Origin of the sequence: Streptomyces sp. NRRL WC-3618, from assembly GCF_001280005.1 — a bacterium.
In the GTDB taxonomy this organism is placed as follows: domain Bacteria; phylum Actinomycetota; class Actinomycetes; order Streptomycetales; family Streptomycetaceae; genus Streptomyces.
Genome location: NZ_LGDW01000118.1, coordinates 57,335 through 113,943, shown reverse-complemented (window position 1 = coordinate 113,943; position 56,609 = coordinate 57,335). Strand labels below are relative to the sequence as shown.

The window sequence follows — 56,609 nt, the reverse complement described above, 5'->3', positions numbered from 1 at the left end:
GGCGCGCAGGGTCGGTGGCAGTTGGAGCAGGACCGGGCCGAGCCGGTCGCCCAGGCCCGCCGCGTGGCTCATCAGGCGGTGCACCGGTTCCTCGGGGTCCCGCAGCCGCTTGATGTGCGTCAGGAAACGGCTGGCCTTGACCGCGACGACGAAGTCCGGTGGGGTCCGCTCCCGCCAGGTCTCGAAGGTCTCCCGGGTCGGCAGCCGGTAGAAGGCGTTGTTGATCTCGACCGTCGCGAAACGCGCCGCGTACTCCTCCAGCCACAGCCGGGTGGGGCGCCCGGCCGGATAGAGGACGCCCCGCCAGTCCTTGTACTGCCACCCCGACGTGCCCACGAACAGGGTCATACCTTCATCAAACCACTACAGGTACAGCCCCGCGTCCGCGCTCTCCCGCTGATCCGGCACCGAGGTCGGGGCCGTTCCCCGGCGCAGGGCGTACAGCTCGGCCAGGGTCGCGCCCTCGCGGGCGATTCCCTCTTCCGTGCCCAGCCAGGTGGTCGCTTCCCGGCGGGTCAGGGGGCCCACCTCGATGCGGGCCAGGCAGCGGCCGGGGCGGACGACGGCCGGGTGGAGGCGTTCCAGGTCCTCGTTGGTCGTCACGCCCACCAGGACGTTGCGGCCCTGGCCGAGGAGGCCGTCCGTCAGGTTCAGGAGGCGGGAGAGGGCCTGGCCCGCCGTGTGCTTCGCCTCGCCCCTGATCAGTTCGTCGCAGTCCTCCAGCAGGAGCAGACGCCAGCGGCTCTTGCCCGTGCCGTCCTCCTCGCCGATCGCGATGTCCATCAGATAGCCGACGTCGGAGAACAGCCGCTCGGGATCCAGGACGCAGTCCACCTGGCACCAGTCCCGCCAGGAACGGGCCAGCGTGCGCAGCGCCGACGTCTTGCCGGTGCCCGGCGGGCCGTGGAGCAGCAGCAGCCGGCCCGCGATGTCCTGCGGGGTCGTCTTCATCAGGCCGTCCATCGCCTCCGCCACCGGCGCGGTGTAGTTGGCGCGGACCTCGGCCCACGTACCCGCCGAGATCTGGCGGGTCGTGCGGTGCGGGCCCCGGCGCGGGGACACGTACCAGAAGCCCATCGTCACGTTCTCCGGCTGGGGTTCGGGTTCGTCCGCCGCACCGTCCGTCGACTGGTCGAGGACCTTCGCGGCCAGCTCGGCGCTGGTCGCCGTCACCGTGACGTCGGCGCCGTGGTTCCAGCGGGACACCAGCAGGGTCCAGCCGTCGCCCTCCGCGAGGGTGGTGCTGCGGTCGTCGTCGCGGGCGGCGCGCAGGACGCGGGCGCCCGGCGGCAGAAGGGTCGCCCCGGACCGTACGCGGTCGATGTTCGCGGAGTGGGAGTACGGCTGCTCGCCCGTCGCGAAGCGACCGAGGAACAGCGCGTCGACGACGTCGGACGGGGAGTCGCTGTCGTCGACGTTGAGCCGGATCGGCAGCGCGTCGTGTGGGTTCGCAGACATGCCGCCATGATCCGGCACCCGGACGCCGTGCGCACCCGGTTTCCCGGTGCCCGCCGGGCCGCCGGCACCGCCCGGTTCTGTTACGGGGCTGTGCACCGCGGAGGCCTGCCCTCCGGCCGTACGCCGCCGTTACTGTTGCCCTTGATGGGATGTCATGGGTGGAATTCGGGGGCTCGGCGGTGGCAGCTCATCGCCCTGCTCGGTGTGGGGGCCGCCGCGCTGGCCCTGGTCCTGACCCTCCTCGACACGCTGCCGTCGAACGGCGGCGGCACCGGCAGCGCGGGCACCTCCCGCGACGGCGCCACGGTGCACGGCACTCCGGCCGCGTCCTCGCCCGCGTCGTCACGGCCGGACGTCGGGTGGGGCTTCACCCACACCCAGTTCAGCGCCGACGAGGGCGACGCGTCGGCCACGGGCCGCGTCGCCGGGCTGCTCGCGCGGCACTCCGGGCTGCCGCAGAACCAGCACATCATGGGTTGGGGCGCCGGCAACCCCGAGCCGGTCAAGGGGCGTTACGACTTCACGGAGCTGGACCGCCGTATCGACTTCATGCGCGCCTCCGGCGCCACCCCGGTGGTCACCCTGTGCTGTGCCCCGGACTGGATGAAGGGCGGCAAGTCCGGCTCCGGCAGCACCGATTGGAGTCAGAGAGCTCTGGAGACAGCCCCGGAGCGCGCGCACTACAAGGACTTCGCCGCGCTTGCCGCGACCGTCGCGAGGCGCTACCCCGACGTACGCCACTTCATCGTGTGGAACGAGTTCAAGGGTTTCTGGAACGACACCGAGGCGCGCTGGGACTACGAGGGGTACACCGAGCTCTACAACCTGGTCCACAACGCGCTGAAGAACGTCGACAAGGGCATCATGGTGGGCGGGCCGTACCTCGTCATGGACAGCCTCGACCCGCGGCGGAATCCGGACGCCTCCACCACCTTCAAGGGGCCCTGGGGGGCCATGGACCAGCGGGTCCTCGACGCCTTCGACTACTGGAACACCCACAAGGCGGGCGCCGATTTCGTCGTCGTGGACGGCTCCAGCTACACCCAGGACGACGAGTTGCTGCCCGACGAGTTCGCCGCGACCGACAAGTTCACCGCCGTCGGTGAGTGGGTGCGGGCACGGACGCGGGGACTGCCGCTGTGGTGGGCCGAGTACTACGTCGAGCCCGCCGACGCCGACGACGACCGCGCGGGCTGGTCCGAGACCCGCCGCGAGGCCGTCCAGGCCGCCGGCCTGATCGCGATGGCCAAGGGCGGCGCCTCCTCCGGCTTCTACTGGAACCCCGAGGACCAGAAGGGCGCCGGCTGCGCGGGCTGCCTGTGGACCCCGACCTCAAGTGGCACTGGGGGAACGGCACTTCCCATGTACGACCTGGTCTCCCGCTTCGGTGCGGCCTTTCCGCCGGGCACGGAGTACGAGAGCGTTGCGGTGGCGCCGGACGACCAGCCCAATGTGCGGGTGCTCGCCGACGACGAGGTTGTTCTTGTTGTCAACGTCCTGGACAGGGCGATCGATGCGCGGGTGGATGGGAAGCGGTTCGGGATGGGGGCGTATGAGGTGAGGTGGCTCCGCCGCTGAGGGGCGCTCCGCGGGGTTGGCGGGTTTGGCTGCGGGTGGGTGGGGGCTTGTCGCACAGTTCCCCGCGCCCCTGAGGGGGGCGGGCCCCCTCACCCCCCTCGCCCCTGCCCCCGTCACTTCATCGTCAGGAAACGCTGAATCAGTGCCGCCAGTAGTAGCGCCAGTAGTGGCAGGGCGAACCAGAACGTGCTCTGTAGTCCGCGGAGTTGGCGTACCCCTGGGCGTGTCGCGACCCTTAGGGCCTCTCTGGTCGTGAGGAGCAGGATCAGGGTTACGGCCGCCAGGGCGCCCAGCACCGACCACGGAGTCCATGTCACCTGGGGGCCGATCGGGCCGGGATCCGGGTTCTCGGCCTTGGCCTCCGGTTGATGGCGCAGGGCGTACATCGTGACGTCGGAGTTGGTGAACACCTTCCTCAACTCGCCCTGCCTGTCCAGGTTCTGGAGCAGACGCTTCTCCCAGGTCGCCGAGTAGCCCACGGCCAGCTGGAGATAGACGACCTGGCTGCGGTTGACCATCAGGTACGAGTTGGGGCCCGCGTCCCTGAGCGCCTTCACCAGCCCCGACACCAGTACCGGGTCGGTCGGTGCGAGCGTCGGCTCGTAGCGCACCTTCTCCATGTCCCTGGCGCCCCAGGGCAGCGCCGGTGTCACGTTGTCGACGAGGTCGTTGCTCAGCCACAGCAGCCGGACGGTCGGATCGTCATGGGCGTACACGTAGTTCATCGCGGCGACCTCGCCGGGGCGGGTCCGTTCGAAGGGTTCGTTGCCCCAACGGGCCACCAGGAAGCCGCCCATGAGGACCAGGCCCGCCATCAGGGCGGCCAGCGGGGCGAGGCTGACGCGGTCCCGTTCTCGTTCCTTCGGGGTGATCCCGGTGCGGGGGAAGAGCGCGAGCGCGGCGAGCAGGGCCGCGCCCGGCAAGGCGAACATGAAGACGCGCAGGGCCATTTCGCCGCCGTACGACTGCATGCCGAAGCCCAGGAACGGGACGAAGGTGAGGACGAGGAGGGAGCGCTCGCGGTACTTGTGGTCGCGGCGGCGCCACCAGCCGTAGCAGGCGAGGGTCATGACCCCGCCGGCCAGCAGTACGCGGGCGTAGAGGACGAGCTTGTGCGTCGAACTGCCGCCCTCGATACGGCCGGAGACGCTCGACGACACGTTGCCGCCCACGCCGCCCATCCCGCCGAAGAGTTCGTCGAAGTGCCCCGACCAGTACGGCTCGGCCATGAAACCGACCCACGCCGCGACGATGACACCGAACAGGATGGGCAGGCCCCGCAGTTCGGACTTGCCGATGAGCACCAGGGCCGCCAGCACGCCCAGCATCATGAACGGCGTCAGCTGGTGGGCCGGCACCGTCGCTGCGAACAGGGCGATCAACACGGCCAGCAGGACGGCCCGTTGGCGGCGGTCGGCGGGTTCGACCTCCGCCTCGCCGGGCCGCGTCCTCGCCCACAGCACCCGTGGGGCCCTGAACCACACCAGCAGGATCGCCACGAACACCAGATAGAGGAGGTAGGTGAAGCCCTGCGGGGAGAAGTAGTCCTGGCCCACCCAGCCGCTCAGGACGAAGATCCACACGCCGGTCCACTTGGCCCGCCAGCTCGCCCGCAGCGAGCGCGTCAGCAGGAACAGCGGTACCAGATAGAGGAGTTGCATGGCCAGCGGCCACCAGCGGATGACCTCGGTGAGATCACCGACCCCGCAGGCCTTCGCCACGAACGCGGCCCCCGCGAAGAAGCCCGGCCAGCTCCAGCGGGCGTCCAGGTCCGGCACGGCGGTACCGGTCCGGTCGATGTAGTCGAGGAACCCGAGGTGCTGCCAGGCCGTCGCGAACCGTGGTTCGGTCTCGATCAGTGCGGGCAGCGCGTGCAGGGAGACGACGGTCGCGAGCAGCGTGAGGGCCAGCAGCGCACGGTGTTCCCGGTGCCCCCAGAGCAGCGACGCGAACACCACGACCAGCAGCGCGGCCCCGATCAGCGTCGGCAGCGGCAGTACGGAGACCAGGCCGAGCCCGCCCATCCGGTCCAGGTAGGCCTCGCCGAGGCGGGACGCGGGCACCCAGTAGAGCAGGAGCGCGGCGATCAGCAGGCCGCTGAGGATCACTCCACTGCGGGTGGGCAGCAGCCGGGCGCGCAGGGTGAGCGGTGGCGGTGGCGGCTCGGGTGGGGGGTGAGGGGTGCGCGACTCCCGTACGGGGGACGCCTGTACGGCTCGTACGAGTTCGGCGTCCGCGTCCGGCAGCTCCGCCGCCTCGGGGTCCGCCTGCTTCAGCGCCCAGGTCGGCCGGTGGCTCCCTCGGAGCGTCGGAGTCCCCGTGGGCGGAGTTCCCGGCCCCGGACGGACGTCCGGGCGCCGTTCCTGGTGGTCGAAGTCGAGGTGCACGCCGAGCGCCGGCGTGTCCGAGTCCAGCGAACGTGCCCACCCCTGCCCGCGTCCCCGGGAGCCCGCTGCCAGGTCGGCGAGGTCGCCGTCGGGCGCCGCGTCGTCGGGGACGGCGTCGGACGGCGCCGCCCCGACCGTCCGGTACAGCCTGGGCGCGGCGATCGCGACGATCAGCGCGAGGGACGAGATCTCCGCGACGCCCGCTCCCGTCAGGCCCATCCGGGGGAGCAGCAGCAGCGTCAGACCGAGCACCAGCACGCACAACAGGCCCTGCATCCAGGCGAGTGGGCCGGTACGGCTCTGGGCGCGCAGCATCGCGAAGTACGTCTCCATGACGACCCGTAGCACCGCGCCGACCGCGAACCAGCGCAGCAGCGGCGTCGCCGCGTCCGCGTAGCCCGAGCCGAAGATGCCCAGGATCCGGGGCGCGCCGAAGAACAGCACACCGGCGACCGGCAGCATGATCCGCGCCATGCGTCTGAGCGCGGCCCGGGTGTTCGCGGCCAGCCGGGCCGGGTCGTGCGAGCCCTCGACGGTCAGGGAGGCGCCCATGTTGATGGCGAGCAGGTTGACCGTGCCGCCGATGGTGGTGGTGACGTAGAAGTACGCGTTGTCGGCGGAGCTGACCTGCGAGGCGACGATCACCGGCACCAGGTAGACCACCGCGAGGGAGAACAGCGACCCGGTGTAGTCGCCCGCCAGGAACCGGCCGATCTCCTTCGGCGCCGGCGGTTCGGCGTGTTCCTCGGTCGCCTCGACGTGCCGGGGCACCAGCCGCCGGAACACCAGCCAGCCGAGCGGCAGTACCGACATGGCGATCGCGGCGACCCACGACACGAAGACACCGCTGGTGGGGATCGCCGCCGCGAAGGCGACCAGGAGCCCCAGTTTGACCGCCGAGAACGCCGTGTTGCCGACCGGCACCCACAGCGCGCTGCGCAGCCCGGTCAGTACCCCGTCCTGGAGGGTGAGCAGGTTCCACAGGACGACGGCGCCGACGAACCCGAGGGCGGGCACCGGCCCGTGCAGGAACCGGTACGAGGGCCCCCAACTGTCCAGCGTGAGCAGGAAGATCCCGCCGGCCAGCGCGACGATCACCGAACTGCCCGCGTACGTACGGAAGATGAGCCGTCCCGTGGCGCGGCCGGCGACCGGGATGAAGCGGGCCAGGGCGCCGGTCAGGGTCACCGCCGTGAGACCGGCGAGCAGCTTCATGGCGGCGATCGCGGCGGAGCTCTGGCCGACCGCCGACTCGGAGTAGTAACGGGCGGCGGCCAGCCAGAAGCCGAGGCCGAGCACGGCGGAGATGCCGGTGTTCAGCATCAGCGCGTAGGCGTTGCGGAACAGTGGGCCGCCGCCCCGGCCCTTGCCCAGGCCGGGCAGCCGCAGCCGCCGCCCCGGACGCCGCCCGGGTGTCGCGGTCCTGGGCGTGGCGGCGGCCTGGGTCTCCGGTGTGGTCGTCGTCGTGTCAGACACGGGAACCGATGGCCTTCCGGCGGACCTGACGTGCTCGGCGGGCCAGGGCGTACCCCTTGGTGAGGGCACGGTCCCGGGCGAAGTTCCGGGCGATCGCTCGGCCCTCGATCAGCCGCTCGAACTCCTGGACGCCGGTGCCGCGGCGCACGGTGACGCGCTGCAGGGCGTACGGCCCCTGCGCCCGGCGCGCCAGACCGTTGCCGACGGCGAGCGCCTGCGTGAAGCCGGCCTCGCGGACAGCGGTGCGCACATGGCGGCTGGAGTAGCCGTAGGGGTAGGCGAACGACACGGGCACGGTGCCCAGTTCGTCCGCGACGATCTCCTTGCAGCGCGTCAGCTCGAACCGCAGTGTGTCGTCGTCGAGTTCGTCCAGTTGGGGGTGCGTGTGGCTGTGGCCGCCGATCTCCACGCCCGCGTCGGCGAGTTCGCGCACCTGGTCCCAGTCGAGCATCGTGTCGAGGGCGCCGCCACTGCGGTGCGCGCCCCGGAGCCAGCCCGTGGAGACGAACAGCGAGGCACGGAAGCCGTGTTGGGCGAGCACCGGCAGGGCGTGCCGGTGCACCCCCTCGTAGCCGTCGTCGAAGGTGATCAGGACGGGCCGCGGGGGCAACACCCGCTCCGTCGAGACCGGGCGGCGCCACGAGTCGGCCAGTCGGGCCGTGGTGACCGGATGGAAGTCCCGGTCCGCGAGCAGCGCCATCTGTTCGGCGAACGCCTCGGGCGTCACCGAGAGGGCGCGGGTGCGGGGATCGGGCGTCCGGGTGACCGCGTGGTACATCAGGACGGGCACGGGCGCGTTCATGCCGTACCCCCTTCGACGCTCCGCTCGATCTCCACCACCGTGAACGTCGTCCCGCCCCGGCGCGCGCGCAGACTCCCGAAGACGTACCCGCCCGCCGCCGTCAGCACCCCGGCGACGATCGCGGCCGCCCGGCCCGCGCCGCCCGGCCGGGCCAGCAGGGCGTCGCGCAGACCACGCGCGACGCCGGCCGGCAGCACCCGGGTGGTGTACCGGCGTTCGGACTCAAGTCCCTTGTCCGCACCGACACTTCGGGCGACCAGCGCCTTCGAGAGGCCCTCGGCGTAGGTGCGGGCGCGGAAGTACCCGAAGTGCTCGCGGACCTCGGGCACCCGGTGGTGGATCACCGCGCGGTCGTCGATCAAAAGCACCGCGTCGGGTCTGGCCCGGGTGAGCCGGATGCACAACTCCGTCTCCTCGCAGCCCAGCGGCCGTTTGTCGCCGTCCCGTCCGATGCCGGTGGCGAAACCGCCGGCCGCGTCGAAGGCCGTACGCCGGAAGGAGGCGTTCCCGCCGAGTACGTTGCGGACCCTGACGCGTCCCTCGGGCAGCCCCTTGTAGGTGCAGCCCACCACCCAGTCGAACTCCTCCGGGAACCAGGCCGGCCGGCGGCCCGACGCCCAGACCGGCATCGTCCGGCCGCCGACGGCCATCACCCGGGGGTCCGCGTACCCCTCGGCGAAGTGGCGCAGCCAGTCGCGTTCGGCCACGGCGTCGTCGTCGAGGAAGGCGATGATGCCTCCGTGCGAGGCCGCGATGCCGGTGTTGCGGCCGGCCGACAGGCCGCGCGGGCCCGCGTTGGCGAGCACCCGTACCTCGTCGGTCTCCTTGTACTGGCTGGTCAGCCGTTCCAGGAGAGCCTGGTTGTGGTCGACGACCAGGAGTGTCTCCAGGGCCGGCTGTGACTGCGCCCGCACCGAGGCGACCGCCGCGAGGATGTCCTCCCAGCGGTCCTCGGTGTAGACGCAGACCACCACCGAGACGGACGATTCGTTCAAGACGTCTCTCCCCGGCTCGCGTTGCGCACGGCGGAGTGTGAGCGGCCGCGCAGGGCACGCCGGTTGGAGCGCTCCCGCAGGATCACCCGCAGGACGCGCAGCCCGTCGCGCACGGCCCGCAGATTGCTCGTGCCGTGGATACGGAGGTACTCGTGGCTCGGGATCTCCTGCACCTTGAGCCCCGCCTTGACCACCCGGATGTTGATCAGGGTCTCGATCTCGAAGCCGGTGCAGTCGAGGTCGATCTTGTCGAGGCAGTGCCGCCAGAAGGCGTTGTAGCCGTAGCAGAGATCGGTGTAGCGGGCGCCGAACTTCTTGTTGACGACCGTGCACAGCGCCCAGTTGCCGAGCTTGCGGACGGGCGTCATGTCGTCGGTGCCGCCGCCGTTGGCGAAGCGCGACCCCTTGGCGAAGTCGGCGCCCGAGACGAGCGCGGAGACGTACGAGACGATCTCGTTGCCGTCCGCCGACCCGTCCGCGTCGACCATCACGATGATGTCGCCGCTGCACGCCTCGAAGCCGGCGATCAGGGCATCCCCCTTGCCCTTGCCCCGCTGCTCGACGACCTTGACGTCGGGCCACAGCCCGCGCGCGACCTCGACGGTGTCGTCGGTGGAGCGGCCGTCGACCAGGACCACTTCGTGGATCCAGCCGGGCAGGGTCTTGAAGACGTACGGCAGGTTCTCCGCCTCGTTCATGGCGGGTATCACCACACTCACCGGTGGCGTGATCGCCAGGTGGGAGGAGATCGGCCGGTACGCGTCGGCCGTCAGTGGTACGGAACTCATGAGTCTGGTCCCTCTCGTCCGGTGGACCGCCCGCCCCTGGGCGGCCCGGTTGTGTGTCCGGTTCGAAAGGGGGGTTCTCACTCACGGCATGCCGAACGGATCCTCCGTATCAGCCTGTTGACGTCCCGGTGCATGCCGGGTGAGCTGGCAAAGCTGGCCGAACACCGTGAGGTGGTGGTCGGTCGCGCGGCACGACTCGGCGAGATGTGCGTCCACCGAGTACGGCACCCCCCCTACCGCGCCCCGCTCCGACGGTCGTCGTGGACCCTGAGCCCTCCCCTGAGTCACAGGACGACGTACCGATGCGGGTGAAATTGTATGACGGTATTGACTATTGCACCTTTATGGAAAGATCTGAATGGAGTCTCACGTTTTTGTTGGTTTGACCGATACATAACTACTTTGATTGTTTTCTGGAACGGAGCTGCCCCATCCGTTTCAGCGCCCTGTCCGCCGGCTCGAACAGCTCCGGCCGCGACAGCACCACATTGCGCAGCGTCCGGACCGGAGCGCGCCGCGCCCGGTGTCCGACCGCCACCGGGTGACGACGTGTCACCCACCCCTCGGACACCATGAGCTCACGGGTCTTCAGGGAGTCCTTGTACTCCTTCTGTCCCCGGCCGAGATCCAGGTACGCGATACCGTCGGCGGCGGCCCCCTCCGCCATCCGAAGATGCAGGATCAGCCCCGGCGAGTACTTCGCGTACGCCGGGTCGTACGCCGGGAACCAGCACGCCAGTACGCGTTCCGTGCGCAGCCCGAAGTGGGCGGCGACCGGCTTCCCGTCGGCGTAGAGCACCGACAGGACGCCCGCGAACGGGTCGGAACGGGTGTGGAAGAGCTGCTGGACGAGCCGGGTGATCCAGGGATGCGCGAACCGGTCGCTGCGGCCGGTCCTGCGGTACTGGGCGGACTTCCAGGCCATCAGCGTGGCCAGCGCCGCCGGGTCACGCTCGTCGTGCACATAGCGGACCTCGACGGCGTCCCGGCCGAGTCTGCGCTCCTTGGCGAGTGTCGTGCGCGTGAACTTGGGCGAGCGCGCCCGTAGTCCGGCCAGATAGGCCTCGTACCCCTGGTCGACGTCCATCACCGGGGACGGAAAGGTGCCGGAGACGTCGGCCTCGAACGGCGTCTGGCCCGCCGCCAGGTGGTCGAACTCCCAGACGGCGAGCCCGCAGGCCCGGAGCAACTCCCGGGCGTCCCAGGTGAATCCGGGCCGGTGCACCAGGCCCTGGCAGTCGGAGACGCCGAGCCCGACCGCCCGGCCGACGCCGGCGGCGGATCTCTGGAACGCGAAGAACGCGGCCGGCTCCCCGCCCTCGCGGAGCACCGCGATGCGGACGCCGCGTCTGCACCGGCCGATCGCGAGCGCGAACTCCGGGGACAGGAACGGGTTCGCCAGTTCGGGCGAGCCGTGCAGATGGGCCTTGGCCTGTAACGCCGTCCAGGCGGCCCGGTCCGCGGCGGTCAGCTCGCCGGGCCGCAGCACGGTCAGGGCCACGCCGGGTGTCAGATTCCGAGCCACGCGTCACCAGCCACGTCAGGAGGCCCGCCTTCTCGCCGTGCGGCCGCGCTGTCGCCGAGACAACGCGAGCACCAGCAGGAGGATGGACGAGCTGATCACGGTCACGGCCACGACTCCACCACGGACCGACCACCGGTGCGTCGCCAGCATGCCCTGGGCGACCAGGAGATCGAGGGCGACCGCCGCTGCCACCGACGTCACGATCCGGCCGAACGGGTCCAGTCCGCGCAGCGCCGCTCCCACGGCGAGGGCGGGTGCGGCGAGCAGGAAGAACAGTGTGAGCGGCCCGCGCAGCGGCGAGGGAGCGTCGGTCAGCGCGAGCGTCGCGCCGACGGCCGCGACGGCCACGGCCACGCCCGTGAGCAGCGGGAACAGACCCTTCCCCGGCACCTGTCGCGACGGCTCGCCGTCCCCGGCTCCGCTCCCGGATGAAGGTGGCTTGATACGTATGGTTTGCATGGGCGACTTTGCCCCCCGACGCGCCGGATGCCGGGCTTCAATGTCGCGCAGCGGGACGGGCGAGTCAAGACACGGAACTTCCGCGGCACGTTTCCCGAACGCGTACACGACAGTTCCCCGGAGGCGCCGGCTGCCTCCGGGGAACTGTCGTTCACTTCGAGCGGGTCACGGATGCGGTACGGGTGTTACGGGACGAGCCGCAGCAGGCGGTTCGGGGAGCCGCTGCCCGAGCTGGTGACCACGCCGGTGGTGGCGCCGTTCGTGAGCGCCGTGGCGACCTGGGCGGGGGTGGCCGAGGGGTGACCCGCGAGGTAGACGGCGACCGCGCCCGCGACGTGCGGGGTGGCCATCGACGTACCGGAGATGGTGTTCGTCGCGGTGTCGCTGGTGTTCCAGCCCGCCGTGATCGAGGAACCCGGGGCGAAGATGTCCAGGATCGAGCCGAAGTTGGAGTAGCTGGCCCGGGCGTCCGTGCTGGTGGTGGCGCCGACCGTGATGGCCGCCGCGACCCGCGCGGGCGAGGAGGAGGAGGCGTTGGTGTTGCTGTTGCCGGCCGCGACGGCGTAGGTCACGCCGCTGGCTATGGAGTTGGCGACGGCCGTGTCCAGCGAGGCCGAGGCGCCGCCGCCGAGCGACATGTTGGCGACCGAGGGGCCGCTGTGGTTCGCGGTCACCCAGTCGATGCCCGCGATGACACCGGCCGTGGTGCCCGAACCGTTGTTGTCGAGCACACGGACCGCCACGATCTTCGCCGCCTTGGCGACCCCGTAGGTCGAGCCCGCGATGGTGGTGGCGACGTGGGTGCCGTGACCGTTGCCGTCCTGCGCCGTGGTGTCGCCGTCCACCGCGTCGAAGCCGTTGGTGGCCCGGCCGCTGATCTGGGAGTGCGTGATGCGTACGCCGGTGTCGATGACGTATGCCGTCACCCCGGCGCCGGCCGAGTCCGGGTAGGTGTAGGTGCCGGACAGCGGCAGGGCGGCCTGGTCGACGCGGTCGAGGCCCCAGGGGGCGCTGGACTGCGTGGCGTCGAGGTGCACCGTCTGGTTCTGCTCGACGGCGGCCACCGCGGGGTCGGCGGCGAGTCTGCGGGCCTCGGCCGCGGAGAGGGTCGCCGTGTAGCCGTTCAGGGCCGTGCTGAACGTCTTGCGCACCGTGCCGCCGTACTCGCCGATCAGCTTCTTGCCGGCGCTCGACGAGGCCTTGAGGCCCGCCGTCTTCCTCAGCGTGACGATGTAGCTGTCCTGCACGGCTGTGGGGGAGCCGGCGGCCAGCACCTTGCCCTCGGCGGGTGCCGGGGCGGCCTGGGCGGGAAGCGCGGTGAATCCGCCGACGAGAGCGGCGGCTGTCGCGACGGTGGTCGCGGCGGTCCTGATCTTCTTGCTACGCAGGTGTGCCATGACGAGGAAGTCCTCCTGAGGCGGTAGACGCCTGGGTGGGAGCGCGTCTGTGGGGGGCGCGTATGTGGGGGGTGCCCATGGATAGGGGCACGGTCCGGAGCGTCGCGTTCCGCTCGGACTGAGGTAAAGACTCGGTCATGAACGGGAGTTGCTCAAGAGGCGGAGCGACTTGTCACACGCATGTCATGGGCACGTAATTGGGTGAAACGTGAACGCGGTTGATCCGTTCCGGTACGGGCAGGAAAGTCTTGGCATGCACACTTCCATTCAACACGCGTAGTTGGTACGAACGTTGTGGCAGAGATCCTGCTAAAGGGAGGTTCCATGAGACGTTCCCGAATTACGGCCTACGTGACCTCGCTCCTCCTCGCCGCCGGCATCGCCCTCACCGGGGCCGTGTCGGCGCAGGCGTCCCAACTCGCCGCCGCCACCGGCTATGTGGCCCTCGGTGACTCCTACTCCTCGGGGGTCGGCGCCGGCGACTACATCGCCTCCAGCGGCGACTGCAAGCGCAGCACGAAGGCGTACCCGTACCTCTGGGCCGCCGCGCATTCACCCTCGAGCTTCGACTTCACCGCTTGCTCGGGCGCCCGAACGGGTGATGTTCTGGCGAATCAGCTGACCCCGCTCAGCTCCGCCACGAGCCTCGTCTCGATCAGCATCGGTGGCAACGACGCGGGCTTCGCCGACGTCATGACGACCTGTGTGCTCCAGTCCGACAGCTCCTGCCTCGCCCGCATCAACACCGCGAAGGAGTACGTCGACTCGACCCTCCCCGGTCAGCTCGACAGCGTGTACGACGCCATCAGCTCCCGGGCGCCCGCCGCCCACGTCGTCGTCCTGGGCTACCCCCGCTTCTACAAGCTCGGCCAGACCTGCCTGGGCCTCTCCGAGACCAAGCGCTCAGCGATCAACGAGTCGTCCGACTATCTGAACAACGCGCTCGCCAAGAGGGCCGCCGACCACGGCTTCACCTACGGGGACGTCAGGCCGGCCTTCACCGGTCACGAGATCTGCTCGGGCAGTGCGTGGCTGCACAGCCTCAGCCTGCTCAACATCGGCGAGTCCTACCACCCGACAGCCGCAGGCCAGTCGGGCGGCTACCTGCCGGCACTCACCCAGGCCGCCTGACCTACCTCCGACCGCCCCTACTGCCCAACTGTCAGACCCGTCCAGCCGTCCAGCCGTCCATCCGTCCGACCGGTGTCCCGTCGGGGCGTCTCGGCGGGAGAGGAGGCCCCGTCCGTCGGGGTCTCCGCCTCGCAGGTGACCGAGAACGGGACGGTGTTGGACTCCACGCTCACCGGCTCGCGGACCTCCACCCCGATCGCGTTCTTGATCGTCCCGCTCTTGTCGTACGTCGTCACGAAGACCTTGTTCTGCTGGGTCCTGCCGCCGCCCGCCGGGAACGACAGGGTCCGCCAGCCCTGCTCCGGGGCATCCCCCTTCTCCGTCACCCAGCGGTAGGAGACCTTCGTGGGCACGTTGCCCACCGTGAAGGTCGCCGTGAATCCGGGCGCCTCGGAGTTGGGCGGCGGGCAGGGCCCCGAGTAGTCGGTGTCCGAGCCGGCGACCTCGACCTCCACGGTCTGCGCCGGCTGCGAGGTCTTGCCGCCGTCACCGTTGCTCGGCGAGGCCCTCTTCTCCTCGTGGGGGGACTTGCTCGGGCTGTGCTTCGGTGAACTCTCTTTGCCCGTAGCGTTGTTGCTCTGCCCGGTGCTGCTGTCGGCACCGGCGCCGTGGTTGTCCGCTCCGTTGTCGCGGTTCAGCAGCTCGTACGTCAGTCCGGCCACCGCCAGTGCGACGGCGGCGATCCCCGCGACCAGGAGGACGGCCGCCCGGCGGTCGCGGCGCGGCTCGGCGGGGCGGTTCACGTAGGCGTCCGACGGAGGCGGGACGGGCCGGGTCGCCTCCGTGGGAACGGGAGTCGGGCGAGGCGGCGTCGGCGGGTGCTGCGGGAAGGGCTCCCCGAAAGTCGGCGTGTACGGGGCCGTCGGGCGGGTGTCCGCGCGCAGGGTGCCCCCGGCGCCGACGATCCGCAGATCGTGCTCGGCCTGCCCGGCGGCGAGACGTTCGGCCGGATTCTTGCGCAGCAGCCCTTCGATGACGGGCGGCAGCGGCCCGGCCCGGTGTGGCGGCGGCAACTCCTCGTCCACGATGGCGCGCAGGGTGCTGAGCGGCGTGGTCTGCCGGAAGGGGGAGCGGCCCTCGACCGCCGCGTACAGCAGCACGCCCAGCGACCACAGGTCGGACTCGGGGCCGGGGGTGCGCCCCAGCGCCCGCTCGGGCGCGAGGTACTCGGGGGAACCGATGACCTCGCCGGTCATGGTGAGCGCCGAGCTGCCCTCGACGGTCGCGATCCCGAAGTCGGTGAGCACGACCCGGCCGTCGTTGGACAGGAGCACGTTGGCAGGCTTCACGTCCCGGTGCAGCACTCCGGCCTCGTGCGCGGCCCGCAGCGCGGCGAGCACCTCGGCGCCTATGTGCGCGGCCGCCTGCGGTGACAGCGGCCCGTCGGCCTCCAGCTGGTCGGCGAGCGAGAGCCCGCGGACCACCTCCATGACGATCCAGGGCCGACCCCCGTCGGTCGCCACGTCGTACACCGTCACGACGTTCCGGCTCGCGACGCGGGCCGCGGCCCAGGCCTCGCGCTCCAGTCGGGCGTACAGGCGTTCGATTTCGGAGTTCGCCAGTCCGGCTGGGGCGCGCACCTCCTTGACGGCCACCTCGCGGTGCAGCACCTCGTCGCGGGCCAGCCACACTGTGCCCATGCCGCCCTGGCCGAGCGGTGAGAGCAGCCGGTAGCGTCCCGCGATCACACGTTCACTGCCCGGTTCCTCGGACACGAGCGTCCCCTCGTCGCAGCCGTGCGTTCACTGCTTCCGTCTTATTGCACGCCGATTTTCTGCGCTCCGCCTGATTTCTTCCCAGAAGAGCTCAGCTGAATGCGGCTGCCACGCCCTTGAGCACCAATCCGGCTCCCAGGGCGACAACGAGGAACGCGGACGCCAGCGGCGCGGTGCGCCGTACGAGGGTGACCAACGGGCCGCCCGCCAGCCCCGGACGCCGCTCCAGCAGCCGGTTCGCCCCGCTGCCCAGCTTCACGACGAGGAACCCGGCCCCGGTGAGGGTGAGCGCCAGCCCGACCCCGTACGCCAGTACGAGCAGGAACCCGAACCACGCCTTCCCCAGCGCGGCGGCCCCGACGAGCACGACCACGGCCGACGGACTGGGCACCAGCCCACCGGCGAACCCGAGCAGGATCGTGCCCCGCACGGTGGGAGCGATGGCGTGCGTGTGGGTGAAGCCGCCGTGGGTGTGTTCGAGGGTGGTGGAGGAGTGCTTGTGGTCGTGGTGCTCGTGGGTGTGGTCGTGATCGTGGGGGTGCGGGTGCCCGTGATCGTGATCGTGCTGGTGGTCGTGGGCTGGGGCGGGGGCGGGTGTCACGGCGAGTGTGGGCGCCGTCTCCGTGTGCGTGTGTGCGTGCGACGCGTGGGCGAGGACCAGTTCGCGTTCCGGCGCCTTGTCGGCGACGTGGGTGTGGCTGTGGGGGTGCTCGTGGTCATGGTCATGGTCATGGTCGTGGGAGTGACCGTGGTCGTGACCGTGCGCGTGGTCATGGTCGTGGTCGTGCGCATGGGGGTGGGCGTGAGGGTGCGGATGGGACTGCGCGCGCTCGTGCACGCGCTGGCGCCAGGCGCGGCGTGTGAGGGTCAGGCCCGCGCCCGTCACGAGTACGCCGCTCGCCACGCCCAGCCACGCGATCACCGAGGGCGCCGCCGCCGAACCGGCCGTCACCAGCAGGCCCAGGGTGACCACGCCCAGCGTGTGGGTGACCGTCACCGAGGCGGCCAGCGGCATGACGTCGCGCAGTCGGGCCCTGCCGCCCCGGGCGGCTGCCGTGGCCGCCATCAGGGTCTTGCCGTGGCCGGGGGCGAGCGCGTGCATCGCGCCGAGGAAGACCGCGATGACCAGGGCCAGCGCGGCGAAGCCGATCGTGAGGTTGTGCCGGGCCACCAGGGAGTCCAGCGCGCGCGTCCAGCGGTCCGCGCCGCGCGGCAGCACGGAGGAGGCCGGTGCCGCCTTCTCGCCGGCCTCGGCGAGGGCCGGACCGCCCGAGCGCACCTGGAGGGCGGCCGTCGCGGTGTCGGCCGGAGAGGAGAGCAACTCCCTCGGGTAGTGGGTCAGTTCACCGGAGGTCGACTTCCCGGGTACGTCGGACTCGGCGAGCGTCATCCGGTCGCCGCGCGCGGTGATCTCGCGCCAACCGGGCCCCGTCTCGGTACCCGCGCTGTGGAAGCCGAGGTCGACGGTGTCCCCTTCGGCGACCCCGGGAAGGGCGGCGGTGAGCGCGCATTCCAGGCGCAGGGTGTTCAGGCCGGCCTGACCGGGCCGCGTGCTCGCCTTGGCGCTGCCCACGGAGAGCGCGACCGTACGCCCGGCGACGGTGACCTTGCTGCCCCGCGCGGCCGTCGCGCACCGCTGCCCGGCCCAGTCGGTCAGACCCAGCTTCTCGATGTCGGGCTTGGCCTGGGTCGCCGGGATCTCCGCGAGGTCCTCGACATGAGCGACCCGGAGCTGTCCCGGGGCGACCACGAGTCCGTCGTACCGGTTGACGGTGAAGTTGCCGAGAGGGTGCGCGCTCGCGGCGGTGGCGGGAACCAGTACGAGCGCGCAGGTCGCGGTGAACAGGGCGGCGCCCGAGGCGGCCACACGACGGGGCTTCACTTCGCCGCCTCCAGGGACTTGAGAGCCGTACGGGCCTTGCGGGCGCCCAACGGGGAGAAACCGGGGTTGAGTTCGAGGGCGGCGGAGAGCGAGGTGCGGGCTTCCTCGGCGTGGCCCGTGGCCTGCTCGATCACGCCGCGATGGTAGAGGAAGGAGGCGTTGCGGTAGCCGGTCGCGGTGGCGCGGCGGGCGTAGGGAAGCGCTTCCTCGTCCTGGCCGTTGACGTGCAGCGCCCACGCGAGGGCGTCGGCCGTGTGCACGGTCTCGCGGCGGTCCCACTCGGCGCGGGCCGCGCGCAGCGCCGACTTCCTGTCGCCGTGGTCGGCGGCGGCGAGCGCCGTGTCCAGGTCGGCGTTGACGCCGTTGGCGCGGGCGATGGCCGTCCAGGCGTTGACGAGCGCGTACTGTGCCCGCGCCTTGGCCAAGTCGCCGTCGCCGCCCCGTACTTCGTACAGCTCACCGAGTTCGACCAGCGGACCGGGCAGCGGGTAACGGGAGACCACGTCCTCCATGCCCTTGATCGCGTCAGCCCGGTCGCCGTTCGCGTACTGGGCGCGAGCACGGCCCTCGAGCGCCGGAAGGTAGGCGTCGTCGGCGGCGAGCGCGCGGGCGTAGTACTCCAGGGCGGACTTGTACTCGCCCTGGTTCCAGAGGAGTTGGCCGAGCGCCGTGGCCACGTACGCGATGTCCCCGCGCGAGGTGGCGGAACCGAGCGCCCGCTCCAGCACGCGCCGGGCGGTGGTGACATCGCCGCGCAGCTCGCGCACGTACGCGTACCGGGTGAAGACAGGCACCCCGGGCCACTTCGCGTCGGCCTCGTCGGTGGCCTTCAACGCCTCGTCGTAGCGCCCGAGTTCGACGAGGGCGTCAATACGGATGGACAGGGCGCGCTCGCTGTAGGGGTTCTGCCGGAGGGCCTGGTCCGCGTTCCTGAGAGCGCCGGGGAAGTCATGGCGGGCGGCGGCGAGGGCAGCGCGCCCGGCGAGGGCGGGGTCGTTGTCGGGCTTCAGCTCGAGGGACCGCTTCAGGGCCTGCTGGGCCTGCGGATACCGGGAGGGGTCGCCCTTGGTGCGGGCCTGCTCGACATAGGCGAGCCCGAGAGTGGCCCAGCTGCCGAAGTCCTTGGGCTGCGCCCGGAGATGGGCCTGAAGAGAGGCGATGCTCGCGTCGAGATTGCCGCTGGCGAGCAGCGCGGGTGACATCGCGGCCGGCGCGGACGAGACCGGGGTGGTCCCGCCACCGTCCCGGACGGCGCCCAGCACCATGGCCCCGGCGCTGAACGCCACCGCCAACGCGGCGGCACAGGCGCCGAGTTGCACGGCCCGCCAGCGCCGCGACGACTCCCCGACCCGCCGGACAGCGGCGACCCGCTCGTCGGAGCCGGAGTTGACATCGACATCGACGTCGGAGGTGGGGGAGACGGTACCGGCGTCCGGTTCGTGTCCGTCCGCCCCACTCTTCGAGGCCTCGGACGAGGTACCCGGTCCCGAAACCGCGTGTGCCGGCACGCAGGCGACCCGCACACCGTCACCACTGGCGTCGGCCACGACGAGGTCTCCGTCATTCTGCCCGGAGCCCGCGGCTTCGGTGTCCGCGTCGTCCGTAGCCGCCTCGGTAGCGGGCGTGACCGGCGTCTCCGCCGTGTCGGCGGACGGTGTTGTGCGCTGTGTGTCCGTGCGGGTGTCGCCCGGTCCGGCCGTGCCGGTCGGGGCGGCGCCCTCGCCTTCGGCGGCCGGGGTCTGTGGAACCGGCTCGGTTGTGGAGGTGGCCGGTGCCCCCGCCGTGTCGGCCGGCGGGGTGCCGAGCTCACGGCCCGGTCGCGGGAGTGGCGGCTGTGGCGCCTGCTCGCGGTCCGGTGCGTCGTCGTTCGTACGCGGGGGCATGCCCTCTCCTCAAGTTGCCTGGGCGGGTCAGTCGTGGGGGATCAGGGGGTCGACTCCCGGGTGGGGCCGGGAGTCGACGGGTGTGCGGCGCGGCCCGCGCCGTGGGGGATGGTGACGAGCGGGCCGCGCCAGCTGGTGGGGATGAGAGCGAACCGCGGGTCAGTACGCCCGGTTCCGCATGTTCCGACGCCACCACACCGCGACGGAGGCGATCAGCAGGAACCCGGCCGCACCGGCCGCCGCCGAACCGGCGATCAGCATGGTGTCGGTGCCACCGGAGGTGCCGGCGGGCTGCAGCGCGTCGCCGAGCTGGCTACGGACGTCGTTGGAGCCGCTGGTGCCCTTGGCGAGCGGGCCGCGCGAACCCTCGGTCGGCAGCGCCACGTACGGGAAGTACTTCTCGAAGTTCTTGTCGTTCTTGTCGACCGCGTCGCCGAGGTCGTTCTTCGCGCCGAGCAGTTCACCCTCGACGACCTGGAGCGAGGCGTCGATCACGTCGTCCGTCAGACGGCGGCCGTTCGGGAAGCCCGCGGTGTCACCGTCGAGGACACCCAGACGCTTGGGGTGCATGGCAGGCTTGATCGAGGTGTTGAGACGCAGTTCCTCGGCCGGGGTGACGTACGGCGGCTGGTTGAGGCCCTTGACACCCTTGAGGAAGACGTCCACCAGGTCGTTGCGCGGCTCCTTGGGCGCGGGGATCTTGTAGATCGCCTCGATGAGCTTCGGCAGCTCGGGGTTGGTGACGTTCTTCAGGAACTGGGCGTCCTTCCAGGGCGAGGACGCGTTGAACTTGTCCTTGTCCTTGATGGGGTTGACGACCTCGTTGACCAGCGGCATGCCCAGGCGCGAGACCTGCGAGTAGTAGCCGCCGGCGTTCAGGCGCTGGGTCGTCGACCAGATACCGACGATCGGCTGCTTGGCCGACTCCGTGATCATGTGCGTCGGCACCTGGAGGGCGATGGTGTTGACGTTGTAGCCCTTGAGCGTGTCGTTGCCGACCTCGGAGAGGTTCCCGCCGTACAGCAGGTCGAAGACGCGCAGGTCCAGGAAGAACGGGTCGTCGGCCTGGCCGGCGAACGTCGTCGAACCGTTCGTCAGCTTGTGGATGGCCTGGTCGCGCAGCTTCTTGTAGTTCGGCATCGACGCCTTGCCGACGTTCGACGGAGCGACCGGAACATCGTCGGCGATCTTCGTCTTCGACATCATGTGCTGGTTCTTGAGCTTGATCAGCTCGATGTCGTACGTCTGCGTGATGTTGAGGTCCGGGTCGTACAGGCTGTCGACCGCGCCCGTGTTGTACAGGAACGTCTTCTTGTTCTTGGTGTGCGTCTTGAAGGTGTAGCGGAACAGGAGGTCGTCCTGCGCGTCACCGTTGTTGTCGATGTGGAGGTCGTACTGGGCGTCCTCGGCGAACTGGAAGAAGTTCGGGCCGCCGGCCGGCTCCTCGAACGGGATCCAGTTCGCGACGATCGTCGTCGTGTCGGCCTTGTCCGGGCTCACGAACGCGTACACGTCGGTGTTGTCGTACTGCGGGGTGCCCGAGATCAGCGGAGCCTCGCGGTGGCTGGAGGCGGAAGCCGTACCCGGCGCGAGCGCGGTGACGCCGGCGGCCGCGAGCCCGCCGGCGGCCAGCGCCCCGCAAATGAGGGTCGCGATGCTCCTGCGCCGCGCGCCGCCCTTGGAGATGGTTGTCGTCATTCCGTCCGTCCTCACCGTGTCAACTTGCCTGACGACGGGGATTCGGAGCCCTCACGGATGCGGATTGGTCGAATCTGAAAACTTTCTTGAAAACGTTTGGGGCGCGCTCGGCCCGCGCTTCGAGGGCAGTGGATCCGTACCCATCCGAAGGGGCGTTGGCTTCGAATGCCTAAGGTGACGGTGACAAGTGTGATGGAGCGGGGTGGGGCCGTGCGCGGCCATAGAGAGGGGACGCGGGTGGGAGCGGACGAGCTTCTGGTTCTCGTGGCCGGGGGAGACCAGAAGGCCTTCGAGGACCTGTACGGGATCGTGTCCGGGCCGGTGTTCGGACTGGTGCGGCGCGTGGTGCGGGACCCGGCGCAGTCGGAAGAGGTGTCTCAGGAGGTTCTGCTCGAACTCTGGCGCTCGTCACCGCGCTTCGACCCCAGGAAGGGAAGCGCCCTGTCCTGGATACTCACGCTCGCGCACCGTCGGGCCGTCGACCGGGTGCGCAGCGCCCGCGCGGCCGGGGAGCGCGAGCAGCGCGAGGCCCAGCGCTCCCACCGGCCCGCGTTCGACCACGTGGCCGAGGAGGTCGAGGCCGGCATGGAACGCGAATGGGTGCGCCGCTGCCTGGACCGACTGACCACCCTGCAACGCCAGTCGGTCACCCTCGCCTACTACGAGGGCTACACATACCGTGAAGTGGCGGAGCAACTCTCGCTCCCGCTGGGCACGGTGAAGACACGGATGCGCGACGGACTGACCCGGCTGCGCGAATGCCTGGGAGGTGTCGCATGAGCGTGCTCGGCAGACTGTTCCGCCGCGAGGATCTCCACTCCCTCGCCGCCCCCTACGCCCTCGACGCCCTGGAAGGCGACGAGCGGCGCCGCTTCGAGAAGCACCTGTCCCGCTGCGACTCCTGCACCACCGAGGTGCGCCTGCTGTCCGAGGACGCCGTCCGGCTGGCCTGGTCCACGGCCGCGCAGCCCCCGTTCGCCATGCGCGACCGGGTCCTGTCCGCCATCCGCACGACCCCGCAGGAGTCCCCGGGCCGCTCCCCGGGCCATTCCGCCGCGCACGCCCCCGGACGTTCGGCCGAAGCGCCCCGCAGGCGGAGCCATCAACTACCGGCGCACGTCTGGGGCACCGAACCGCCGCCGCCGGTCCGCCGTGCGCCCCGCATGCGCCCCATCTTCGCCCCGCTCGCCACACTCACGGCGGCGGCCTCCCTCGTCGTCGCCGCGCTGTTCGCCGTGCAGAACACGCAGACCCAGGACAAGCTGGACACCGCGCAGGCCCAGGCGCGTGAGATTGCCGACGTTCTGTCAGCTCCCGACGCGCGGGCGACCGCCGACCGGGACGCGCGGGGCCAGGGAATCACCGCGATCGCCTCCGCGTCCGAGGGGCGCGCGGTGGTGACCCTCAGTGGGTACGGGGAGCTGCCGAGCGACCGCGTGCACCAGTTGTGGCTCATGCGCCCTGATGTGCGACCACGCTCTCTGGGACTCTTCAAGGGCGACACGCCCTTGGTCGCGACCGGTCTCGACAAGACGGCCACATCACTCGCTGTGACCGTCGAACCCGACGGGGGCTCAGAACAGCCCACCAGCGCACCAGTTGTCCAACTCGCCCTGGAATCGGTTGGATTCGGAGAGTAGTCGTCGAGGAGTCGTCAACACCCTTGTGGGGAAGGTGAATCCTGTGACCGAGATACACGAGTGCCTCGAGGGGACGATAGGGTTAACCTGCCCGGGCCGGGTGGACTCGTACGGGTGGGGAGTGACATGGAACAGATAACGATGCACAGCAGGGCGCGCGTCCCTGCGATCACGTGCGGGAGCAGCGCGACCAAGGCGCGCCTCGACCGCCACCTCTCGGTGCTGTCGGGACCCGCCGTCCCTCAGCGCGAGACGGCGGAGGCGACCTCGCTGATGCTCGAACTCACCTCGCGGGACAAGGTGAAGCAGAGCAGCGACCTCGGCAAGCGCGTGAGTCGGCTCTCGCTCTTCGCGCCCCTGCGTCGTCTGAGCCGCACCCTGTTCGGCGGGCGCTGAGCGACCGTAACGGCGCCCCCACGCCGTTCACGGTTCACCGTTCCAGGCCCGCGCTCAGGCGGCCACACCGTCCCGGCGCAGTGCTGCGATCTCCTCGCCCGTCATCCCCACGGCACGCAGCACCGCATCGGTGTGCTCCCCGAGCGCGGGCACATCACCCATCCGCGCCTCGTCCCCGCCCGGCAGCGTGATGGGGGGCAGCAGAGCACGCAACGGCCCCACCGGTGAGCCCACTTCCCGCCACCGGTCCCGTGCCGCGAACTGCGGATGCCCCGCCACTTCCTGTACGTCCCTCAGCCGCGCGCACGCGATCCCGGCGCCGTCCAGCCGCGCCACCGCCTCGTCGGCGTCCAGCGCACCGAGGGCCGCGGCCACGTGGGAATCCGTCCGCTCCCGGTTCGCGACCCGTGCCGCGTTCGTCGCGTACGCCGGGTCGGACCCCAACTCGAGCCGCCCAAGCACCTGTTCGGCCAGCCGCCGCCACTCACGGTCGTTCTGCACCGACAGCAGCACCCGCCCGCCGTCCGCCGTGGCGTAGGCGTCGTACGGGGCGATGACGGCGTGCGCGAGGCCGGTGCGCGCCGGGGGAGTGCCGTCGTGCATCGCGTGGTGCAAGGGGTGCCCCATCCACTCGGCCAGCGCGTCCAGCATCGACACCTCCACCGGTCCGCCCCGCCCGGTCACGCCCCGCCGTACGAGCGCCGCCAGCACCCCCGAGAACGCGTACATGGCGGCCGCGATGTCCGCAGCCGGAATCCCCGCCTTCACGGGTTGTTCGGGGGTCCCGGTCACCGAGACCAACCCCGCCTCGCACTGCACGAGCATGTCGTACGCCCGCTTGCCGGCGTACGGGCCCGACGCCCCGTACCCCGAGATGTCCACGGCCACCAGCCTGGGGTGCGCGGCGCACAGGGTGGTCGCGTCGAGGCCGAGGCGGGCGGCGGCGCCCTGGGCGAGGTTCTGCACGAACACGTCGGCGCCGGCGACGAGCCGCCGTACGGCGCTGAGTCCGCGCGGATCCTTCACGTCCAGGGCGACGGACTCCTTTCCCCGGTTGCACCACACGAAGTGCGAGGCGAGGCCGTGGGCGGCGGTGTCGTAGGCGCGCGCGAAGTCGCCGCCGTCGACTCGCTCGACCTTGATGACGCGGGCACCGAGGTCGGCGAGTTGCCGGGTGGCGAAGGGGGCGGCGACGGCTTGTTCTAGGGCGATGACGGTGAGGCCGGTGAGGGGGAGGGGGTCCATGCGGGGATCATGCCGGGTTTCCGCCCCCGCCGCCCCTACCCGTCCCGTACCTGGGGGCTGCGCCCCCAGACCCCCCTACGGCCCTGAACGGGCCTTGTCCTCAAACGCCGGACGGGCTGATGGTGCCGGCCTGGGCTTGATTTTTTAGCCCGTCCGGCGTTTGAGGACAAGGCCCGTTCAGCGCGATACGGGGGTTCGGGAGCAGCGCCCCCGAGGACGGGACGGGTAAGGGCGGCGAGGGCGAGAACAACGACCGGAACGCTCAGCCTTCGCCGTCCGCGTACCGACGTACAGCCAGCGGCACGAACACCGCGATCAACACCCCGCACCACACCACCGACCCGGCGACAGGGTGCACGACCGGCCACGCGCCGTCCAGCGGGACCGGCGTGTTGCCGAACAGGGACCGCATCGCCGTGGCGACCGCGCTGATCGGGTTCCACTCCGCCAACGTCCGCAGCCATCCCGGCAGACCGTTCGTCGGAATGTACGCGTTCGACAGCAACGGCAACAGAAACGTCGCGCCCCCCAGTTGACCGGCCGCCTCCTCGCTCCGGGACAGCAGCCCGAGGTAGATCCCGATCCACGTCGTCGCGAACCGGAAGAGCAGCAACAGGCCCACCGCCCCCGCCGCCCGCAGCGCCGACCCCTCGATCCGCCACCCCACCGCGAGCCCGACGAGGAGAAAGGGCACTGTCCCCGCGGCGGTCACCACCAGGTCTCCGAGGGCCTGCCCCAGCGGTACGGCGGCTCTGCTGATCGGCAGCGTACGCAGACGGTCGGTCACGCCCCGATGGGTGTCCTGGGCCGCCTGGAACATCCCGGTCATGATGCCGTTGGCGGCGGTCGCCACCAGCAGCCCCGGTACCAGGAAGGCGCGGTAGTCCTCGCCGGGCATCGCGAGGGCGCTGCCGAAGACGTAGCCGAAGAACAGCAGCATCGTGACCGGCATGGACTGGGTGAGGATCAGCAGCCCCGGGTTGTGCCGCAGCCGCCGCAGATGCCGGCCCAGCATGGCCGTGCCGTCGTACGCCAGGGCGGACGTCGTGGACGGCGCGAATCTCAGCGTGCTCATGCTGCGAACTCCTTGCTTTCCGTCAGCCGGAGGAAGACGTCGTCGAGGGTCGGCGGGCGCAGGCTCACGTCGAGCAACGCCACGCCTGCGGTGTCGAGTTCGCGTACCAGCCGGGGAAGGGTGATCGTCGGGTCGGTGGTGACCGCGCCGACGGTGAGCCGGTCGTGGTCCAGGATCGGGGCGGAGCCGGTGAGTCGGTCGAGGATCCCGGCTGCGCCGAGCAGCGCGTCGGCCTCGGCGACCACGACCTCGGCGTACGAGCCGACCAGCGCCTTGAGCCCGGCCGGTGAGCCGGTGTGGGCGACCCGGCCGTGGTCCACGAGGGCTATCTCGTCCGCGAGTTGGTCGGCTTCCTCCAGGTACTGGGTGGTCAGGACGACGGTCGTGCCCTCCTCCTTCAGGGCGCGCACGGCCGCCCAGATGTGGTTGCGGGCGGCGGGGTCGAGCCCTGTCGTGGGCTCGTCCAGGAAGAGCACGTCCGGCCGTTCGACCAGGCTCGCCGCGAGGTCGAGGCGGCGGCGCATGCCGCCCGAGTAGGTGGACGCGGGCCGGTCGGCGGCCTCGGCGAGACCGAAGCGGTCGAGCAGGTCGTCGGCGCGCGCGGCCGGCCCCCTGACCCGGTGCAGCCGGGCGAACAGCCGCAGGTTCTCGCGGCCGGTGAGGTCACCGTCGACCGACGCGTACTGCCCGGCGACGCCGATCCGGCGTCGTACGGCAGCCGCCTCCCGTACGAGGTCGTGACCCGCGACGCGCGCCGAGCCCGCGTCGGGCCGCAGCAGCGTGGTGAGCAGCCGTACCGCCGTGGTCTTGCCCGCGCCGTTCGGCCCCAGGAGCCCGCACACCGATCCCTCGGCCACGGCCAGGTCCAGCCCGCGTACGGCGTGGACCTTCCCGAAGGACTTCGCCAACCCTTCACTTAGTACAGCGTACGTAGTAGTCATGGGGCGACCATAGCGCACTACGTACGGTGTACGTAACTACGATGGGTGGTCGAGGTGATGATCAATGGCCGGCCGAGCCGTCGTACCCGAAGTGATCTGGGCCCGTCCCGAACGTGCGGGCCGCGGCCCGAAGGCCGCGTACAGCCGCGTCGACATCGCGGCCGCCGCGGTGCGGATCGCGGACGCGGAGGGGCTCGACGCGGTCTCGATGCGGCATGTCGCGGCCGAACTGGGCTGCGGCACGATGTCGCTCTACAACTACGTCCCCCGCAAGGAGGACCTGTACGAGCTGATGGTTGACGCCGTCAGCGGTGAGCACGACCTGTGGGAGCCGTCGGGCGACTGGCGCGCCGACATGCTCCGGGTGGCCCACCAGACCCGCGCCCTCATGCACCGCCACCCCTGGCTACCGCGACTGATGTCCCCGGCCTACGGCTTCAGCCCCAACGTTCTGCGCTATCTCGAACACTGTCTGACCTGCCTCGACTCGTTCGAAGCCCCCTACGGTACGAAGTTCGAACTGGTCGCGATGCTCAACGGCTTGGTGACGACGTACGTCGGAAACGAGTTGGCGACGGCTGAGCGTGCGCGGTCCCTGCCGTGGTCGGAGGAGCAGGAGAACGCGATCCGGATCGCGTATCTCGGGGGGCGGGTGGCGAGCGGGGCGTATCCGCGGCTGGCTGCGGCGTTCATGGAGGACGCGGGGCCGATCGATCTGGAGGCGGTGTTCGAGCGGATGCTGTTGCGGGTGATCGACGGGTTCGCGCCGCGGGGGTGAGCTCTCGTTGCCGGGCGCGGTCCCGTCGTGCTTGTCGCGCGGTTCCCCGCGCCCCTGAAGGGGGTCCGTCAGACCAGCGTGAACTGGCCTTCCGGGCCCTCTTCGTGGTGATCCAGAACCGACGCCGGGCGACGGGAGGTGTCCGGGACCGGGAGGACGCCGGCTTCCCGCAGCTCTGCGGCGGTGATCGGATCCGTCACGGTCAACTCGGCCTGCTGTGGGCGTAGTTCGTCCAGCAGCGCCAGGACCGTGATCAGTTCCAGCAGCTCGGAGGTCCAGGGCTGCGGCCAGGTCGCCGGCCGGATCGCCTCCAGTGTCCCCGGCTCGCCCGCACCCCCCATCCGCACCGCCAGCCACTGCTCCAGCACCCGCACCCCGCCCGCCTCGAAGTCCCACGCCTCGGGTGGCACCGGGGAGATCCGGCCGTCGTCGATCCGGAGGGTCTCCTCGTCGCGGTCGTAGTCCACGGTGACCGGGCGGGAGGGCAGCGGGGAGCGTACATACGGGCGCCGGCCGCCGGGCAGCTTGGGGCGCTGGCCGTCCCGGCGCGTCAGCCACAGCATTCGGCGGCCCGACTCGACACCCCTGGACCAGAGTTCGGGGTCCGCAGTGAGCGGGACGGCCAACCCCGGGCGTACCGCGACCAGGGACCAGGCCAGGATGTCGACCGGGTCGGGGCACAGGCCGAGGCGGTCGGTGAGGTGCTCCGACAGGCCCGGCGCCAGGTTGGGTTCGGTGCCGTCGGGCCGCCGGTAGAGCGGGCGAACCCGGCCCGCGCGGACCAGCGGTGGCAGGGACGTGGCGAGCAGCAGCGGCCCTCCGGAGCCGGGAGACACGCTCGCCGTCTCGACGACGAACACCTGCCGGTCGTCCGCGACCCGCCACAACTCCGGGCGGGCCGCGTCGATCAGCCGGTGGTCCGGGATCAGCCACTGCTCGTCGAAGGGCGCCCGCAGGACCCGTACCGGCTCCGCGCACGGACCGTGGGCGCGGGCGAGTCTCTCCGTGCCGCCGGGCCGGCCGGGCAGTTGCCCGACCGCCGAGTGCGTGGTGCGTGAGCGCGTCGGCTCGAACAGGGCCTCGCGGTCCGGTCCCTCGGCCTTCAGTAGGGCGTCCCAGCGTGCCTTCAGGGAGGCGGCGTCCGGGCCCGTCGGCCACCCCCGGCCCAGCCGTGGCGGTGCGACGGACCACGGCATGAGGTCCGCGAGCAGCGGAGCGTCGTCGTCGGGCGTCACGCTGGGCATCGTACGACGCCTCTTCCTTTCCTATCTCTAGGTCGCGTCCAGCGTCACCGTGAAGGAGAAGCGGTCGCCCCGGTAGTGGATGACGGCCACGTCCAGGACCCGGCCCGTCTCGTCGTAGGTGACGCCCGTGTAGTGCAGGATCGGGCTGAGCAGCGGGACCCTGAGCAGGCGGGCCGTCTCCGGGTCCGCGAGGCGGGCCTGGACGGTGTCCGTGATGCGGCTGATGTCCACGCCGGCGACGTCCCGCAGCACCTTGGTCATCGGCCAGCGGAGCAGGTCGCGTCCGTCGATGCGCTCCGCGAGTTCCGGACGGACGTAGTTGCGGGCGTGGTTGGTCGGTTCGCCCGTCTCCACGTCGCCGCGCAGCCGGTGGTACGTCGCCACCTCCACGAGATCCGGGAAGTACTCGGCGAGTTCGGCGGACACGGGCGCGCTGCCGTGGCCGAGGAGCTCGGTCGTCATACCGGACTGCTGCGCGACGATCGCGTCGACCGAGCCCAGCAGCCGTACGGGAGCGCCGTGTCGGGCGTCCGGCTCGATGAACGTGCCGCGCCTGCGGTGCCGGCTGATGAGCCCCTCGTCCTCCAGCTCCTTCAGCGCCTGTCGCATGGTCAGCACGCTCACGCCGTAGTGCCCCGCCAACTGTTCCTCGGTGGGCAGCCGCAGCGGGTCCCGCGCCGAACGGCCGAGGATCGAGGCGCGCAGGGACTGCGAAACCTGGTACCAGAGCGGCAGTTTGCGGTTCAGGACGATCGAGTCCGGGGCGAAGGAGGTCACGGAGGTATCCGTACCGGTCGGGATCGCTCAGTGCAACGGGTGGAAGTGCCGCTGGAGGCCCGACCACACGTCGTCGTACCCGCGTTGCAGATGCTCCGCGCGCGCCGCCTGTGCCGTCAGGGTCACCGGCCAACGCGTCTCGAACATGAACGCCAGCCCGTCGTCGATCCGCTGGGGCCGCAGTTCGGCGGCGCTCGCCCGGTCGAAGGTCTCCCGGTCGGGCCCGTGAGCGGACATCATGTTGTGCAGCGAGCCGCCCCCCGGCAGGAACCCTTCCGCTTTCGCGTCGTACGCGCCCTCGATCAGCCCCATGTACTCGCTCATCACGTTCCGGTGGAAGTACGGCGGCCGGAAGGTGTCCTCGCCCACCAGCCAGCGCGGCGCGAAGACCACGAAGTCGATGCCCGCGAGCCCCGGGGTGTCCGACGGAGACGTCAGCACCGTGAAGATCGACGGGTCCGGGTGGTCGTACGAGATGGTGCCGAGGACGTTGAACCGGCGCAGGTCGTAGACGTACGGGACATGGTTGCCGTGCCACGCGACGACATCGAGCGGCGAGTGGTCGTAGACGGCCGTCCAGAGGTTGCCGCAGAACTTGTTGACGACCTCCACCGGCCCCTCGACATCCTCGTACGCGGCGACCGGCGCCCGGAAGTCCCGTGCGTTCGCCAGCCCGTTGGCGCCGATCGGCCCGAGGTCGGGGAGCCGGAAGGGGGCGCCGTAGTTCTCGCACACGTAACCCCGGGCCGAGGGGCCGGTGAGCTCCACCCGGAAGCGCACCCCGCGAGGTACGAGGGCGACATGGCCCGGCTCGACGGACAGCAGCCCGAACTCGGTGCGCAGCAGCAGTCCGCCGGCCTCCGGGACGATCAGCAGTTCCCCGTCGGCGTCGCTGAACACCCGCTCCATCGACGAGTCGGCGTGGTAGAGGTGCACGGCCATGCCGCTGCGCTGAGCGGCGTCGCCGTTGCCGCCGAGGGTCCACAGGCCCGCCAGGAAGTCCGTCCCGGCCGGGGGCGCGGGCAGCGGGTCCCAGCGCAGCCGGTTCGGATCGGGCACGGATTCGGTGAAGGGGGCCGTACGGACCGAGCCGTTGTCGGCCGGGGTGAACGGGGGGTGCGCGGCCGAGGGGCGGATGCGGTACAGCCAGGAGCGGCGATTGTGGGCGCGGGGCTCGGTGAACGCCGTACCGCTGAGCTGCTCGGCGTAGAGGCCCAGGGGGGCGCGTTGCGGCGAGTTGCGGCCCTCGGGGAGGGCGCCCGGGACGGCCTCCGAGCTGTGCTCATTGCCGAAGCCGGAGAGCCAGGGGAGGCTGTCCGGCCTCTCGGCGGCTTTCCGCGCGTCCTCGCTCATCGGTGCTCCCTCGCTCCCGCGGCCTCATTCCTGTGCTTCACCGTAGGATTCGGCGTTCGCGGGCGCAAGAGGGGAAAGTCGGGGGCACGGTTCACCGGACCGGCACGGAGCGGCATGATGATGCCTGTGCCCCAAGCGACCTCGCTCCGTCGTGCGCCCGTACAGCGGCGCAGTGTCGAACGGCTGACCAGAATCCTCGACGCCTGTGCCGACCTCCTGGACGAGGTCGGCTACGACGATCTGAGTACCCGGGCGGTGGCGGTACGCGCCGGCGTCCCCATAGGCTCCGTGTACCGCTTCTTCGGCAACAAGCGCGCCATGGCGGACGCGCTGGCCCAGCGGAACCTGGAGGTCTTCACCGCGCGGGTCACCGAGCGCCTCCGGCAGGGGAACGGCGGCGGCTGGCGCGAGGCCATGGACGCCGTGCTCGACGAGTACATGGCCATGAAACGGACCGCCCCGGGTTTCTCGCTCGTCGACTTCGGCAACCAGATTCCGGTCGGCAAACGCGACGCCGAACCCAACCACCGCGTCGCCGACGCCCTCACCGCCCTCCTCTCGGGCGTCCTCGACCGTGCACCGGACGACGATCTGCGCCGCACGTTCCTGGTCGCCACAGAAACCGCCGACACTCTGATCCACCTTGCCTTCCGGGTCGCCCCGGACGGGGACGAGCGGATCATCGCGGAGATGCGGGAACTCCTGCGGGCGTATCTGTCGCGGGTGCTCGATTGACTCGACCGAGGTTCGCGACCGAGGTTCACGAGCTGTCCGGCGGGCGTGGACGAGGCGGTCGCACGCAACCCCTCCCTCGCACACCTACCGGTCGGTATGCTCGGCTGCGACCGCGCGTCATCGTTGCCGCCACCCACCCGGGAGGACCCGTGTCCAGCCCCATCGACTCCCACGCCGACTCCCCTGCTCGGTCCCGCACCGCCCTGCGCGTCTGCCCCCTGTGTGAGGCCACCTGCGGACTGACGCTCACCATCGAGAGCGGCCGGGTCACCAGCGCCCGGGGCGACCGCGACGACGTGTTCAGTCAGGGGTTCATCTGCCCCAAGGGCGCCTCCTTCGGGGCCCTCGACAGTGACCCCGACCGGCTGCGCACCCCGCTCGTGCGACGGGACGGCGAGCTGCGCGAGGCCACCTGGGCGGAGGCCTTCGACGCCGTCGCCGCCGGTGTGAGGGGCGTGGTCGAGCGGTACGGGCCGAACTCCGTCGGAGTCGTCCTCGGCAACCCCAACGTGCACACCATGGCCGGTGCCCTCTACCCGCCGGTCCTGCTCGGCGGCCTCGGCACCCGCAGCGTCTTCAGCGCCTCGACGGTCGACCAGATGCCGAAGCACGTCTCCAGCGGGCTGCTCTACGGCGACGCCAACGCGATCCCCGTACCCGACCTCGACCACACCGACCATCTGCTGGTCATCGGCGCCAACCCCCTCGAGTCCAACGGGAGTCTGTGCACGGCACCCGACTTCCCCGGCAAGCTCAAGGCCCTGAAGGCGCGCGGCGGCACGCTCACCGTCATCGACCCGCGCCGCACCCGCACCGCCAAGCTCGCCGACCGGCACATCGCGATCCGCCCCGGCACGGACGCCCTGCTGCTCGCCGCGATGACCTACGTACTGTTCGACGAACACCTCGTCGACCTGGGCGAGTTGGCGCCACACGTCCAAGGCGTCGACGAACTCGCCGCATCGGTAGGGGACTTCACACCCGAAGCCGTCGCCGAGGCCTGTGACGTGGACGCCGCCACGATCCGCACCCTGGCCCGTGAACTCGCCGCCGCCCCAACTGCCGCCGTCTACGGCCGCATCGGGAGCTGCACCGTCCCGCACGGCACCCTCGCCAGCTGGCTGGTGGACGTCCTCGACATTCTCACCGGCAACCTCGACCGGCCCGGCGGCGCCCTCTTCCCGCAGGCGGCGACCGACAGGACGCCCCGGCCGGCCGGGCCCAGTCACGGGTTCACGCTGGGCCGCTGGCACTCGCGGGTCAGTCAACACCCGGAAGTCAAGGGCGAGTTGCCGATCTCCGCGCTCGCCGAGGAGATCGACACCCCCACCGCCGAGGGCGAGCCGATCCGGGCCCTCATCGCCGTCGCCGCCAACCCCGTGCTCTCCGCACCCGACGGCAACCGGCTCGACAAGGCGCTCGCCTCGCTCGACTTCATGGTGAGCGTCGACCCGTATCTGAACGAGACCTCGCGCCACGCGCACGTCGTCCTTCCGCCGCCCCCGCCCTCGCAGAGCCCGCACCACGACTTCGCCTTCAACACCCTCGCCGTGCGCAACCAGGTCCGCTACAACCGGCCCGCCGTCCCCCTGGAGCCGGGCAGGATGGCCGAGACCGAGATCCTCGCGCGGCTCGTCCTGGCCGCGACCGGCATGCACGGCGCAGACCCCGCCGCCGTGGACGCCATGGTCATCGACCAGACCCTCGGCAAGTCCGTCAAGGAAGCCCACTCCCCGGTCCACGGCCGCGATCCGCAGGCGCTCGCCAAGGAGCTCGACGGCGACACCGGCCCCGAACGCCGCCTCGACCTGATGCTCCGACTGGGCCCGTACGGCGACGGCTTCGGCGTACGACCGGACGGCCTGACCCTGACGAAACTGCTCGCCCACCCGCACGGCATCGACCTCGGACCGCTGCGGCCGCGCCTGCCGCAGCCCCTGAAGACGCGCAGCGGCAGGATCGAACTGCTGCCGCGGCCCATCGCCGACGACCTGCCGCGGCTGCGCGAAGCCCTGCGTGAGCGGCCGGCCGGCATCGTGCTCATCGGGCGCCGGCACCTGCGCTCCAACAACAGCTGGATGCACAACGTGCCCGCCCTCACCGGCGGCACCAACCGCTGCACCCTGCACATCAATCCTGAGGACGCCGCCCGCCTCGGAGTGGCCGACGGCGACCCCGTACGGATCAAGGGCGCCGGGGGAGAGGTGGTGGCCCCCGCGGAGATCACCGACGTCATCCGGCGCGGGGTCGTGAGCCTGCCCCACGGGTGGGGACACGACCGGCCCGGCACCCGGCTCACCCACGCGGCGGCCGACCCCGGCGTCAACGTCAACCAGGTTCTCGACGGCAGTCTGCTGGACCCGCTGTCGGGCAACGCCGTGCTGAATGGTGTACCCATCGATCTCGCACCGGCAGGCACAACGCTGTGACCTGGAGTTTTGCGCTTATTGCTCGCACGTCAACGTCTTGTTAAGGCTTGCGTAAGCGCCCTAACGTCAACGCACTGCCGACTCCGGTGGGAGTTCAAGGGCGAACGTTAGGTAACCCACTCATGTTGACCATCCTGGGCTTCACGATGATCGCGACCTTCCTGGTCCTGATCATGCTGAAGAAGATGTCGCCGATCGCGGCGCTCGTACTGATCCCGGCACTGTTCTGTGTCTTCGTCGGGAAGGGCGCCAAGCTCGGTGACTACGTCATCGACGGCGTCACCAGCCTCGCCCCCACCGCGGCGATGCTCATGTTCGCGATCGTCTACTTCGGGGTGATGATCGACGTCGGCCTTTTCGACCCGATCGTCCGGGGGATCCTGAGGTTCGCCAAGGCCGACCCGCTGCGCATAGTCGTCGGCACGGCGATCCTCGCGGCGATCGTGTCCCTCGACGGCGACGGCTCGACCACCTTCATGATCACGGTCTCGGCGATGTACCCCCTGTACAAGCGCCTCAAGATGAGCCTCGTCGTGATGACCGGCGTCGCCGCGATGGCCAACGGTGTGATGAACACCCTGCCCTGGGGAGGCCCGACGGCCCGTGCGGCGACGGCCCTGAAGCTGGACGCGAGCGACATCTTCGTCCCGATGATCCCCGCGCTCGCCGTCGGCCTGGCCTTCGTCATCGCGCTCTCCTACGTCCTCGGCCGCCGCGAGCGCAAGCGGCTCGGCGTGCTCACGCTGGACGCGGTCCTGGTGGAGGAGCCGGAGCAGGAGTCGCAGACCGTCCTCGTCGGCGCCGGTTCCGGCGCCAAGTCGGCCGTCGGATCCGGTACGGGCAACTCGGCGGCGCCCACCGGCGGTTCGGGTGCCGAGGGCCCCACCACAGGCGGCACCGACGATGACGACGACGACCGGATGCTGAAGGTCCTCGATCCGAACCGTGCCACCCTGCGCCCCAAGCTCTACTGGTTCAACGCGCTCCTCACGGTCGCGCTGCTCACCTCCATGATCATGGAGTGGCTGCCGATCCCGGTGCTGTTCCTGCTCGGCGCCGCGCTCGCCCTCACGGTCAACTTCCCGCACATGCCCGACCAGAAGGCCCGGCTCGGCGCCCACGCCGAGAACGTCCTCAACGTCTCCGGCATGGTCTTCGCAGCCGCCGTCTTCACCGGCGTGCTCACCGGCACCGGCATGGTCGACCACATGGCCCGCTGGCTCGTCGACAACATCCCCGACGGCATGGGCCCGCACATGGCCTTCGTCACCGGCCTGCTGAGCATCCCGCTCACCTACTTCATGTCGAACGACGGCTTCTACTTCGGCGTCCTGCCGGTCCTCGCCGAGGCCGGCGCGGCCCACGGCGTCTCCCCCCTGGAGATCGCCCGCGCCTCCCTCATCGCCCAGCCCCTGCACATGTCCAGCCCGCTCGTGCCCGCCGTCTACGTCCTCGTCGGCATGGCGAAGGTCGAGTTCGGCGACCACACGAAGTTCGTGGTCAAGTGGGCCGTGCTGACCTCCGTGGCGATCCTGGGGGCGGGAATCCTGTTCGGCATCATCTGACCGTCCGCTCAACTGACCGACCAACTCCCTGCCCAACTGCCCTTCTCTGCCCGACTGTTCGTTGGAGGACCCGACCATGAGGCCCGGTGGGAACCGCGGCTGGCTGCTCCGCCTCGTCATCGCCTTCAGCTTCACGCAGGGGGCGGTGTCGATGGCCCGGCCCGCCGTTTCCTACCGGGCCCTCGCGCTGGGCGCGGACGAGTGGGCGATCGGCGTGATCGCCGCCGCGTACGCGCTGCTCCCGCTCTTCGCCGCCGTACCGCTGGGCCGCCGCACCGACCACGGCCGCTGCGCTCCCCTGCTGGCCGTCGGTGCCCTCCTGGTCGCCGGCGGCTGCGCTCTCGGGGCGAGCGCCGACTCCCTTGGTGTGATGGCCGCGTGGAGCGGAGTGATGGGCCTCGGCCACCTCTGCTTCGTCATCGGCGGTCAGTCGATCGTCGCCCGCCGCTCCGCCCCGCACGAACAGGACCGCAACTTCGGCCACTTCACCATCGGTGTCTCGCTGGGCCAGTTCATCGGCCCCATGGCGGCGGGCGCGCTGATCGGCGGCCACGACATGGCGGCCACCAGTGCCCGCGCCCTGCTGGTCGCGGGCGCGGTCGCCGCCCTGTCGTTCACCTCGTTGTGGCGCGTCGAGGACCGTACGGCCGTCAAGTCCCGTACGGAGCAAGGCGATCGCGTCGCCGTGCACCGCATCCTGCGCGCCCGGGGCGTCCCCGCGGGCATCTTCGTCAGCCTCGCCGTGCTGTCCGCGACGGACATCCTCACCGCCTATCTGCCGGTGGTCGGCGAGCACCGGGGCATCGCACCGGCCGTCATCGGCGTACTCCTCGGACTGCGCGCGGCGGCCACCATCGCGTGCCGTCTCGTGCTGACGCCTCTGCTGCGGCTGCTCGGCCGACGCCTGCTGCTCACCGTGACCTGTCTGCTGGCGGCGGTGCTGTGCGCGGGGATCGCGCTGCCGGTGCCGGTGTGGGGGCTGGCTCTCATGCTCGCGGCCCTGGGCTTCTGCCTGGGCGTCGGGCAGCCGCTGTCGATGACGACGGTCGTCCAGGCGGCCCCGTCCGGCGCCCGCTCCACCGCCCTCGCCCTGCGCCTGACCGGCAACCGGCTCGGCCAGGTCGCCGCGCCCGCCGCCGCCGGACTGGTCGCCGGGGTCACGGGCGTGGCCGCGCCGTTCGTGATGCTGGGCGCGCTGCTGTTGCTGTCGTCGGGCATCGCGGTGCGCTCGTCGGCGCCACAGGCGCCGGCGGAGAAGCGGGAGAGGGCCGGAAGGGTGATGTCCGACGGGGCGTAGGGCGGTGCGCCCGCTGTTTCGGGTGGTTATGTGAAAGAGAGTCAGAAGAAGGTTGATTTGTATGAAAATCGTCTGACTCGGAGGAATCGCGCATGACCACCTCGCTCCGCCCACGCCGTGCCGGCGCCCGCACCGCCGTGCTCGCGGCCCTGACCCTCGCGGGCACGACCCTCGTCACGGCCCACGCCGTCGCCGCCCCCGGCGACAACGGCGACGTCAAGATCCACAAGGTGGGCACGCCCTTCACCGACCAGCGCAACGAGCCGAAGGTCTGCGACTTCTACCTCGCCGCGTTCAACTTCGACGACCTCCCGGACAACCAGGACATCGAGTGGTCCATCGAGACCCAGCCCCTGGAGACGAACGGCGCCACCCTCGCCGACACCATCCAGTTGGAGGACGACGGCACCGGACACACCATGCCCCTGTCCCTGCCGGACGGTCAGTACAAGCTGACGTGGAAGATCGTCGGCGGCCAGGGCGCGGGCAAGCACAAGGTGTTCCAGGTCGACTGCCCGACCGGCACCCCGACCGGGACGCCGACCCCGCCCGGCGGTCCGGGCGGCCCCGGCGGCGGCCCCGGCGGTCCGCACGGCGGCCCCCACGGCGGGGTTCCGGCGGGCGGCGGCGGTGTCGCCCGGGTGGAGGCCTTCTCGCCGGTCGCCGGTGCGGCTGCCGTGGGCCTGATCGTGGTCGGGGGAGTCGTGTATCTCCGCACGCGCCGACGTGCCGATGGCGCGGCCTGACCACACCCGCCGGCCCCGGCCGTGGCACCGGACGCGCGCCTACCGCCTGACCCGCACGGTCGTCCTGACCGTGACCCTGGCGGTGGGCGGCGTCTGGTGGGCCCGGGTCGACGAGCCCGCCCCGGCACCCGTCACCGCCACCGACCGCACACCGGTCACACCGGCCGCCGACAGCGGCGAGAACGCCGACGACGGGGGGCCGGTACGGGAGCGGGCGGTGCGGGAGACGGCGGTACGGGAGCGGGCCGTACGGCAACCGCTGCCGGCGCCCGCCACCGAACGGCCCCGCCCGGCCGCACCGACCCGGACGGCAGGGCCCGTGCGGGGACGACCGGGGCCCGCCGCGCCGACCCCACCGGCCGCCCGCCCGAAAACACCGGCCCAGCCACGCCCGTCCACCGTCCTCCCACGCTCCCGTCCCACCAGGTTCACCCTTCCCTACCTCGGTATCGAGGCGCCGGTCGTGGATCTGCGCCTCGACCGCCACGGGCAGCTCACCGCGCCCCCGGACGACAACTCCAACCTGGTCGGCTGGTACGCGGACGGACCGTCCCCCGGGGAGAACGGCACGGTGGTCGTCGTAGGCCATCGAGACACCCGCGCCGGGCCCGCCGTGTTCATCGGCCTCGACGCGGTCACGCCCGGACGACGGGTCGAACTCCGGCGCGCGGACGGGCGCGTGGCCGTGTACACCGTCGACGCCGTGAAGACGTACGACAAGGCGCACTTCCCGAGCCGCGAGGTGTACGGCGCCCGCGCCCGCCCCGAGCTGCGGCTCATCACCTGCGGCGGCGGCTACGACCGACGGACCGGGTACTCCGGCAACATCGTGGTGTACGCGCACCTGACGGCGACGCGATCCGCGTAGTACGAGGGCCTGCGCCCGGCACGCCGAGAGCACGCACCTACGCGGACATCAGCCGCAGCCCGGAGGGGCGGGCGCCGGCCCCGCCCTGCGGGCTGACGCCGGGAAGGTGACGACAGGCCCTGGCCCGGTCAGCGCGAAGGGCCGTCCGGCGGCAGCGCTTCCAGTACCACCCGCGCCCGCGCCCGGGACCGCGACACCGCCACCCCCGCGAGGCACAGGCCGCCGCCCGCCAGCGTGAGCAGGCCCGGTACCTCGCCCAGGGCCAGCCAGGACATCAGCACCACCAGAGCCGGTACGGCATACGTGGTCGCGCCCATGCGGCTGGCCGTCGTACGGGCCAGGGCGTAGGCCCAGGTGGTGAACGCCAGGGCGGTCGGGAAGACGCCCAGGTAGATCATGTTGAGGGTCGCCGACAGTGGCGCGTCGGCCACGTCGCCGACCAGTTGCCCGGCGAACGGCAGACAGGTCAGGGCCCCGACCAGACAGCCGAAGGTCGTGGCCTGGAGGGCGCTCGCCCGGGCCAGCGCCGGCTTCTGCGCGACGACACCGGTGGCCCACGCGGCCGCCGCGAGCAGACACAGCGCCACCCCGAGCACCGAGGTGCCGCCCCCGCCCGACATCGACAGGCCCACGGTCACCGCGCCCGCGAACGACACCGCCATGCCCGCGAGCAGCCGAGGCGGCATCGGGTCGCCGAGCAGCCGGGTGCCGAGCAGGGCTATGAGGATCGGCCCGACGTTGACGAGGAGGGCGGCCGTCCCGGCGTCCACCTGCTGCTCGCCCCAGTTCAGGACGACCATGTAGACGCCGAACCACAGCACCCCCGAGATCGCGATCCCACGCCAGGCCGACCGGGACGGCAGCCCCTCACGCCGTACGAGGCAGATGGCCCCCAGCGCCACGAACCCGGCGAGCATCCGCCCGAGCGCCAGCGCGCCCGGCGAGTACGCGGCTCCCGCACTGCGGATCGAGACGAACGCGGACGCCCACAGCACCACGGTCACGCAGGCCGCGACGGCGGCGAGCACCTCCGCACGCGGGGCCGGGCGGGAGGACGGAGGGGAGGTCATCATGCTCCAGAGGCTAGGCAGGAAGAGCGGGCAGGGCTCGCGATTTTCGGACGTGACGGCTGTACTGCGGCTCAGCGCAACGCCGTCGCCTCGATGCCGAGGAGCTCGGTGAACGCGCGTTCCCCTTCCGGGGTGACCCTGACCGCCCGTTCCGAGCCGACGCGTACGCACCAGCGCGCGTCCAGGGCGTGCCGGCACAGGGCCGCGCCCGCGGTGCCCGCGAGGTGGGGGCGGCGTTCGGTCCAGTCGAGACAGGCGCGGGTGAGGGGGCGGCGGCCGGTGCGGTCGAGGTCGATGCCCGAGGCGGCGAACCAGCGCAGCCCGGCGTCGGTGAGCGCGAAGCCCGTGTCCTGGCGGAGCAGCCCCTGCCCGGTCAGGGCGTCGGTGACGGCGATGCCGAGCCGTCCGGCGAGGTGGTCGTAGCAGGTACGGCCGCGCGCCATCGCGGACCCGGCGCCGGACTCCCGCAGCGTGCGCGGGCGCGGGGCCACGACAGGCCCGGCCTGGGCGGCCAGGTCCTCGACGAGCTGGGCCACGCCGGCGTCGGCCAGCCGCACGTAACGATGCCGGCCCTGCCTCTCCTCGGCGAGCAGCCCACCGGCCACGAGCTTGCCCAGGTGCTCGCTGGTCGTCGACGCGGCGACCCCGGCGTGCCGCGCCAGCTCCCCGGCGGTCCACGCCCGCCCGTCCAGCAGCGCCAGCAGAAACCCGGCCCGGGTCTCGTCCGCCAGCAGCCCGGCCAGCGCCGCGAGACCGGACGCGCGGCCCGGTGTCCGCGCGTTCCTCGCGTCCCTCGTCGTCATGGGCCCAGCATGGGGGACGGACACTTCGGCGCCCACCGAAGTGTGCGCGACGGGATCACGCTCAGGTCCGCTCAGGTTCGTTCAAGTCCCCTCAGGTCCGCTCGGGTCGCCGCAGTTGCTCGTACTGCTGGGTCAGCCCGTCCAGCAGTGCCGTCAGGCCGGTCTCGAAGGCCCGCTCGTCGATCTTCTCCTGCTGTTCGGACAGGAGGTGGGCCTGCCCGAGGTGGGGATAGTCGGCCGGGTCGTACGCGCTCTCGTCGTCCACGAAGCCCCCGGCGAAGGAGCCGAGCGCGGAGCCCATGACGAAGTACCGCATCAGCGCGCCGATCGACGTGGCCTGCGCGGGCGGCCAGCCCGCCTCGACCATGCGGCCGTAGACGGCGTCGGCGACGCGCAGGCCCGCCGGACGGCGCCCGGGTCCCCGGGCGAGGACCGGGACGATGTTCGGGTGGTCACGCAGGGCGGCCCGGTAGGACATGGCCCAGTCGCGCAGCGCGGTACGCCAGTCGCGGGCCCCCTCGCCCCGTTCGAACATCGACAGGTCGACCTGCGCGCTCACCGAGTCCGCGACCGCTTCCAGGAGCTGGTCCTTCGTCCGGAAGTGGTTGTAGAGGGACGGCCCGCTGACCCCCAGTTCGGCGGCGAGCCTGCGCGTCGACAGGGCGGCGAGTCCTTCCGCGTCCACCAGCGCCCGCGCCGTCTCGACGATCAGGCCGGTGCTGAGGAGGGGCTTGCGCGGTCGGGCCATGGCGCACATAGTAGGGCTGCGACTGTAAACTAGCAGTGCTAATTTAATGGTGAGGTGGAGCTCGTCATGAACCTGGAGCTGAGCGAGGAGCAGACGGCCGTCCAGCGGCTCGCCCGGGACTTCGTCGACCGCGAGATCACGCCGAACGTCGTCGCCTGGGACCGTGCCGAGGACGTCGGCCGGTCGATCGTGAAGAAGCTCGGCGAGGTCGGCTTCCTGGGGCTGACCGTCGACGAGGAGTACGGCGGCTCGGGCGGCGACCACCTCACGTACTGCCTGGTCACCGAGGAACTCGGCCGTGGCGACTCCTCCGTGCGCGGAATCGTTTCCGTGTCCCTGGGGCTGGTGGCCAAGACCGTCGCGCACTGGGGGAGCGAGGAGCAGAAACGCCGCTGGCTGCCCGGGCTCACCTCCGGCGCGTACGTCGGCTGCTTCGGTCTGACCGAGCCGGGCACCGGCTCCGACGCGGGCAACCTCTCCACCCGGGCGGTGCGTGACGGCGACGAGTACGTGGTCAACGGCACCAAGATGTTCATCACCAACGGCACCTGGGCCGACGTGGTCCTGCTCTTCGCCCGCTCCACCGACGCCCCCGGCCACAAGGGCGTCTCCGCCTTCCTCGTACCGACGGACACTCCCGGACTGACCCGCCGCGCCCTCCACGGCAAGCTCGGTCTGCGCGGTCAGGCCACCGCCGAACTCGTCTTCGAGGACGTGCGGGTGCCCGCCTCGGCGATGCTGGCCCCCGAGGGCAAGGGCTTCTCCGTGGCCATGTCGGCGCTCGCGAAAGGGCGGATGTCGGTCGCCGCCGGGTGCGTCGGGATAGCCCAGGCCGCCCTGGACGCGGCCGTCCGGTACGCGGGCGAGCGTGAGCAGTTCGGCGGGCCGATCGCGCGGCACCAGCTGGTGCAGGAGCTGATCAGTGACATCGCCGTGGACGTCGACGCGGCGAGGCTGCTGACCTGGCGGGTCGCCGACCTGATCGACCGGGGCCTGCCTTTCGCCACCGAGTCCTCCAAGGCCAAGCTCTTCGCCTCCGAGGCCGCCGTCCGCGCCGCGAACAACGCCCTCCAGGTCTTCGGCGGCTACGGCTACATCGACGAGTACCCGGCGGGCAAGCTTCTGCGCGACGCCCGCGTGATGACCCTCTACGAGGGCACGAGCCAGATCCAGAAACTGCTGATCGGCCGCGCGCTGACGGGTGTGTCGGCGTTCTGAGTACGTTTCTGAGTACGTTGACGGATGTGGCGCGGGCCACGCCCGCAGACGATGTCCCCATGAGTGAGAGACCCGTCCAGCAGCAGAGCACGGCAGCCTTCTACGGCCAGGCCGTCGCGTCCTTCGGTATCGCCATGGGGGCGACGGCCATCGGTATCTTCCGGCTGAACGCCGACGCCTGGGTGCGCGGCTTCCTCGGAATCGCCGTCCTCTATCTGGTGACCTCCGCCTTCACCCTGGCCAAGGTCATCCGTGACCGTCAGGAGGCCGGCCAGATCGTCAGCCGGGTCGACCAGGCCCGGCTGGACAAGCTGCTCGCCGAACACGACCCCTTCGAGAACCGCTGATCCCCTGATCCCGAGGCCCCTGAACGGGTGCGCTAAGCGCCCGCTCACCCACGGCGGTACAGTGGGGGTCACTGTCGGTGGAAGGGGCGAACGGGCGATGAGTGCGGCGGCGGAGGAGACGACCGGCGGCGGCGAGGCGGCGCCGTGGGGTGAGGTGACCCCTGACGCGGCCCGGCGGCTGCTCGTGGCCGCGGTGGAGGCCTTCGCCGAGCGCGGCTATCACGCGACGACGACCCGTGACATCGCGGGCCGCGCGGGCATGAGCCCGGCCGCGCTCTACATCCACTACAAGACCAAGGAAGAGCTGCTCCATCGGATCAGCAGGATCGGCCACGAGAAGGCCGTCGACATCCTGCGCACGGCGGCACGAACCGAGGGCACCGCGACCGAGCGGCTGGCCGAGGCCGTCAGCTCCTTCGTCCGCTGGCACGCGGGGGGACGCACCACCGCACGGGTCGTGCAGTACGAACTCGACTCCCTCGGCCCCGACGCCCGCGCCGAGATCCTCGCGCTGCGCCGCCAGTGCGACGCCGAGGTACGCGGGATCCTCGAGGACGGGATGGAGACGGGGGAGTTCGAGGTGGCCGACGTACCGGGCACGACGCTCGCCGTGCTGTCGCTCTGCGTCGACGTGGCCCGCTGGTTCAACGTCAAAGGTCCGCGTACGCCGGACGAGGTCGGCGCGCTCTACGCCGACCTCGTGCTGCGGATGGTGGGGCCGGGCAGCTCGCGCTCAGCGGCTCACAGGTAGTACCGCGACACCGACTCGGCGACACACACCGGCTTCTCGCCGCCCTCGCGCTCCACGCTGAAGCCGACGGTGACCTGGACGCCCCCGGGGACATCGTCGACGCCCTTGATCGTGGCGGTCGCGCGCAGCCGGGAGCCGACCGGGACGGGCGCGGGGAAACGCACCTTGTTCGTCCCGTAGTTGACGCCCATCCTCACGCCCTCGACCTTGATCAGCTGCGGCCCGAACAGGGGCAGCAGCGACAGGGTGAGGTAGCCGTGCGCGATGGTGGTCCCGAAGGGGCCGGCCGCGGCCTTCTCCGGGTCGACGTGGATCCACTGGTGGTCGCCGGTGGCGTCCGCGAAGAGGTCGACGCGCTTCTGGTCGACCTCCAGCCACTCGGTGTACCCCAACTGCTCGCCGACCGCCGCCTTCAGGTCGTCCGCGCCCGTGAAGATCCTCGGCTCTGCCATGTCCCGGCCTCCTCGCCCCTGCGTCATCGCCCATGTCGTCGCACATGTGTCAGCGACCATGTGTCATCGCATGTACCTAAGCAACTGCTTAGCATGGTGGGCGGCGGACTCCATGTCAACGGACTGCGGTCCGAGCCGGGTGGGTAGGGTTCGAGGGGTGCCCCAGATTTCCGAGAAGATCCACGAACTCACGGTCGGCCAGCTCGCCGCCCGAAGCGGCGCCGCCGTCTCCGCCCTGCACTTCTACGAGTCCAAGGGCCTCATCGTCAGCCGCCGCACCTCGGGCAACCAGCGCCGCTACACCCGGGACGCGCTGCGCCGGGTCGCGTTCGTCCGGGCCGCGCAGCGCGTCGGCATCCCGCTCGCCACGATCCGTGAAGCGCTCGCCGAGCTCCCCGAGGAACGCACCCCCACCCGGGAGGACTGGGCCCGCCTCTCCGAGCACTGGCGCTCCGAACTCGACGAGCGCATCAAGCAGTTGAACCGGCTCCGGGACCATCTCACCGACTGCATCGGCTGCGGCTGCCTGTCCTTGGAGGGCTGTGTCCTGTCCAACCCGGACGACGTGTTCGGTGAACGCCAGGCGGGATCCCGCCTGATGGTGGAGAGGAAGGGCGACGCCGGCCCGGCTGCCCGCACTCCGTCTCCGTCCAGCACTTGCGTGCCGGGTACGCCGGACTGACGCCCCGGGGGCTGGTCGCGCCCACGCGGCCACATCATGCGCGCGCCTGCTCCGCCAGCCCTGCCCTCACCAACTCGGCGTTCGACGAGGCCCGTTCACCGTCCGGCAGGTACAGGGTGTCCTCCAGGCCGATCCGGGTCCCCAGGCCCAGTCGGCTCGCGAGACGGAGTACCGGCCAGGCGCCGCCGTCCTCGCCGTGCAGGAGGACCGGGCGTCCGTGGGACGACGTGCCCAGGTCGGTGAGAAGGGCGAGCGCGCTCGCCTCGGCCGTGGCCGGGTCGGTGTCCGTCACCTCCGCCAGGACGCGCGGCACCCTGGGGGCGAGGGGGGAGGCCGCGAACCGGGCGGCCCCGTCCGTGCCGGACCAGATGCCGGCCTCGACGCCCACCCCGAAGTCGATGAGGAGGGCCGCCAGTTCCTCGGCGCCCGGCTCATGCCAGTTGACGGAGGCGTGGTCGGGCAGCACGGTCCAGCCCCGGACCTGCTCGAGCCGCAGCGCCGGATCCGACTCCGCCCAGGCGCCTGTGGTCACGCCGACCGGCACGGTGACCCGCGCCCGTATCTCCGTCAGCGTCGCCGCGACCGCGCGCGGCGACAGAGTGTCCTGTCCGCAGGGGGACTTGGGATGGACATGAATGTCGGTCGCCCCGGCCAGGACGGCATCGGCGGCGGAGTCGGCCATCGCTCCCGGCGACATCGGTACCGACGCGCCGTCCGCAGCGCCCCGGGGCCCGTTGAGACACACCTGCATCATGCCCCGATGGTGCCAGCCACCACTGACAACAGGCGTCTGTCGGCCGGTTTCGGTAGGGGGTGCGGCATCCCCGGCGCACCCCCGTCGTGCTCAGGCCGACGCGAGCAGCAGTCGGCCGCGCCTTGATTCCGCCAGTGCCTCGGGGGTCAGTACGGGCCGCGGCACCACTATGCCGCACTCCGTGCAGACGGGACCCGACGACGGCTCATGGGCCAGGTCGTACTTCCAGGTGAGGAGCTCCCCGTCGCACACCGGGCACACCGAGCCCGGTTCGCGTTCCAGGGCGGCGATCAGCCGTCGCAGCACCTCGGCCAGCGGTTCATGGGGGTGCACCCCCGGGTCGTCGCACCAGGCCACCCCGAACCCACCCCAGGTCAGCCGATGCCAGTCGTCCACGCTTCCGGGCCGGCGCAGCCCGTCGAACTTCTCCTTCTTGCGGCGCTTCGCGAACTCCACCTCGTAGCCCAGCCAGACCGAACGCGCTTCCTCCAGCTCGTCCAGTGCGGCCACGAGCCGCGCTGGATCGGGAGAGCGGTCCTCCGGTCCGAACCCGGCCCGCGAGCACAGGTGGTCCCAGGTTGCCCTGTGCCCGTAAGGGGCGAACCTCTCAAGGCACTTACGGAGCGAGTACCGCCGCAGTGCCAGATCGCACCGCGGGTCCCGCACCTGTCTCGCCAGACTCCGGAAACCGGCCATCGCCTTGCACCTCCGTCACATCTGCACCTGTACTTCGGTCACTTCGGCGTCGTCGAACGGACGTCGCCGAATAGACGTATCGACAAGCGATTCGGCTCCATCTGTTTTCCGATGACGGCCATCAGCCGCTCGCCGGGCCCCGTTGGGACCGACGTGCACGGCTCTAAGCCGTCCGCCGGACCACCCTTCACGACTACCTCCCGCACCTGTCGGTCTTCTGTGCCACACCTGTTGGGCACGGCGCCGGACAGCGTGTGCTTCCAGCGCCTCGAAGTGCCCCCGCACTCCCACCAACGCAATCCCGGTACCACGTTGTTCAAAAGTGACGCATGTTCATCTTCAATCTCGGGGCTACCGGCGGTAACCTCTGGCCACTCCATTCGGAGTCGCCCACCCCCCGGTCCGGAGGAGCTGCCATGTCACGGCGCACCCCAGGCAACACCGTCGATAGAACCTTCGACAGACTGAGAACTCCCCGCGGAGTCTTCGGGTTCCTGAAGACGGCCGCTGTATGCACACTCGTTGCGGGTCTTTTGTCGCCGCTTTCCCCGATCTCGCCGGCGACCGAGGCGCGCGCCGCCGCATCCAACGACTACTGCGGAGCCCAGTGTTCCGACATCCTGCCGCCCGGTCAGAGCGGCAACGCGACCCTCGCCCAGGTCCTGCTGAACCAGGCCTTCGGCGTACAGCCCGAGCACGCTGACGACCAGCTCGCGCCCTACGCCAACCTGGCCACGGGCCACCCCGGCCTCACCAACGCGACGATCAACAACTTCTTCAACGACGCCTCGTTCGGGGTCGCTTCCGACCAGGTCGCCTCCACCCTCGCGCCGGCCGGCCGCAACGACGTGACGATCGTCCGTGACAAGAAGACGGGTGTGCCGCACATCACAGGCACCACCCGTTACGGCACCGAGTTCGGCGCCGGGTACGCCGCCGCGCAGGACCGCCTCTGGCTGATGGACGTCTTCCGGCACGTCGGGCGCGGTCAGCTGACGCCCTTCGCCGGCGGCGACCCCTCCAACCAGGGCCTCGAGCAGGAGTTCTGGCGCCACGCCCCGTACACCGAGGCCGACCTCCAGGCCCAGATAGACAACGCGGTCGCCACCAACGGTGCCCGGGGCCAGCAGGCCCTCGCCGACGTCAACGCCTATGTCGCCGGGATCAACGCCTACATCGACGCCTCCGACAGCGGCCGTTACTTCCCCGGTGAGTACGTCCTCACCGGCTGGAAGGACTCCATCACCAACGCGGGCACCATCCAGAAGTTCAAGACCACGGACCTGGTCGCGCTGGCCTCCGTGATCGGCGCGCTCTTCGGCTCCGGCGGCGGCGGTGAGGTCAACAACGCGATCTCGCTGATGGCGGCCCAGTCCAAGTACGGCGTCACCGAGGGCACCAAGGCGTGGGAGGCCTTCCGCGAGCGCAACGACCCCGAGGCCGTCCTCACCGTCCACAACGGCGAGAGCTTCCCCTACGCGAGCGCGCCCGCCGACCCGCAGGGCGAGGCCCTGCCCGACGCCGGCACGGTCGCCGAGGAACCGCTGGTGTACGACCGCACGGGCAGCGCCGGCACCGCGACCGCGACCCGCACCTCCAGCAAGGCGACGGCCACCGCCCTCACGTCGGCCAAGCGCGGAATGTCCAACGCCCTGGTGGTGAGCGGCTCCAAGACCGCCAGCGGCCACCCGATCGCGGTCTTCGGCCCGCAGACCGGCTACTTCGCGCCCCAGCTGCTCATGCTCCAGGAGATCCAGGGCCCGGGCATCAGCGCGCGCGGCGCCTCCTTCGCGGGGCTGAGCATGTACGTCGAACTCGGGCGCGGCCAGGACTACGCGTGGAGCGCGACGACCTCCGGGCAGGACATCATCGACTCGTACGCGGTCGAGCTGTGCCAGGACGACGTCCATTACCTCTACCACGGCACCTGCACCGCCATGGAGAAGCTCGAACAGACCAACGCCTGGAAGCCCACCACGGCCGACGCCACGGCCGCCGGCTCCTATCGGATGCAGGTCTACCGCACCAAGTACGGCCCGGTGAGCCACCGGGCGACGGTCGGCGGGAAGAAGATCGCCTACACCACCCTGCGTTCCTCCTACATGCACGAGGCCGACTCGATCATCGGCTTCCAGATGCTCAACGACCCGGACTACGTGAAGAGCCCGGCGACCTTCCAGTCCGCCGTGCAGCACATCAACTACACCTTCAACTGGTTCTACGCCGACTCCACCCACACCGCGTACTACAACAGCGGTGACAACCCGGTGCGTGCGAACGGCGTCGACGCCGAGTTCCCGGTCTGGGCGCAGTCCGCGTACGAGTGGCGGAACTGGAACCCGACGACCAACACGGCCGACTACACGCCGCCCTCCGCCCACCCCAACTCGATCGACCAGGAGTACTACATCTCCTGGAACAACAAGCAGGCCAAGGACTACTCCACCGCCTCCTGGGGCGACGGTTCCGTCCACCGGGGCAACCTCCTGGAGGACCGGGTCAAGAAGCTCGTCGCGGCGGGCGGAGTGACACGGGCGCAGCTGGTGAAGGCGATGGCCGACGCCGCGCTCATCGATCTGCGGGCCGAGGACGTCCTGCCGAAGCTGCTGCGGGTCGTCAACAGCTCGACGGTCACCGACTCCACGGCCGCCGCGGCCGTCAGCAAGCTGTCCGCGTGGCTGGCGGCGGGCGCCAAGCGCACGGAGACAGCGGCGGGTTCGAAGAAGTACGCCGACGCCGACGCGATCCGCATCCTCGACGCCTGGTGGCCACTGCTGGTGCAGGCCGAGTTCCAGCCGGGCCTCGGCACCGACCTCTACACCGCCATCACCGCCAACCTCCCCATCGACGAGGCACCCTCGGCCGCACACGGCCCGACCGGGTCGCACGCGGGAAGTTCCTTCCAGTACGGCTGGTGGAGCTACGTCGACAAGGACATCCGGGCGGTTCTCGGTGACCAGGTGCAGGGCGGGCTGACGCAGAAGTACTGCGGCGGCGGCACGCTCAGCGGCTGCCGGGACATCCTGATCAGCACCCTGAAGACCGCGGCGGGCAAGACGGCCGCCCAGGTCTACCCCGGCGACAAGCTCTGCGCGGCGGGCAACCAGTGGTGCGCCGACTCGATCGTCCAGCGCACCCTGGGAGGCATCAAGCACAACAACATCAGCTGGCAGAACCGCCCGACCTACCAGCAGGTCGTCGAGTTCACGTCACACCGGTAACCACCGGCGCACCCTGGCGGCGGGCCACCGCACACGGCCCGCCGCCGGCACCGTCCGGGCCGGTTCCGGGGGGCTACGTACGTCTACGTCATGCTCACCGGTAGACGAGGTACTTCTTCCGCATCCGCCGGAACGCCGCCAGCTCCTCCTGCCAGCCCGCCACGACCTCGTCGGTGTCCGCGCCCGCGTCGATCATCGTGCGCACCCGCGTGGATCCGGTCAGCTTGTCGATCCAGTTGTCGGGGCGCCAACTGAAGCCGCTCCAGACCTTCTTGGCGGTCACCAACAACGCGATTCCAGTACGCACCGGGTCGTAGGCCGCCCGATCACGCACATGGATCTGCACGCCCCCGACGGTCTTCCCCTGGAACTTGGAGAAGGTCGGCGCGAAGTACGCCTCCCTGAAGTGCACCCCGGGCAGCCCGACCCGCTCCGCCGCGGCGGCCCACCGCCGGTCGATGCCCTCGGCGCCGAGCAGCTCGAACGGCCGGGTCGTCCCGCGTCCCTCCGACAGGTTCGTCCCCTCGAAGAGACACGTCCCCGAATACACCAGCGCGGTGTCGGGCGTCGGCATGTTGGGGCTCGGCGGCACCCAGGGCAGCCCCGACGCGTCGTAGAACTCCGACCGCTTCCACCCCGACATCAGTACGGTGTGCAGCTCCACCGGCGCGGCCAGGAACTCCTTGTTGAACAGCCGCGCCAGCTCCGCCACCGTCATCCCGTGCGCCTGGGCGATCGGCTGCCGTCCGACGAACGTCGCGAATTCCTTGTGCAGCACGGGTCCTTGGGATGAACACCCGGTCACCGGGTTCGGCAGGGCAGGCCCCGTGAAGGGCTTGCCCGGCCAAGGCCACGGACTTCATGAACCCGTACAGCGTCCAGATGTACGTTTGGAGCTCTCTCCCGTATGGAAGCGGCAGACTCTCTCCTGGATTACTCCGGCGAGTTGGACGGCACTTGTGTCCGTCTGACGACTGCCCTCCCGGCAACCGGAGCGGGTCCGTGACCCACTCAACATGCCCCAGCGGTTTGGTTGTTGCCGCCAAGTGAACCGTACTTTAGCAGCGTGCTGGTCGTTCTGATCCGTTTATCCGGAACAGGCCCATTCGGGCTGGCGGGCGGCGCCTTCCGTCGGGTTGGTGACGAGGCCGCCCTTTTTGCCGGTGAGGGGGGCGTAGTTCTTCGCGGCGAGGTTCTCGAATCCGGTGCGGAGCTGTTTTGGGCGGTGTTGGTGCTGCGGCCGCGCATGCCGGCAGGGAGGCGACTGCCGCGGTTGTTGTCAGGAGGCCGCGTCTGGACAGGGGAGGGGCATGGGGGTTCCCTCCGGGGGATCGGCGGCTGGTACTGGCACCGTAGGCGCTCCCGCCTGTAGTTCGTAGGGTGCGGGTTCGTCGTGGCTTGTCGCGCCCCGCGGCGGAGCCGCAGATCGATACAGCCCCGCGCCCCTGGGTCGGCTGCGGTCACCCTTTCCTGCTACATACCGACCGGTTAGTCTGGTCGGACGTTGGGGCCGTGTCGTGTCGAAGGAGACCGATCGTGGGTGTCGTGGAAGGTGCCGGAGTCGTCGTCACGGGAGCCGGGGGTGGCATTGGCGCCGCGCTCGCCCGGCGGTTCGCCGCCGAAGGGGCCCGGGTTGTGGTGAACGACCTGGATGCCGCGCGGGCCGAAGCCGTCGCCCGCGAGATAGGCGGGATCGCGGTGCCCGGGGACGCCTCCGCCATCGTCGCCGACGCGCGCGACGCCCTCGGTGGCACCGTGGACGTCTACTGTGCCAACGCCGGGCTCGCCTCGGGCGGGTCCGAGGCGGCCGACGAGAAGGTCTGGGCGCTCGCCTGGGACGTGAACGTGATGGCGCACGTCAGGGCGGCCCAGGAACTGCTGCCGGAGTGGCTGGAGCGGGGCAGCGGGCGATTCGTGTCCACCGTGTCCGCCGCCGGGCTGCTCACCATGATCGGCGCGGCGCCCTACAGCGTGACCAAGCACGGCGCCTACGCCTTCGCGGAGTGGCTGTCACTGACGTACCGCCACCGCGGGCTCAAGGTGCACGCCATCTGCCCGCAGGGCGTACGCACGGACATGCTGGCCGGGACCGGCAGCGTGGGCGACCTGGTGCTCGCGCCGACCGCGATCGAGCCCGAGGCGGTCGTCCAGGCGCTGTTCGATGGGATCGAGGAGGACCGCTTCCTGATCCTGCCGCACCCCGAGGTCGCCGACTACTATCAGGCGCGGGCCGCCGCCCCCGACCGCTGGCTGACCAGCATGAACCACCTCCAGCAGAAGTGGGAGGCCACCCGATGACCGACCCCGACCCCACCCCGGACTCCGGCTCCCGGTACGCCGCGCAGCCCTGGCTGGACCTCCTCGACGACGCCCAGCGCGGGCCCGTCAGCCCGGACGACTCACTCGTCCACGCGCTGCGCCGGACCGCCGCCGAGGTCCCGGACCGCACCTTCCTCGCCTACTTCGACGGGCGGCTCAGCCACCGTGAGGTCGACGAGCTGAGCGACTCCGTCGCCGGGTACCTGGTCACCCGGGGGCTGGAGCGCGGCGACCGGGTCGCCGTCCTCCTCCAGAACTCCCCGCTCTTCGTCCTCGCCGTGCTGGGGGCCTGGAAGGCGGGCGCGACCGTCGTCCCCGTCAACCCGATGTACAAGTCGGGGGAGGTCACGCACGTCCTGCGGGACGGTGAGGTGGCCGCGCTGATCTGCTCCGACCGGGCCTGGGAGTCGTACCTGAGGGAGACGGCCGCGGACTCCCCGGTGCGGATCGTGCTCACCGGGTGCGAGCTGGACTTCCAGACGCGCGGCGACGCGCGCGTGCTCGCGTTCGAGCGGCTGCCGGAGGCCCCGGACGCCGAGGACCTGACCGCCGTCGCCCGGTACGGGCACCAGGCCCCCGACGGGCGCGCTCCCCGCCCCGGCGACATCGCCCTGATCAGCTACACCTCCGGCACCAGCGGCGCCCCCAAGGGGGCCACCAACACGCACGCGAACATCATGTACAACGCGGAGCGGCAGCGGACCGGTCTGCCGCTGCCCGAGGCGCCCGTCTACTTCGCGTTGGCGCCCCTGTTCCACATCACCGGCATGGTGTGCCAGCTCGGCGCGAGCCTGGCCGGTGCCGGCACCCTCGTCCTCGCCTACCGCTTCGAGCCCGGGGCGGTCCTGGACGCGTTCGCCGAGCACCGCCCGCACTACACGGTCGGCCCGTCGACGGCCTTCATGGCCCTGGCCGCGCACCCGGACGCCACCCCCGACCACTTCTCCTCCTTCCGGCACATCTCCTCCGGCGGCGCCCCGCTGCCGCCCGCCCTCGTGGAGAGGTTCCGCGCCGGCTTCGGCCCGTACATCCGCAACGGCTACGGCCTCACCGAGTGCACCGCCCCCTGCGCCTCCGTACCGCCCGCCCGGGAGGCCCCCGTCGACCCGGCCTCCGGCACCCTCGCCGTGGGCGTGCCGGGCCCCGACACCGTCGTACGCGTCGTCGACGAACAGGGCGCCGAGGTTCCCTTCGGGGAACAGGGCGAGATCCTCGTCCGGGGACCGCAGGTCGTCCCCGGCTACTGGCGGCTCCCGGAGGCCACCGCGGAGACCTTCCCGGACGGGGAGCTGCGCACCGGTGACATCGGGTTCATGGACGCCGAGGGATGGCTGTACGTCGTCGACCGCAAGAAGGACATGATCAACGCGTCCGGCTTCAAGGTGTGGCCGCGCGAGGTCGAGGACGTCCTGTACACCCATCCGGCGGTACGCGAGGCAGCCGTCGTCGGGGTACCCGACAAGTATCGCGGGGAGACCGTGAAGGCGTACATCAGCCTGCGCCCGGGCGCCGAGGGGGACCCGGACGCGCTTGCCGCGTACTGCAAGGAGAGACTGGCCGCATACAAGTACCCGCGGCAGGTGGAGATCCTGCCCGACCTGCCGAAGACGGCGACGGGAAAGATCCTCCGTCGGGAACTGCGTACCCGGTCCGGGGACTCTCAGTAGGCAACTCTCGGTGCAACGTATGGGAAGGCTGGTGGCGGTAGTGCCCAGGACGACGGACGGCGACGGTACGCCCGTCCCGCAGCGGCTGCTGGCCGCCGCCACCCGGCTCTTCGCGGATCAGGGGTACGACCGTACGTCAGTCCAGGAGATCGTCGAGGCGGCCGGGGTCACCAAGGGGGCGCTGTACCACTACTTCGGGTCCAAGGACGATCTGCTGCACGAGGTGTACGCGCGCGTGCTGCGTGTTCAGCAGGAGCGGCTGGACGCGTTCGCGAACGCGGACGCGCCGGTGGAGGAGCGGTTGCGGCGGGCCGCGGCGGATGTCGTGGTCACGACGATCGAGAACCTCGACGACGCGATGATCTTCTTCCGTTCGATGCATCATCTGAGCCCGGAGAAGAACAAGCAGGTGCGGGCGGAGAGACGCCGGTACCACGAGCGGTTCCGGGCGCTGATCGAGGAGGGGCAGGAGACGGGGGTGTTCTCCCGGGCGACCTCGGCGGACCTGGTGGTCGACTACCACTTCGGCTCCATCCACCACCTGTCGACGTGGTACCGCCCGGAGGGCCCCCTGAGCCCGACGGAGGTCGCGGAGCAGCTGGCGGACCTGCTGCTACGCGCTCTGCGCCCGTAGGGGTCCTCGTCCTCAAACGCCGGATGGGCCGGGTATTTCAGCCCCTCCGGCGTTTGAGGAGCGGGGTCTGGGGCGGAGCCCCAGAAGGACGGGACGGGTAGGGGCGGCGGGGGCGAAAGAACTACACGTACCGCTTCAGCTCACGCCGGGCCAGCGACCGCTGATGGACCTCGTCCGGTCCGTCCGCCAGCTTCAGCGTCCTCGCACTCGCCCACAGCTCCGCCAGCGGGAAGTCCTGGCTCACCCCACCCGCCCCGTGCAGCTGAATCGCCTTGTCGATGATGTCCACCACCGCACGTGGCGTAGCGATCTTGATCGCCTGGATCTCCGCGTGCGCCCCCTTGTTGCCCACCGTGTCCATCATCCACGCCGTCTTCAGCACCAGCAGCCGCAGCTGTTCCACCGTGACCCGCGCGTCCGCGATCCAGTTGTGGACCACGCCCTGCTGGGCCAGCGCCTTGCCGAAGGCCGTGCGGGAGACGGCCCGGCGGCACATCAGCTCGATGGCCCGCTCCGCCATCCCGATCAGCCGCATGCAGTGGTGGATCCGGCCGGGGCCGAGCCGGGCCTGCGCGATGGCGAAGCCGCTGCCCTCCTCGCCGATCAGGTTCGCCGCGGGCACCCGTGCCTCGTCGAAGACCACCTCGGCGTGGCCGCCGTGGGAGTGGTCCTCGTAGCCGAACACCTGCATCGCCCGCTTGACGGTGACCCCGGGGGTGTCCCGGGGGACCAGGATCATCGACTGCTGGCGGCGGATGTCGGCGCCGTCGGGGTCGGTCTTGCCCATCACGATGAAGATCTTGCAGTGGGGGTTCATCGCCCCGGAGATGTACCACTTGCGGCCTGTGATGACGTAGTTGTCGTCGTCCCGCCGGATCCGCGTCTCGATGTTCGTCGCGTCGGACGAGGCGACCTCCGGCTCGGTCATCGCGAACGCCGAGCGGATCTCACCGGCCAGCAACGGCTCCAGCCACTGCTTCTTCTGCTGCTCGTCGCCGAACTGCGCCAGCACCTCCATGTTGCCGGTGTCCGGTGCCGCGCAGTTCAGCGCGGTCGGCGCCAGCTGCGGGGAGCGGCCGGTGATCTCGGCGAGGGGGGCGTACTGGAGGTTGGTGAGGCCGGCGCCGTGGTGGGCGTCGGGCAGGAAGAGGTTCCACAGGCCCTGGCTGCGGGCCTCGGCCTTCAGCTCCTCGACCACGGCCGGGGTGTCCCACGGCGAGGCCAGCGCGGCCCGCTGTTCCTCGGCGACGGCCTCCGCCGGATAGACGTACTCGTCCATGAAGGCGAGAAGCTTGGCGCGCAGTTCCTCGGTGCGCGCGTCGAACGCGAAGTCCATGACGGGTCAGCCTTCCTGGAGACCTGAGTGAAGGGTGGTCAGGCCGTGCTCGATGAAGACGGGAACCAGGTCCCCGATGCGGTCGAAGCCCGCGCCGAGCGTCTGGCCCAGCGTGTAGCGGTAGTGGATGCCCTCCAGGATCACGGCCAGCTTGAACCAGGCGAACGCCGTGTACCAGGAGACCGCCGAGACGTCCCGCCCCGAGCGCTCCGCGTACCGTTCGATCAGCTCGGCCGGGGTGGGGTGTCCGGCGGCCTCGGCGGTCGTGGAGACGGGGGAGTCGGGCGCGCCCAGCGGCATGCTGTACATCACCAGCAGGCCCAGGTCGGTGAGCGGGTCGCCGAGCGTCGACATCTCCCAGTCGAGGATCGCGTTGATCCTGTCGTCCGCGCCGATCAGGACGTTGTCCAGCCGGTAGTCGCCGTGCACGATCGCCGGGGCGCCGGAGTGGGGGAGGGCCCGGCCCAGCGCTGCCTGCAGTTCGTCGATGCCGGTCAGCTCGCGGTTGCGGGAGGCGTCCAACTGCTTGCCCCAGCGCCGCAGTTGCCGGTCGAGGAAACCCTCGGGCCGGCCGAAGTCCGCGAGGCCCACCTCGGCGGGGTCGACGGCGTGGAGCTCCACGAGCGTGTCCACCAGCGACAGCACCACCTCGCGGGTGCGCGCGGCGCCGATCGGGGCGAGCTCCCCGGCCGTACGGTACGGCGTGCCCGGCACGAACTCCATGACGTAGAACGGGGCTCCGAGCACCGTGTCGTCCTCGCACAGCAGCACGGGACGCGGGACCGGTACGGCGGTCGGACACAGGGCGCTGATCACCCGGTGCTCGCGCCGCATGTCGTGCGCGGTGGCCAGGACATGGCCGAGCGGAGGGCGTCGTACGACCCACTGGGTGGTGCCGTCGGTGACCGCGTAGGTGAGGTTCGACCGGCCGCCCTCGATCAGCCGGCCGGTCAGCGGGCCGTGCACGAGTCCGGGGCGTTCGCCGTCGAGCAGGCCGCGCAGCCGGCCGAGATCGAGACCTGGCAGGTCGTCCGGGGGCATCATTGCTCCTACGCGTGCGGAAACAGGACCTGCCTCATGATGCCGACCGGTCGGTATGTCGTCCAGTGGGTGAGCGAAAAGTGACCGGCGTCTCGCTTCCTGTGTACGGAAGGAGACGCCGGCCAGGTGGAGCGAGGGAGCGGCGAGGCGTGTGGCCTCAGTGGCCGGGTGCGGTCAGTGGTCGTCCCAGTGGCCGTCGTGCGCGGCGTGCCGGTGGCCGTCGTGCAGGTAGTCGACGTGGCCGCCGTGCAGGACGCTCGAGTGTCCGCAGCCGTCCCCGTGCGCATGGCTGTGGCTGTCGTGCTCCACGTGCTCGGCGGGCTCGCACTCGTCCCAGTGGTCGCTGTGCGCGCGGTGCAGATGGCCGTCGTGCGCGTAGTCCACGTGGTCACCGTGCGGCACCTCGGTGTGGCCGCAGTCCGCGCCGTGGGTGTGCTCGTGGGTCGAGTGTTCCTGGTGGACAGTGGGGTTGCTCATGGTGCTCGCCTTCGGACATTCGTGGGTAGGGAACAGTGCGAGTGCGGATGCTGACAAGGGGACAGGCTGCCACGCAATCCACCTATATCGGGCGATTCGACTTGCGTGGCGGCCGCGCACGCCGGAGGGT

48 protein-coding genes and 1 pseudogene (1 of these 49 cut by a window edge) are annotated in these 56,609 nt (G+C 71.0%); 20 read left to right on the top strand and 29 right to left on the bottom strand.

Going from position 1 to position 56,609, the window contains the following annotated elements; all coding sequences use genetic code 11:
* Both ADL01_RS14355 and ADL01_RS14350 read right to left on the bottom strand, forming a co-directional pair.
* Window positions 1–348, bottom strand: partial view of a DUF72 domain-containing protein gene (locus tag ADL01_RS14355; RefSeq protein ID WP_053742364.1) — the beginning only. The gene continues 420 nt to the left of window position 1, outside the view; only the first 348 of its 768 coding nucleotides appear in the window; its start codon is at window positions 346–348; its stop codon lies off the left edge, out of view.
* 15 nt (window positions 349–363) lie between these two features.
* Window positions 364–1,458 (bottom strand): DUF5925 domain-containing protein, encoded by a 1,095-nt coding sequence (locus ADL01_RS14350; protein ID WP_053742363.1) that lies wholly within the window; start codon window positions 1,456–1,458, stop codon window positions 364–366.
* A 144-nt stretch (window positions 1,459–1,602) separates the two neighbouring features.
* On the opposite strand from ADL01_RS14350, the gene ADL01_RS14345 reads away from it, so the two are divergent.
* Window positions 1,603–3,036, top strand: coding sequence for a GH39 family glycosyl hydrolase (locus ADL01_RS14345; RefSeq protein ID WP_053742362.1), 1,434 nt, complete (start codon window positions 1,603–1,605; stop codon window positions 3,034–3,036).
* A 113-nt stretch (window positions 3,037–3,149) separates the two neighbouring features.
* Here ADL01_RS14345 and ADL01_RS14340 read toward each other — a convergent pair whose 3' ends face one another.
* The 7 genes from ADL01_RS14340 to ADL01_RS14310 all read right to left on the bottom strand — a co-directional run bounded on the left by ADL01_RS14340 (window position 3,150) and on the right by ADL01_RS14310 (window position 12,865).
* Complete coding sequence (locus ADL01_RS14340; protein ID WP_053742361.1) at window positions 3,150–6,899, bottom strand: lipopolysaccharide biosynthesis protein; 3,750 nt, start codon at window positions 6,897–6,899, stop codon at window positions 3,150–3,152.
* Entirely contained in the window at window positions 6,892–7,701 is an 810-nt protein-coding gene (locus ADL01_RS14335) for a polysaccharide deacetylase family protein (RefSeq protein WP_053742360.1), read from the bottom strand. Before ADL01_RS14335 ends, ADL01_RS14340 begins: the two co-directional genes overlap by 8 nt.
* Window positions 7,698–8,696, bottom strand: coding sequence for a glycosyltransferase family 2 protein (locus tag ADL01_RS14330; RefSeq protein ID WP_053742359.1), 999 nt, complete (start codon window positions 8,694–8,696; stop codon window positions 7,698–7,700). The genes ADL01_RS14335 and ADL01_RS14330 overlap by 4 nt, the downstream gene beginning before the upstream one ends.
* Window positions 8,693–9,484 (bottom strand): glycosyltransferase family 2 protein, encoded by a 792-nt coding sequence (locus ADL01_RS14325; protein WP_053742358.1) that lies wholly within the window; start codon window positions 9,482–9,484, stop codon window positions 8,693–8,695. The genes ADL01_RS14330 and ADL01_RS14325 overlap by 4 nt, the downstream gene beginning before the upstream one ends.
* A gap of 397 nt (window positions 9,485–9,881) precedes the next feature.
* Window positions 9,882–11,009: a GNAT family N-acetyltransferase gene (locus tag ADL01_RS14320; protein ID WP_420719717.1), complete on the bottom strand. Its 1,128-nt coding sequence runs from the start codon at window positions 11,007–11,009 to the stop codon at window positions 9,882–9,884.
* 15 nt (window positions 11,010–11,024) lie between these two features.
* Window positions 11,025–11,468 (bottom strand): hypothetical protein, encoded by a 444-nt coding sequence (locus ADL01_RS14315; RefSeq protein ID WP_053742356.1) that lies wholly within the window; start codon window positions 11,466–11,468, stop codon window positions 11,025–11,027.
* A gap of 185 nt (window positions 11,469–11,653) precedes the next feature.
* A complete protein-coding gene (locus ADL01_RS14310; RefSeq protein WP_053742355.1) occupies window positions 11,654–12,865 on the bottom strand; it encodes a S8 family peptidase in 1,212 nt (403 codons plus the stop codon).
* 324 nt (window positions 12,866–13,189) lie between these two features.
* On the opposite strand from ADL01_RS14310, the gene ADL01_RS14305 reads away from it, so the two are divergent.
* A complete protein-coding gene (locus ADL01_RS14305) occupies window positions 13,190–13,996 on the top strand; it encodes an SGNH/GDSL hydrolase family protein (protein ID WP_053742354.1) in 807 nt (268 codons plus the stop codon).
* 17 nt (window positions 13,997–14,013) lie between these two features.
* Here ADL01_RS14305 and ADL01_RS14300 read toward each other — a convergent pair whose 3' ends face one another.
* From ADL01_RS14300 to ADL01_RS14285, 4 genes are all read right to left on the bottom strand, one after another.
* The gene (locus ADL01_RS14300) at window positions 14,014–15,711 is read right to left on the bottom strand and encodes a serine/threonine-protein kinase (RefSeq protein ID WP_199834823.1); all 1,698 of its coding nucleotides are present in this window, start codon (window positions 15,709–15,711) and stop codon (window positions 14,014–14,016) included.
* A 91-nt stretch (window positions 15,712–15,802) separates the two neighbouring features.
* A complete protein-coding gene (locus tag ADL01_RS14295; RefSeq protein ID WP_053742353.1) occupies window positions 15,803–17,593 on the bottom strand; it encodes a sulfite exporter TauE/SafE family protein in 1,791 nt (596 codons plus the stop codon).
* A complete protein-coding gene (locus ADL01_RS14290) occupies window positions 17,590–19,476 on the bottom strand; it encodes a tetratricopeptide repeat protein (protein WP_053742352.1) in 1,887 nt (628 codons plus the stop codon). Before ADL01_RS14290 ends, ADL01_RS14295 begins: the two co-directional genes overlap by 4 nt.
* Window positions 19,477–19,635: 159 nt before the next feature.
* A complete protein-coding gene (locus ADL01_RS14285; RefSeq protein ID WP_053742351.1) occupies window positions 19,636–21,174 on the bottom strand; it encodes a DUF4331 domain-containing protein in 1,539 nt (512 codons plus the stop codon).
* A gap of 237 nt (window positions 21,175–21,411) precedes the next feature.
* Between ADL01_RS14285 and ADL01_RS14280 the strand changes: the two genes are divergently transcribed.
* The 3 genes from ADL01_RS14280 (at window position 21,412) to ADL01_RS14270 (ending at window position 23,210) form a co-directional block, all read left to right on the top strand.
* Window positions 21,412–21,954, top strand: a complete 543-nt coding sequence (locus ADL01_RS14280) for a sigma-70 family RNA polymerase sigma factor (RefSeq protein WP_053742350.1) — start codon at window positions 21,412–21,414, stop codon at window positions 21,952–21,954.
* Entirely contained in the window at window positions 21,951–22,814 is an 864-nt protein-coding gene (locus tag ADL01_RS14275) for an anti-sigma factor (protein WP_053742349.1), read from the top strand. The genes ADL01_RS14280 and ADL01_RS14275 overlap by 4 nt, the downstream gene beginning before the upstream one ends.
* Window positions 22,815–22,940: 126 nt before the next feature.
* Window positions 22,941–23,210 (top strand): hypothetical protein, encoded by a 270-nt coding sequence (locus ADL01_RS14270; RefSeq protein WP_053742348.1) that lies wholly within the window; start codon window positions 22,941–22,943, stop codon window positions 23,208–23,210.
* 54 nt (window positions 23,211–23,264) lie between these two features.
* Here ADL01_RS14270 and ADL01_RS14265 read toward each other — a convergent pair whose 3' ends face one another.
* The 3 genes from ADL01_RS14265 to ADL01_RS14255 all read right to left on the bottom strand — a co-directional run bounded on the left by ADL01_RS14265 (window position 23,265) and on the right by ADL01_RS14255 (window position 26,471).
* Window positions 23,265–24,455 (bottom strand): CaiB/BaiF CoA transferase family protein, encoded by a 1,191-nt coding sequence (locus tag ADL01_RS14265; RefSeq protein WP_053742347.1) that lies wholly within the window; start codon window positions 24,453–24,455, stop codon window positions 23,265–23,267.
* A gap of 262 nt (window positions 24,456–24,717) precedes the next feature.
* Complete coding sequence (locus ADL01_RS14260) at window positions 24,718–25,530, bottom strand: ABC transporter permease (RefSeq protein WP_053742346.1); 813 nt, start codon at window positions 25,528–25,530, stop codon at window positions 24,718–24,720.
* On the bottom strand, window positions 25,527–26,471 hold the full coding sequence (locus ADL01_RS14255; RefSeq protein WP_053742345.1) for an ATP-binding cassette domain-containing protein: 945 nt from the start codon (window positions 26,469–26,471) through the stop codon (window positions 25,527–25,529). Before ADL01_RS14255 ends, ADL01_RS14260 begins: the two co-directional genes overlap by 4 nt.
* Before the next feature lie 64 nt (window positions 26,472–26,535).
* On the opposite strand from ADL01_RS14255, the gene ADL01_RS14250 reads away from it, so the two are divergent.
* Window positions 26,536–27,249: a TetR/AcrR family transcriptional regulator gene (locus tag ADL01_RS14250; protein ID WP_053742344.1), complete on the top strand. Its 714-nt coding sequence runs from the start codon at window positions 26,536–26,538 to the stop codon at window positions 27,247–27,249.
* 68 nt (window positions 27,250–27,317) lie between these two features.
* On the opposite strand, the gene ADL01_RS14245 is transcribed toward ADL01_RS14250, so the two are convergent.
* From ADL01_RS14245 to hmgA, 3 genes are read right to left on the bottom strand one after another with little or no spacing between them, the layout of a single operon-like run.
* Window positions 27,318–28,493 carry a type ISP restriction/modification enzyme gene (locus ADL01_RS14245; RefSeq protein ID WP_053742343.1) on the bottom strand — a complete coding sequence of 392 codons (1,176 nt, stop codon included), beginning with the start codon at window positions 28,491–28,493 and terminating at the stop codon, window positions 27,318–27,320.
* 27 nt (window positions 28,494–28,520) lie between these two features.
* Window positions 28,521–29,270 carry a GntR family transcriptional regulator gene (locus ADL01_RS14240; RefSeq protein ID WP_053742342.1) on the bottom strand — a complete coding sequence of 250 codons (750 nt, stop codon included), beginning with the start codon at window positions 29,268–29,270 and terminating at the stop codon, window positions 28,521–28,523.
* A gap of 27 nt (window positions 29,271–29,297) precedes the next feature.
* The gene (gene hmgA, locus ADL01_RS14235; protein ID WP_053742341.1) at window positions 29,298–30,623 is read right to left on the bottom strand and encodes a homogentisate 1,2-dioxygenase; all 1,326 of its coding nucleotides are present in this window, start codon (window positions 30,621–30,623) and stop codon (window positions 29,298–29,300) included.
* Window positions 30,624–30,740: 117 nt separating this feature from the next.
* Between hmgA and ADL01_RS14230 the strand changes: the two genes are divergently transcribed.
* The 6 genes from ADL01_RS14230 (at window position 30,741) to ADL01_RS14205 (ending at window position 38,263) form a co-directional block, all read left to right on the top strand.
* Window positions 30,741–31,358, top strand: a complete 618-nt coding sequence (locus ADL01_RS14230) for a TetR/AcrR family transcriptional regulator (RefSeq protein WP_053742430.1) — start codon at window positions 30,741–30,743, stop codon at window positions 31,356–31,358.
* A 149-nt stretch (window positions 31,359–31,507) separates the two neighbouring features.
* On the top strand, window positions 31,508–33,787 hold the full coding sequence (locus ADL01_RS14225) for a molybdopterin oxidoreductase family protein (RefSeq protein WP_234354626.1): 2,280 nt from the start codon (window positions 31,508–31,510) through the stop codon (window positions 33,785–33,787).
* Between the two features lie 122 nt (window positions 33,788–33,909).
* Window positions 33,910–35,352 (top strand): CitMHS family transporter, encoded by a 1,443-nt coding sequence (locus tag ADL01_RS14220; RefSeq protein ID WP_053742340.1) that lies wholly within the window; start codon window positions 33,910–33,912, stop codon window positions 35,350–35,352.
* 76 nt (window positions 35,353–35,428) lie between these two features.
* Complete coding sequence (locus ADL01_RS14215) at window positions 35,429–36,649, top strand: MFS transporter (RefSeq protein WP_053742339.1); 1,221 nt, start codon at window positions 35,429–35,431, stop codon at window positions 36,647–36,649.
* 92 nt (window positions 36,650–36,741) lie between these two features.
* Entirely contained in the window at window positions 36,742–37,395 is a 654-nt protein-coding gene (locus ADL01_RS44675; protein ID WP_053742338.1) for a hypothetical protein, read from the top strand.
* Window positions 37,382–38,263 carry a class F sortase gene (locus ADL01_RS14205; RefSeq protein ID WP_053742337.1) on the top strand — a complete coding sequence of 294 codons (882 nt, stop codon included), beginning with the start codon at window positions 37,382–37,384 and terminating at the stop codon, window positions 38,261–38,263. The genes ADL01_RS44675 and ADL01_RS14205 overlap by 14 nt, the downstream gene beginning before the upstream one ends.
* A gap of 128 nt (window positions 38,264–38,391) precedes the next feature.
* Here ADL01_RS14205 and ADL01_RS14200 read toward each other — a convergent pair whose 3' ends face one another.
* The 3 genes from ADL01_RS14200 to ADL01_RS14190 all read right to left on the bottom strand — a co-directional run bounded on the left by ADL01_RS14200 (window position 38,392) and on the right by ADL01_RS14190 (window position 40,884).
* Window positions 38,392–39,333: a DMT family transporter gene (locus ADL01_RS14200; protein ID WP_420719718.1), complete on the bottom strand. Its 942-nt coding sequence runs from the start codon at window positions 39,331–39,333 to the stop codon at window positions 38,392–38,394.
* A gap of 71 nt (window positions 39,334–39,404) precedes the next feature.
* Window positions 39,405–40,136, bottom strand: coding sequence for an ArsR/SmtB family transcription factor (locus ADL01_RS14195; protein WP_053742335.1), 732 nt, complete (start codon window positions 40,134–40,136; stop codon window positions 39,405–39,407).
* A gap of 91 nt (window positions 40,137–40,227) precedes the next feature.
* The gene (locus ADL01_RS14190) at window positions 40,228–40,884 is read right to left on the bottom strand and encodes a TetR/AcrR family transcriptional regulator (RefSeq protein ID WP_053742334.1); all 657 of its coding nucleotides are present in this window, start codon (window positions 40,882–40,884) and stop codon (window positions 40,228–40,230) included.
* A gap of 66 nt (window positions 40,885–40,950) precedes the next feature.
* Between ADL01_RS14190 and ADL01_RS14185 the strand changes: the two genes are divergently transcribed.
* The 3 genes from ADL01_RS14185 (at window position 40,951) to ADL01_RS14175 (ending at window position 43,200) form a co-directional block, all read left to right on the top strand.
* On the top strand, window positions 40,951–42,102 hold the full coding sequence (locus ADL01_RS14185; RefSeq protein ID WP_053742333.1) for an acyl-CoA dehydrogenase family protein: 1,152 nt from the start codon (window positions 40,951–40,953) through the stop codon (window positions 42,100–42,102).
* 59 nt (window positions 42,103–42,161) lie between these two features.
* On the top strand, window positions 42,162–42,449 hold the full coding sequence (locus ADL01_RS14180) for a YiaA/YiaB family inner membrane protein (protein ID WP_053742332.1): 288 nt from the start codon (window positions 42,162–42,164) through the stop codon (window positions 42,447–42,449).
* Window positions 42,450–42,546: 97 nt separating this feature from the next.
* Complete coding sequence (locus ADL01_RS14175; protein ID WP_053742331.1) at window positions 42,547–43,200, top strand: TetR/AcrR family transcriptional regulator; 654 nt, start codon at window positions 42,547–42,549, stop codon at window positions 43,198–43,200.
* Here the strand turns inward: ADL01_RS14175 and ADL01_RS14170 are convergent.
* Complete coding sequence (locus ADL01_RS14170) at window positions 43,191–43,652, bottom strand: MaoC family dehydratase (protein WP_053742330.1); 462 nt, start codon at window positions 43,650–43,652, stop codon at window positions 43,191–43,193. The genes ADL01_RS14175 and ADL01_RS14170 overlap by 10 nt on opposite strands.
* A gap of 157 nt (window positions 43,653–43,809) precedes the next feature.
* On the opposite strand from ADL01_RS14170, the gene soxR reads away from it, so the two are divergent.
* Window positions 43,810–44,334: a redox-sensitive transcriptional activator SoxR gene (soxR, locus tag ADL01_RS14165; RefSeq protein WP_053742329.1), complete on the top strand. Its 525-nt coding sequence runs from the start codon at window positions 43,810–43,812 to the stop codon at window positions 44,332–44,334.
* 34 nt (window positions 44,335–44,368) lie between these two features.
* On the opposite strand, the gene ADL01_RS14160 is transcribed toward soxR, so the two are convergent.
* Window positions 44,369–45,088 carry a 3-keto-5-aminohexanoate cleavage protein gene (locus ADL01_RS14160; protein ID WP_053742328.1) on the bottom strand — a complete coding sequence of 240 codons (720 nt, stop codon included), beginning with the start codon at window positions 45,086–45,088 and terminating at the stop codon, window positions 44,369–44,371.
* A gap of 90 nt (window positions 45,089–45,178) precedes the next feature.
* Entirely contained in the window at window positions 45,179–45,784 is a 606-nt protein-coding gene (locus ADL01_RS14155; RefSeq protein ID WP_053742327.1) for a hypothetical protein, read from the bottom strand.
* Window positions 45,785–46,200: 416 nt separating this feature from the next.
* On the opposite strand from ADL01_RS14155, the gene ADL01_RS14150 reads away from it, so the two are divergent.
* Window positions 46,201–49,005 carry a penicillin acylase family protein gene (locus ADL01_RS14150; RefSeq protein WP_053742326.1) on the top strand — a complete coding sequence of 935 codons (2,805 nt, stop codon included), beginning with the start codon at window positions 46,201–46,203 and terminating at the stop codon, window positions 49,003–49,005.
* 94 nt (window positions 49,006–49,099) lie between these two features.
* Here ADL01_RS14150 and ADL01_RS14145 read toward each other — a convergent pair.
* Window positions 49,100–49,901: pseudogene (locus ADL01_RS14145) on the bottom strand (exo-beta-N-acetylmuramidase NamZ domain-containing protein); the annotation flags it as partial.
* Window positions 49,902–50,538: 637 nt separating this feature from the next.
* Between ADL01_RS14145 and ADL01_RS14140 the strand changes: the two are divergent.
* Genes ADL01_RS14140 through ADL01_RS14130 form a run of 3 tightly spaced genes read left to right on the top strand, consistent with a single transcriptional unit; the run spans window position 50,539 to window position 53,625 of the window.
* Complete coding sequence (locus ADL01_RS14140) at window positions 50,539–51,303, top strand: SDR family oxidoreductase (protein WP_053742428.1); 765 nt, start codon at window positions 50,539–50,541, stop codon at window positions 51,301–51,303.
* Window positions 51,300–52,991, top strand: coding sequence for a class I adenylate-forming enzyme family protein (locus ADL01_RS14135; RefSeq protein WP_053742325.1), 1,692 nt, complete (start codon window positions 51,300–51,302; stop codon window positions 52,989–52,991). Before ADL01_RS14140 ends, ADL01_RS14135 begins: the two co-directional genes overlap by 4 nt.
* 40 nt (window positions 52,992–53,031) lie before the next feature.
* Window positions 53,032–53,625, top strand: coding sequence for a TetR/AcrR family transcriptional regulator (locus tag ADL01_RS14130; protein WP_053742324.1), 594 nt, complete (start codon window positions 53,032–53,034; stop codon window positions 53,623–53,625).
* A 121-nt stretch (window positions 53,626–53,746) separates the two neighbouring features.
* Here the strand turns inward: ADL01_RS14130 and ADL01_RS14125 are convergent, their stop codons facing one another.
* The 3 genes from ADL01_RS14125 to ADL01_RS14115 all read right to left on the bottom strand — a co-directional run bounded on the left by ADL01_RS14125 (window position 53,747) and on the right by ADL01_RS14115 (window position 56,479).
* Window positions 53,747–54,961: an acyl-CoA dehydrogenase family protein gene (locus tag ADL01_RS14125; RefSeq protein ID WP_053742323.1), complete on the bottom strand. Its 1,215-nt coding sequence runs from the start codon at window positions 54,959–54,961 to the stop codon at window positions 53,747–53,749.
* Between the two features lie 6 nt (window positions 54,962–54,967).
* On the bottom strand, window positions 54,968–56,002 hold the full coding sequence (locus ADL01_RS14120; RefSeq protein WP_053742427.1) for a phosphotransferase family protein: 1,035 nt from the start codon (window positions 56,000–56,002) through the stop codon (window positions 54,968–54,970).
* A gap of 174 nt (window positions 56,003–56,176) precedes the next feature.
* On the bottom strand, window positions 56,177–56,479 hold the full coding sequence (locus tag ADL01_RS14115; protein WP_053742322.1) for a hypothetical protein: 303 nt from the start codon (window positions 56,477–56,479) through the stop codon (window positions 56,177–56,179).
* Between the last annotated feature and the right edge of the window lie 130 nt (window positions 56,480–56,609).

Excerpts from the sequence above, each read along its gene's own strand:
- ADL01_RS14160 (WP_053742328.1), bottom strand. The coding sequence starts at position 45,088 with ATGATGCAGGTGTGTCTCAACGGGCCCCGGGGCGCTGCGGACGGCGCG.
- ADL01_RS14275 (WP_053742349.1), top strand. The coding sequence starts at position 21,951 with ATGAGCGTGCTCGGCAGACTGTTCCGCCGCGAGGATCTCCACTCCCTC.
- ADL01_RS14200 (WP_420719718.1), bottom strand. The coding sequence starts at position 39,333 with ATGACCTCCCCTCCGTCCTCCCGCCCGGCCCCGCGTGCGGAGGTGCTC.
- ADL01_RS14205 (WP_053742337.1), top strand. The coding sequence starts at position 37,382 with ATGGCGCGGCCTGACCACACCCGCCGGCCCCGGCCGTGGCACCGGACG.
- ADL01_RS14335 (WP_053742360.1), bottom strand. The coding sequence starts at position 7,701 with ATGAACGCGCCCGTGCCCGTCCTGATGTACCACGCGGTCACCCGGACG.
- ADL01_RS14325 (WP_053742358.1), bottom strand. The coding sequence starts at position 9,484 with ATGAGTTCCGTACCACTGACGGCCGACGCGTACCGGCCGATCTCCTCC.
- ADL01_RS14250 (WP_053742344.1), top strand. The coding sequence starts at position 26,536 with ATGGCCGGCCGAGCCGTCGTACCCGAAGTGATCTGGGCCCGTCCCGAA.
- ADL01_RS14215 (WP_053742339.1), top strand. The coding sequence starts at position 35,429 with ATGAGGCCCGGTGGGAACCGCGGCTGGCTGCTCCGCCTCGTCATCGCC.
- ADL01_RS14265 (WP_053742347.1), bottom strand. The coding sequence starts at position 24,455 with ATGGACCCCCTCCCCCTCACCGGCCTCACCGTCATCGCCCTAGAACAA.
- ADL01_RS14185 (WP_053742333.1), top strand. The coding sequence starts at position 40,951 with ATGAACCTGGAGCTGAGCGAGGAGCAGACGGCCGTCCAGCGGCTCGCC.
- ADL01_RS14270 (WP_053742348.1), top strand. The coding sequence starts at position 22,941 with ATGGAACAGATAACGATGCACAGCAGGGCGCGCGTCCCTGCGATCACG.
- ADL01_RS14350 (WP_053742363.1), bottom strand. The coding sequence starts at position 1,458 with ATGTCTGCGAACCCACACGACGCGCTGCCGATCCGGCTCAACGTCGAC.
- ADL01_RS14220 (WP_053742340.1), top strand. The coding sequence starts at position 33,910 with ATGTTGACCATCCTGGGCTTCACGATGATCGCGACCTTCCTGGTCCTG.
- ADL01_RS44675 (WP_053742338.1), top strand. The coding sequence starts at position 36,742 with ATGACCACCTCGCTCCGCCCACGCCGTGCCGGCGCCCGCACCGCCGTG.
- ADL01_RS14345 (WP_053742362.1), top strand. The coding sequence starts at position 1,603 with ATGGGATGTCATGGGTGGAATTCGGGGGCTCGGCGGTGGCAGCTCATC.
- ADL01_RS14180 (WP_053742332.1), top strand. The coding sequence starts at position 42,162 with ATGAGTGAGAGACCCGTCCAGCAGCAGAGCACGGCAGCCTTCTACGGC.
- ADL01_RS14285 (WP_053742351.1), bottom strand. The coding sequence starts at position 21,174 with ATGACGACAACCATCTCCAAGGGCGGCGCGCGGCGCAGGAGCATCGCG.
- ADL01_RS14170 (WP_053742330.1), bottom strand. The coding sequence starts at position 43,652 with ATGGCAGAGCCGAGGATCTTCACGGGCGCGGACGACCTGAAGGCGGCG.
- ADL01_RS14125 (WP_053742323.1), bottom strand. The coding sequence starts at position 54,961 with ATGGACTTCGCGTTCGACGCGCGCACCGAGGAACTGCGCGCCAAGCTT.
- ADL01_RS14245 (WP_053742343.1), bottom strand. The coding sequence starts at position 28,493 with ATGCCCAGCGTGACGCCCGACGACGACGCTCCGCTGCTCGCGGACCTC.
- ADL01_RS14135 (WP_053742325.1), top strand. The coding sequence starts at position 51,300 with ATGACCGACCCCGACCCCACCCCGGACTCCGGCTCCCGGTACGCCGCG.
- ADL01_RS14190 (WP_053742334.1), bottom strand. The coding sequence starts at position 40,884 with ATGGCCCGACCGCGCAAGCCCCTCCTCAGCACCGGCCTGATCGTCGAG.
- ADL01_RS14290 (WP_053742352.1), bottom strand. The coding sequence starts at position 19,476 with ATGCCCCCGCGTACGAACGACGACGCACCGGACCGCGAGCAGGCGCCA.
- ADL01_RS14195 (WP_053742335.1), bottom strand. The coding sequence starts at position 40,136 with ATGACGACGAGGGACGCGAGGAACGCGCGGACACCGGGCCGCGCGTCC.
- hmgA (WP_053742341.1), bottom strand. The coding sequence starts at position 30,623 with ATGAGCGAGGACGCGCGGAAAGCCGCCGAGAGGCCGGACAGCCTCCCC.
- ADL01_RS14150 (WP_053742326.1), top strand. The coding sequence starts at position 46,201 with ATGTCACGGCGCACCCCAGGCAACACCGTCGATAGAACCTTCGACAGA.
- ADL01_RS14230 (WP_053742430.1), top strand. The coding sequence starts at position 30,741 with ATGATGCCTGTGCCCCAAGCGACCTCGCTCCGTCGTGCGCCCGTACAG.
- ADL01_RS14155 (WP_053742327.1), bottom strand. The coding sequence starts at position 45,784 with ATGGCCGGTTTCCGGAGTCTGGCGAGACAGGTGCGGGACCCGCGGTGC.
- ADL01_RS14120 (WP_053742427.1), bottom strand. The coding sequence starts at position 56,002 with ATGCCCCCGGACGACCTGCCAGGTCTCGATCTCGGCCGGCTGCGCGGC.
- ADL01_RS14255 (WP_053742345.1), bottom strand. The coding sequence starts at position 26,471 with ATGACTACTACGTACGCTGTACTAAGTGAAGGGTTGGCGAAGTCCTTC.
- ADL01_RS14260 (WP_053742346.1), bottom strand. The coding sequence starts at position 25,530 with ATGAGCACGCTGAGATTCGCGCCGTCCACGACGTCCGCCCTGGCGTAC.
- ADL01_RS14315 (WP_053742356.1), bottom strand. The coding sequence starts at position 11,468 with ATGCAAACCATACGTATCAAGCCACCTTCATCCGGGAGCGGAGCCGGG.
- ADL01_RS14175 (WP_053742331.1), top strand. The coding sequence starts at position 42,547 with ATGAGTGCGGCGGCGGAGGAGACGACCGGCGGCGGCGAGGCGGCGCCG.
- ADL01_RS14115 (WP_053742322.1), bottom strand. The coding sequence starts at position 56,479 with ATGAGCAACCCCACTGTCCACCAGGAACACTCGACCCACGAGCACACC.
- ADL01_RS14310 (WP_053742355.1), bottom strand. The coding sequence starts at position 12,865 with ATGGCACACCTGCGTAGCAAGAAGATCAGGACCGCCGCGACCACCGTC.
- ADL01_RS14305 (WP_053742354.1), top strand. The coding sequence starts at position 13,190 with ATGAGACGTTCCCGAATTACGGCCTACGTGACCTCGCTCCTCCTCGCC.